The 54,214-nt window shown below is 27.5% G+C and carries 49 protein-coding genes, 1 riboswitch and 1 other annotated feature; of the genes, 40 read left to right on the top strand and 9 right to left on the bottom strand.

What is annotated here, in order from left to right:
• The first annotated feature begins 190 nt into the window (after positions 1 to 190).
• From pulA to deoD, 10 genes are all read left to right on the top strand, one after another.
• Positions 191 to 2,149 carry a type I pullulanase gene (gene pulA / locus NG904_RS02860; RefSeq protein ID WP_252229651.1) on the top strand — a complete coding sequence of 653 codons (1,959 nt, stop codon included), beginning with the start codon at positions 191 to 193 and terminating at the stop codon, positions 2,147 to 2,149.
• Positions 2,150 to 2,253: 104 nt separating this feature from the next.
• Positions 2,254 to 2,507, top strand: a binding site (T-box leader).
• A 76-nt stretch (positions 2,508 to 2,583) separates the two neighbouring features.
• Positions 2,584 to 3,063: an Lrp/AsnC family transcriptional regulator gene (locus tag NG904_RS02855; RefSeq protein ID WP_252214014.1), complete on the top strand. Its 480-nt coding sequence runs from the start codon at positions 2,584 to 2,586 to the stop codon at positions 3,061 to 3,063.
• On the top strand, positions 3,060 to 4,229 hold the full coding sequence (locus NG904_RS02850) for an aminotransferase class I/II-fold pyridoxal phosphate-dependent enzyme (RefSeq protein ID WP_252214012.1): 1,170 nt from the start codon (positions 3,060 to 3,062) through the stop codon (positions 4,227 to 4,229). Before NG904_RS02855 ends, NG904_RS02850 begins: the two co-directional genes overlap by 4 nt.
• A gap of 569 nt (positions 4,230 to 4,798) precedes the next feature.
• Complete coding sequence (locus NG904_RS02845) at positions 4,799 to 5,818, top strand: LacI family DNA-binding transcriptional regulator (protein ID WP_252229649.1); 1,020 nt, start codon at positions 4,799 to 4,801, stop codon at positions 5,816 to 5,818.
• A gap of 161 nt (positions 5,819 to 5,979) precedes the next feature.
• Positions 5,980 to 7,086 (top strand): BMP family lipoprotein, encoded by a 1,107-nt coding sequence (locus NG904_RS02840; RefSeq protein WP_252229647.1) that lies wholly within the window; start codon positions 5,980 to 5,982, stop codon positions 7,084 to 7,086.
• 250 nt (positions 7,087 to 7,336) lie between these two features.
• Positions 7,337 to 8,860, top strand: a complete 1,524-nt coding sequence (locus NG904_RS02835) for an ABC transporter ATP-binding protein (protein WP_252229645.1) — start codon at positions 7,337 to 7,339, stop codon at positions 8,858 to 8,860.
• Positions 8,857 to 10,011, top strand: a complete 1,155-nt coding sequence (locus NG904_RS02830) for an ABC transporter permease (protein WP_252214004.1) — start codon at positions 8,857 to 8,859, stop codon at positions 10,009 to 10,011. The genes NG904_RS02835 and NG904_RS02830 overlap by 4 nt, the downstream gene beginning before the upstream one ends.
• Before the next feature lies 1 nt (position 10,012).
• Positions 10,013 to 10,966, top strand: coding sequence for an ABC transporter permease (locus NG904_RS02825; RefSeq protein ID WP_252229642.1), 954 nt, complete (start codon positions 10,013 to 10,015; stop codon positions 10,964 to 10,966).
• A 198-nt stretch (positions 10,967 to 11,164) separates the two neighbouring features.
• On the top strand, positions 11,165 to 11,572 hold the full coding sequence (locus NG904_RS02820) for a cytidine deaminase (RefSeq protein WP_252214000.1): 408 nt from the start codon (positions 11,165 to 11,167) through the stop codon (positions 11,570 to 11,572).
• A gap of 83 nt (positions 11,573 to 11,655) precedes the next feature.
• Positions 11,656 to 12,366: a purine-nucleoside phosphorylase gene (gene deoD, locus NG904_RS02815; RefSeq protein ID WP_252213999.1), complete on the top strand. Its 711-nt coding sequence runs from the start codon at positions 11,656 to 11,658 to the stop codon at positions 12,364 to 12,366.
• A 165-nt stretch (positions 12,367 to 12,531) separates the two neighbouring features.
• Here the strand turns inward: deoD and NG904_RS02810 are convergent, their stop codons facing one another.
• Positions 12,532 to 13,377 (bottom strand): DegV family protein, encoded by an 846-nt coding sequence (locus NG904_RS02810; protein WP_252229640.1) that lies wholly within the window; start codon positions 13,375 to 13,377, stop codon positions 12,532 to 12,534.
• Between the two features lie 296 nt (positions 13,378 to 13,673).
• Between NG904_RS02810 and NG904_RS02805 the strand changes: the two genes are divergently transcribed.
• The 5 genes from NG904_RS02805 (at position 13,674) to NG904_RS02785 (ending at position 17,833) form a co-directional block, all read left to right on the top strand.
• The gene (locus tag NG904_RS02805) at positions 13,674 to 13,832 is read left to right on the top strand and encodes a hypothetical protein (RefSeq protein ID WP_192875381.1); all 159 of its coding nucleotides are present in this window, start codon (positions 13,674 to 13,676) and stop codon (positions 13,830 to 13,832) included.
• Between the two features lie 158 nt (positions 13,833 to 13,990).
• Positions 13,991 to 14,881, top strand: coding sequence for a DUF368 domain-containing protein (locus NG904_RS02800; RefSeq protein ID WP_252229637.1), 891 nt, complete (start codon positions 13,991 to 13,993; stop codon positions 14,879 to 14,881).
• A 159-nt stretch (positions 14,882 to 15,040) separates the two neighbouring features.
• Positions 15,041 to 16,108, top strand: coding sequence for an HD-GYP domain-containing protein (locus NG904_RS02795; protein ID WP_252229635.1), 1,068 nt, complete (start codon positions 15,041 to 15,043; stop codon positions 16,106 to 16,108).
• A 69-nt stretch (positions 16,109 to 16,177) separates the two neighbouring features.
• Positions 16,178 to 16,276, top strand: a riboswitch (THF riboswitch).
• 59 nt (positions 16,277 to 16,335) lie between these two features.
• A complete protein-coding gene (locus tag NG904_RS02790) occupies positions 16,336 to 16,881 on the top strand; it encodes a folate family ECF transporter S component (RefSeq protein ID WP_252213995.1) in 546 nt (181 codons plus the stop codon).
• Positions 16,882 to 17,158: 277 nt separating this feature from the next.
• Positions 17,159 to 17,833, top strand: a complete 675-nt coding sequence (locus NG904_RS02785) for a ferredoxin-like domain-containing protein (RefSeq protein ID WP_252229632.1) — start codon at positions 17,159 to 17,161, stop codon at positions 17,831 to 17,833.
• 72 nt (positions 17,834 to 17,905) lie between these two features.
• Here NG904_RS02785 and NG904_RS02780 read toward each other — a convergent pair whose 3' ends face one another.
• Positions 17,906 to 18,376, bottom strand: a complete 471-nt coding sequence (locus tag NG904_RS02780; RefSeq protein WP_252213992.1) for a coiled-coil domain-containing protein — start codon at positions 18,374 to 18,376, stop codon at positions 17,906 to 17,908.
• Positions 18,377 to 18,490: 114 nt separating this feature from the next.
• Positions 18,491 to 19,498, bottom strand: coding sequence for a DUF1002 domain-containing protein (locus NG904_RS02775; RefSeq protein ID WP_252229630.1), 1,008 nt, complete (start codon positions 19,496 to 19,498; stop codon positions 18,491 to 18,493).
• Between the two features lie 315 nt (positions 19,499 to 19,813).
• Between NG904_RS02775 and NG904_RS02770 the strand changes: the two genes are divergently transcribed.
• Complete coding sequence (locus NG904_RS02770) at positions 19,814 to 20,590, top strand: DUF4931 domain-containing protein (RefSeq protein ID WP_252229628.1); 777 nt, start codon at positions 19,814 to 19,816, stop codon at positions 20,588 to 20,590.
• Between the two features lie 53 nt (positions 20,591 to 20,643).
• Here NG904_RS02770 and zupT read toward each other — a convergent pair whose 3' ends face one another.
• Positions 20,644 to 21,426: a zinc transporter ZupT gene (zupT, locus tag NG904_RS02765; RefSeq protein WP_252213988.1), complete on the bottom strand. Its 783-nt coding sequence runs from the start codon at positions 21,424 to 21,426 to the stop codon at positions 20,644 to 20,646.
• Between the two features lie 399 nt (positions 21,427 to 21,825).
• On the bottom strand, positions 21,826 to 22,923 hold the full coding sequence (locus NG904_RS02760; protein ID WP_353846042.1) for a LacI family DNA-binding transcriptional regulator: 1,098 nt from the start codon (positions 22,921 to 22,923) through the stop codon (positions 21,826 to 21,828).
• Between the two features lie 487 nt (positions 22,924 to 23,410).
• On the opposite strand from NG904_RS02760, the gene NG904_RS02755 reads away from it, so the two are divergent.
• Entirely contained in the window at positions 23,411 to 25,630 is a 2,220-nt protein-coding gene (locus tag NG904_RS02755; RefSeq protein ID WP_252229624.1) for an iron-containing alcohol dehydrogenase, read from the top strand.
• 44 nt (positions 25,631 to 25,674) lie between these two features.
• Positions 25,675 to 27,345, top strand: a complete 1,671-nt coding sequence (locus tag NG904_RS02750) for a ribulokinase (protein ID WP_252229622.1) — start codon at positions 25,675 to 25,677, stop codon at positions 27,343 to 27,345.
• A 59-nt stretch (positions 27,346 to 27,404) separates the two neighbouring features.
• Here the strand turns inward: NG904_RS02750 and NG904_RS02745 are convergent, their stop codons facing one another.
• Both NG904_RS02745 and NG904_RS02740 read right to left on the bottom strand, forming a co-directional pair.
• On the bottom strand, positions 27,405 to 27,974 hold the full coding sequence (locus tag NG904_RS02745) for a class I SAM-dependent methyltransferase (RefSeq protein ID WP_252229620.1): 570 nt from the start codon (positions 27,972 to 27,974) through the stop codon (positions 27,405 to 27,407).
• Positions 27,967 to 28,497 (bottom strand): ECF transporter S component, encoded by a 531-nt coding sequence (locus NG904_RS02740; RefSeq protein WP_252213975.1) that lies wholly within the window; start codon positions 28,495 to 28,497, stop codon positions 27,967 to 27,969. The genes NG904_RS02745 and NG904_RS02740 overlap by 8 nt, the downstream gene beginning before the upstream one ends.
• A gap of 398 nt (positions 28,498 to 28,895) precedes the next feature.
• Here NG904_RS02740 and NG904_RS02735 point away from each other — a divergent pair, with 398 nt between their 5' ends.
• From NG904_RS02735 to hypE, 8 genes are all read left to right on the top strand, one after another.
• Complete coding sequence (locus NG904_RS02735) at positions 28,896 to 29,771, top strand: hydrogenase small subunit (protein ID WP_434062238.1); 876 nt, start codon at positions 28,896 to 28,898, stop codon at positions 29,769 to 29,771.
• Positions 29,772 to 29,775: 4 nt separating this feature from the next.
• Positions 29,776 to 31,191 (top strand): nickel-dependent hydrogenase large subunit, encoded by a 1,416-nt coding sequence (locus NG904_RS02730; protein WP_252229615.1) that lies wholly within the window; start codon positions 29,776 to 29,778, stop codon positions 31,189 to 31,191.
• Positions 31,188 to 31,661 (top strand): hydrogenase maturation protease, encoded by a 474-nt coding sequence (locus NG904_RS02725; protein WP_252229613.1) that lies wholly within the window; start codon positions 31,188 to 31,190, stop codon positions 31,659 to 31,661. The genes NG904_RS02730 and NG904_RS02725 overlap by 4 nt, the downstream gene beginning before the upstream one ends.
• On the top strand, positions 31,654 to 31,995 hold the full coding sequence (gene hypA / locus NG904_RS02720; RefSeq protein ID WP_252213967.1) for a hydrogenase maturation nickel metallochaperone HypA: 342 nt from the start codon (positions 31,654 to 31,656) through the stop codon (positions 31,993 to 31,995). The genes NG904_RS02725 and hypA overlap by 8 nt, the downstream gene beginning before the upstream one ends.
• A gap of 24 nt (positions 31,996 to 32,019) precedes the next feature.
• On the top strand, positions 32,020 to 34,431 hold the full coding sequence (gene hypF, locus NG904_RS02715) for a carbamoyltransferase HypF (RefSeq protein WP_252229611.1): 2,412 nt from the start codon (positions 32,020 to 32,022) through the stop codon (positions 34,429 to 34,431).
• Complete coding sequence (locus tag NG904_RS02710) at positions 34,412 to 34,648, top strand: HypC/HybG/HupF family hydrogenase formation chaperone (RefSeq protein ID WP_252229609.1); 237 nt, start codon at positions 34,412 to 34,414, stop codon at positions 34,646 to 34,648. The genes hypF and NG904_RS02710 overlap by 20 nt, the downstream gene beginning before the upstream one ends.
• 292 nt (positions 34,649 to 34,940) lie before the next feature.
• Positions 34,941 to 36,032: a hydrogenase formation protein HypD gene (gene hypD, locus NG904_RS02705; RefSeq protein WP_252229606.1), complete on the top strand. Its 1,092-nt coding sequence runs from the start codon at positions 34,941 to 34,943 to the stop codon at positions 36,030 to 36,032.
• Positions 36,033 to 36,067: 35 nt separating this feature from the next.
• Positions 36,068 to 37,075 carry a hydrogenase expression/formation protein HypE gene (hypE, locus tag NG904_RS02700; RefSeq protein ID WP_252229605.1) on the top strand — a complete coding sequence of 336 codons (1,008 nt, stop codon included), beginning with the start codon at positions 36,068 to 36,070 and terminating at the stop codon, positions 37,073 to 37,075.
• A gap of 162 nt (positions 37,076 to 37,237) precedes the next feature.
• On the opposite strand, the gene NG904_RS02695 is transcribed toward hypE, so the two are convergent.
• On the bottom strand, positions 37,238 to 37,702 hold the full coding sequence (locus NG904_RS02695) for a MarR family winged helix-turn-helix transcriptional regulator (protein ID WP_252229603.1): 465 nt from the start codon (positions 37,700 to 37,702) through the stop codon (positions 37,238 to 37,240).
• 279 nt (positions 37,703 to 37,981) lie between these two features.
• On the opposite strand from NG904_RS02695, the gene NG904_RS02690 reads away from it, so the two are divergent.
• The 8 genes from NG904_RS02690 (at position 37,982) to NG904_RS02655 (ending at position 48,723) form a co-directional block, all read left to right on the top strand.
• Positions 37,982 to 40,213, top strand: a complete 2,232-nt coding sequence (locus NG904_RS02690) for an ABC transporter ATP-binding protein (protein WP_252229601.1) — start codon at positions 37,982 to 37,984, stop codon at positions 40,211 to 40,213.
• Positions 40,206 to 42,041, top strand: a complete 1,836-nt coding sequence (locus tag NG904_RS02685; RefSeq protein WP_252229599.1) for an ABC transporter ATP-binding protein — start codon at positions 40,206 to 40,208, stop codon at positions 42,039 to 42,041. Before NG904_RS02690 ends, NG904_RS02685 begins: the two co-directional genes overlap by 8 nt.
• 397 nt (positions 42,042 to 42,438) lie before the next feature.
• Positions 42,439 to 43,272 (top strand): methyl-accepting chemotaxis protein, encoded by an 834-nt coding sequence (locus NG904_RS17235; RefSeq protein WP_286674274.1) that lies wholly within the window; start codon positions 42,439 to 42,441, stop codon positions 43,270 to 43,272.
• 16 nt (positions 43,273 to 43,288) lie between these two features.
• Positions 43,289 to 44,152 carry an MBL fold metallo-hydrolase gene (locus NG904_RS02675; protein ID WP_252229597.1) on the top strand — a complete coding sequence of 288 codons (864 nt, stop codon included), beginning with the start codon at positions 43,289 to 43,291 and terminating at the stop codon, positions 44,150 to 44,152.
• Between the two features lie 512 nt (positions 44,153 to 44,664).
• Complete coding sequence (locus NG904_RS02670; RefSeq protein WP_252213947.1) at positions 44,665 to 45,447, top strand: lysozyme; 783 nt, start codon at positions 44,665 to 44,667, stop codon at positions 45,445 to 45,447.
• Between the two features lie 314 nt (positions 45,448 to 45,761).
• A complete protein-coding gene (locus tag NG904_RS02665) occupies positions 45,762 to 47,024 on the top strand; it encodes a uracil-xanthine permease family protein (RefSeq protein ID WP_252229595.1) in 1,263 nt (420 codons plus the stop codon).
• Positions 47,025 to 47,398: 374 nt separating this feature from the next.
• Positions 47,399 to 48,274 carry a response regulator gene (locus NG904_RS02660; protein ID WP_252213943.1) on the top strand — a complete coding sequence of 292 codons (876 nt, stop codon included), beginning with the start codon at positions 47,399 to 47,401 and terminating at the stop codon, positions 48,272 to 48,274.
• On the top strand, positions 48,256 to 48,723 hold the full coding sequence (locus NG904_RS02655) for a chemotaxis protein CheX (RefSeq protein WP_252229593.1): 468 nt from the start codon (positions 48,256 to 48,258) through the stop codon (positions 48,721 to 48,723). Before NG904_RS02660 ends, NG904_RS02655 begins: the two co-directional genes overlap by 19 nt.
• A gap of 122 nt (positions 48,724 to 48,845) precedes the next feature.
• Here NG904_RS02655 and NG904_RS02650 read toward each other — a convergent pair whose 3' ends face one another.
• Positions 48,846 to 49,340 carry a flavodoxin family protein gene (locus NG904_RS02650; protein WP_252225511.1) on the bottom strand — a complete coding sequence of 165 codons (495 nt, stop codon included), beginning with the start codon at positions 49,338 to 49,340 and terminating at the stop codon, positions 48,846 to 48,848.
• A 133-nt stretch (positions 49,341 to 49,473) separates the two neighbouring features.
• Here NG904_RS02650 and NG904_RS02645 point away from each other — a divergent pair, with 133 nt between their 5' ends.
• The 6 genes from NG904_RS02645 to NG904_RS02620 form a co-directional block, all read left to right on the top strand.
• The gene (locus NG904_RS02645) at positions 49,474 to 49,632 is read left to right on the top strand and encodes a hypothetical protein (RefSeq protein WP_252229591.1); all 159 of its coding nucleotides are present in this window, start codon (positions 49,474 to 49,476) and stop codon (positions 49,630 to 49,632) included.
• Between the two features lie 155 nt (positions 49,633 to 49,787).
• Positions 49,788 to 50,909, top strand: a complete 1,122-nt coding sequence (locus NG904_RS02640; RefSeq protein ID WP_252229589.1) for a PTS transporter subunit EIIC — start codon at positions 49,788 to 49,790, stop codon at positions 50,907 to 50,909.
• Positions 50,910 to 51,386: 477 nt separating this feature from the next.
• Positions 51,387 to 51,704 (top strand): ArsR/SmtB family transcription factor, encoded by a 318-nt coding sequence (locus NG904_RS02635; RefSeq protein ID WP_252229587.1) that lies wholly within the window; start codon positions 51,387 to 51,389, stop codon positions 51,702 to 51,704.
• A 14-nt stretch (positions 51,705 to 51,718) separates the two neighbouring features.
• A complete protein-coding gene (arsD, locus tag NG904_RS02630) occupies positions 51,719 to 52,087 on the top strand; it encodes an arsenite efflux transporter metallochaperone ArsD (RefSeq protein WP_252225509.1) in 369 nt (122 codons plus the stop codon).
• Positions 52,088 to 52,151: 64 nt separating this feature from the next.
• Positions 52,152 to 53,900 (top strand): arsenical pump-driving ATPase, encoded by a 1,749-nt coding sequence (gene arsA, locus NG904_RS02625; RefSeq protein ID WP_252229585.1) that lies wholly within the window; start codon positions 52,152 to 52,154, stop codon positions 53,898 to 53,900.
• A gap of 103 nt (positions 53,901 to 54,003) precedes the next feature.
• The coding region (locus NG904_RS02620) for an FAD-dependent oxidoreductase (RefSeq protein ID WP_353846041.1) at positions 54,004 to 54,214 on the top strand (211 nt) is incomplete at its 3' end.

The raw sequence follows: 54,214 nt of genomic DNA, 5'->3' as shown, positions 1-54,214 counted from the left end.
GACAAGCAGTAAATATGAATATAAAAAGGAAACTCGACTGCGCTGAGTAAGTTCGAGAAACAAAATATAAAATTTTGACTCTCACTTAACTATTCTCAAAGTCCAATTACAATGCCACTTTACCTATTGCATATATCAACACGCATTTAAAACAGAGCGTATATAAAAAGTATTAGAGGTGCTAAAAATTATGATGCAATCTATATTATATGAACATGAAAACTATTGTGGCAAATTAGGGGCAATTTATTCAAAAGAAAAAACAACGTTTATATTATGGGCTCCAGTTTCAAAAAGTGTAAGAGTAATATTATATTATAAAGAAAAAAATGAAGTTTTTGATATGAAAAAAAGAGAAGAAGGAATATGGAGTTTAGAACTTTTAGGAGATTTTAATGGAGTTTACTATAATTATTTGGTTAATAATGAACAAAATGAAATAGAAGTTGTAGATCCATATGCTAAAGCAGTAAATGTAAATGGAAATAGGGGAATGGTAATTGATTTAGAGTCTACTAATCCTAAAGATTGGGATGAAGATATCAAGCCAAAATTTACAAATGCAACAGATGCTATTATATATGAAATACATGTAAGAGATTTTTCAATAAGTAAAACATCAGGTGTTAATGATAAATTTAGAGGAAAGTATAATGGGGTTTATGAGAAGGAAACTAAGATTCCAGGAACCAATTACCCTACATGTTTAGAGTATATAAAAGAGCTCGGAATAACACATGTTCATTTAATGCCAGTATTTGATTATGCAACAGTAGATGAATCCAATGTTAGTTCTGAAAATTATAATTGGGGATATGATCCTAAAAATTTCAATGTACCAGAAGGATCATATTCTTTAGACCCTTTTAATGGGGAAAAACGAATAATAGAATTTAAGAATATGATTAAAACTTTACATGAACATGGTATAAGAGTGATTATGGATGTTGTATATAACCACACACATTCAACATATAGTTCTAATTTAAATTGCATAGCCCCTAGTTATTACTATAGACAAAATAATGATGGGTGGTTTTCTAATGGGTCTGGATGCGGAAATGAATTAGCAACAGAAAAAAAGATGGTTAAAAAATTTATAATTGATTCTTTGATTTATTGGGCAAGTGAGTATCATATAGATGGTTTTAGATTTGACTTAATGGGATTATATGATATAGAAATTATGAAAGATATAAGAAGAAGTTTGGATAAAATAGATAAATCCATACTTATGTATGGTGAAGGTTGGACAGGTGGTGCATCTCCTTTACCAGAATGGGATAAATGTATTAAGTTTAATATTAGTAAATTTGGAGACATGAATATAGCAGCATTTAGTGATGATATTAGAGATGGAATAAAAGGAAATGTCTTTGATTCTCATTCAAAAGGTTTTATAAGTGGTGCAGGAATTTTAGAAGAGACTATTAAATTTGGAGTAGTAGCCTCTACAAAGCATAATCAAATAAATTATGAAAGTTTAAAATATAGTAAATTTCCATGGGCAAATGAACCGTATCAAACAGTAACATATGCGTCTGCGCATGATAATTATACATTATGGGATAAGATATGTATGTCTAATAATAATTTTTCAAAAGAAGATTTAAAAGCCATGAATAAATTGTCTGCGGCTATAATTTTAACTTCTCAAGGTATTCCATTTTTTCAAGCAGGAGAAGAATTTTTAAGAACTAAGAAAAATAAGGATGGAAGTTTAAATGGCAATAGTTATAATTCACCTGATAGTGTAAATGAATTACAATGGAATAGAACTGTAGAATATAAAGATGTTGTAGATTATTATAAAGGATTAATTAGGCTTAGAAAATTTTGCAAAGGATTTAGAATGGATACTAGCAATGAGATAAGAGAAAACTTAAGATTTTTAGAGAAAAAGATAAATTTTGATAATGATAGAATAGTTGCATTTTATATAAATTTAAGTTATTTGCAAACTAATTGGACGGAAGTTTGTGTAATATATAATGCAAATCCAAATTCAGTCGAAATTAAATTGAATAAAAATGGATGGTATGTTATTGTAAATGAAGATAAAGCTGGAATAGATGAACTGACATATATAGAAAATAATGTAGTAAAAGTGTCTAAATTAAGTTGTTATGTATTAGTAAAAAAAGATTAAAAAAACAACTATAAAAATGAATTGTGTTAACAAATTAATAAAAATAACAAGATATACTATTGAATTTAAATCAATATATGTTTATAATATATTAAAATGATATGTTAAAAATTGTGATAAGGAAGAGTATATTTAGTAAGCTTTTCAGAGAACTAGAGATTTGGTGGAAATCTAGTAAGTGAACTTTATAGAAGCAGCCTTTGAATTTCATATTGAAAAATAAGAATTACTATTCTTAATTAGATAATGACGTGTTCCTTACGTTATAAAGGTTGAAGTATTTATGAAAATATTTCTATAGAGTGAGCATTTTATGCTTATTAGGGTGGTACCGCGTAATCAATCTTTCGTCCCTTGTTTTTGGGGATGAAGGATTTTTTTATTACAATTAAATACCTTATCTGATAGTTATTAATTTTAAGGAGGCATTTTATATGGAAGAAATACTAGAAATATTAGAAAAAAATAGTCGTTATACTGATGAACAAATAGCAACTATGTCTGGAAAAAGCGTTGATGAGGTTAAAGCAGCAATTAAAGATTATGAAGACAAAAGTATTATAGCAAGATATACTACTTTGATTAATTGGGAAAATACAGGAAAAGAAACTGTAACAGCATTAATTGAAGTTAAAATAACGCCTCAAAGAGGAGCAGGTTTTGATAAAGTAGCAGAAAGAATATATAAATTTCCAGAAGTTACAGCATGTTATTTAATGTCTGGAGGATTTGATTTAACAGTTATAGTAGAAGGAAAGAGCATGAAAGAAGTAGCTCTTTTTGTATCGGAAAAACTTGCTGTGCAACAATACGTATTAAGCACTAGCACACACTTTGTTTTAAGAAAATATAAAGACCATGGAACAATATTTAAAGAAAAGAAAATTGATGATAGGGAGGCAATTTTTATATGATTATAGAGAATATGATTAAGAAAAACGTAAGAGAAATGCCACCATCAGGAATAAGAAAATATTTTGACATGATTAATGAAATGGAAGGTGTTATATCTTTAGGAGTTGGTGAACCTGATTTTGTTACTCCTTGGAATGTTAGAGAAGCTGGAATTTATTCATTGGAAAAAGGGCATACTCATTATTCATCAAATGCTGGATTTATAGAACTTAGACATGAAATATCTAAGTATTTATATAGAAGATTTAATCTTAGCTATAATCCAACTGATGAGATAATAGTAACAGTAGGGGGAAGTGAAGGAATAGACATAGCTCTTAGGGCATTAGTTGGACCTGGAGATGAGGTTATAATACCAGAACCAAGTTTTGTTGCATATAAGGGATGTACAACTTTTACAGGAGCAACACCTAAAGTCATAAATCTTAGGGCAGAAGATGAATTTAAGCTTACTCCAGAACTTTTAGAAGAAGCAATAACTCCAAAAACTAAAGTTGTAATAATACCGTTTCCTAATAATCCAACTGGTGCAATTATGACTAGAGATGAATTAGCTAAAATAGTAGAAGTTTTAAAAGATAAAGATGTAATTGTTATATCAGATGAAATATATGCAGAACTTTGCTACGATAAAGAGCATGTTTCTATAGCATCTTTTCCTGAAATGAGAGAAAAGACATTGGTAATAAATGGTTTTTCAAAAGCTTATGCTATGACTGGTTGGAGATTAGGATACTTATGTGGACATCCAATACTAATAGAAGAAATGAAAAAAATACACCAATATGCTATAATGTGTTCTCCAACAACAGCACAATATGCAGCAATAGAAGCCATGAAAAAAGGTGATAAAAGCGTGCAAACCATGGTAAGAGAGTATAATAGACGAAGAAGAGTGCTGGTTGACGGATTCAGAAAAATGGGATTAGATTGTTTCGAACCACTAGGAGCATTTTATGTATTTCCATCTATAAAATCCACGGGAATGACATCTGATGAATTTTGTGAACAGCTTCTTATAAATGAAAAAGTACTTACTGTTCCAGGAAATGCATTTGGAGATTGTGGTGAAGGATTTATTAGAGCTTGTTATGCATCATCTATGGACAATATAATGGAAGCACTTAAAAGAATAGAAAGATTTATTAATAAAATAAATAAATAAATATTATTTAAAAACAAAGTCAAATTAAATTATAAGTTTTTAAAGTGTATCATGATGAATAAAAATTCAATTTGATACACTTTATTTTAAAAAACTATAATAATACCATTAACTTAATAATATTATTAAGTAGAGAGAATATATAAGTGAAAAATAATTTTAAAATTTGTTGAAATTCATTATTTATTTTTATTTTTGTTAAAGTATAAAATTAAAAAGACATAAATTCTGAATAAAATTTAAAAAGGATTTCATATGAAAAAGTATTTGTAAAAAATAAATATTATAGAATTATATGGAAATTATATGAAAAAATATAAAATTGATAGAATTAACTACATAAAATATTAATCGATTTAAAAAATATTCGTTTTTATAATGTTTTAACAATAAAAAGGTTATCCTAATATTGACATTGCTAATGTAATATAATATGATAGTTATGTAACCGGTAACATGGTGAGAAAATTAATAAAACCTTTTTAATTTTCTAATGTTTTAAATTAATCGTTTACAAATAAGGCAAAATAGTTTAAGTAGTTGTGTGAGAACATTAAGGGAGGATTCATATGGGGGCCACGATAAATGATATTGCTAAAATAGCAGATGTATCATCTACAACAGTTTCAAGAGTATTGAACAATTCAGGTTATGTAAAAGAAGAGACTAGACAAAAAGTTTTAAATGTTATAAAAGAAATGAATTATACTCCAAGTGCTATTGCTAGAAGTCTTTCCAAAAGTGAAACAAATACAATTGGAATTATTGTTCCAGACATAACTAATAATTATTTTGGAGAAATAATAAAGGGAATAAGTGAAGTTGCAGAAGAGAAAAATTTAAATATAGTTTTATTTAATACAGATAATTCTTTGGAAAAGGAATTAAAGGCTTTAAAATCTGCAAAGGCCCAAAGAATAAAAGGAATAATAATGACACCTGCTTTTGGAGATGGTAATTTTAAAACTAAATATACTACTTTAATAGAACAGTTAAATATACCAGTTGTTTTGGTATCAGCAGATATAAAACATAGTAATTTAAGTGGTGTTTTTGTGGACAACGTAAAATGTGGATTAGATGCAACTAATTTATTAATAAAAGAAGGACATGAAAAAATAGGAATAATAACAGGGAATATAGATTCTGATGCAACTATGGACATGCTTTCTGGATATAAAAAAGCACTTAATGAAAATAATATTGATATCATGGATAAATATATTTTCAATGCAGACTTCAAAGCGGAAATAGCTTATAAATTAACTAATAATATATTAAAAATAGAAGATAAACCAACAGCATTAGTTATTTGTAGCAATATGATGACTATGGGAGCAATAAAAGCACTTATAGATTCAAAAAAGAAAACACCAGAGGACATATCTATTGTAGGAATTAATAGAGTTGATTTTTTAGATATAGTAGGATTGCAAGTTACATATATAGAGGATTCACCAATAAAACTTGGAAAGAGTTCTATGGATATGCTTTGGGAAATAATAAATGATAAAAATAATAAATCTGTAAGGAGAACAATAATGGCTCCTAAAATAATATGTAATGGTTCAGAAAAAAAGATATATTGAAATGAATAGTATATATGTTAATTGTGAAAATTAGTATAGAGAATAAATATTATATAAAGTTAATTCTACATAATATACTAAATTAATTTGAATTTAAGTTATAAATTTCATTATAGTTTGTAACTTGAAATATATTATTAAAAATAGTAGGAGGAAAAGCAATGAAAAAGAAATTATTATCATTATTAGCTATTTCTGCAATAACAGTATCAATGTTTGCTGGTTGTGGAGGATCTAGCACAGGAACTAGTGATTCAAAAAAGGGTGGAGAGCAAATTAAAGTAGGTATGGTTACAGACTCAGGAACAATAGATGATAAGTCATTTAACCAAGGTACTTGGGAAGGAATACTAAAGGCTGAAAAAGACCTTGGAATTGCACAACCTAAATACTTAAAACCAAATGGAGAAACTGAAGCAGATTATATGAAGGAAATTGGAAACCTTTATGATGCTGGATTTAGATTAATAGCTACACCAGGATTTAAATTTGAAACTGCTATATATAAATCACAAGAAAAATATAAAGATGCAAAATTTGTTTTAATTGACGGTACTCCAAATAGTGGTGGAAAAACTCCAGAATATAAAGTAGATGAAAACAGTGTTTCTATTTTATTTGCTGAACACCAAGCCGGATTTTTAGCAGGTGTTGCTACATCTGTTGAATTAAAAGAAGGAGACCTAGGATTTATAGGTGGTATGGAAATACCAGCAGTACAAAAATTCAATTGGGGATTCCAACAAGGTGTTGCTTATGCTAATGAAAATTTAGGAACTAAAATGTCATTAAAAGCAGACAATATAATATATCAAGGTACATTCAATGATACAGCAGCAGGACAACAATTAGCAGCTCAAATGTATGACAGAGGAGTAAAAGCTATATTCTGCGCAGCTGGTGGAGTTGGTAATGGAGTTATAACAGAAGCTAAGACTAGAATCGGATCAGGTAGTCAAGTATGGGTAGTTGGTGTTGACAGAGATCAATTTGATGATGGTGTATATGCAGATGGTAAATCAGTAATTCTTACTTCAGCAGTTAAAAAAGTAGAAGCTGCAAGTTTTGATATGGTAAAAGCAGTTAAAGAAGGTACTTTCCCAGGTGGTCAAACTTTAACATTTGATGTTACAAAAGATGCAGTAGGTATTCCAGCAAAGAATCCTAATTTATCAGAAGCAACAATGAAAACAGTTGCTGAAGTAAATGAAAAAGTTAAAGATGGAACAATAACAGTTGCAGGTGAACAAGGAAACTTAGTAAAATAATATCTGTTTTATTAAATAAATATTATTTCAAGTAATAACAATTGAAGAAAACTTTTATTAAATAATATAATAAGTTTTCTTCATTGTTAAATACTATATAAGAAATAATAATAAACTAATTTTCTAGAACAATAATAAATTTTGATTTCTATATATTGATAATTGACAATGTACAATAGATAGACCTGAAGTATTGTATATTATCAATTGGCAATTAGAAATTGCTAATCTAAAAAAGGAGGACTCTACTATGGAATATGTAGTTGAAATGCTAAATATTCGTAAGGAATTCCCAGGTATAGTTGCAAATGATAATATTACCGTAAGACTAAAAAAAGGTGAAATTCATGCATTACTTGGTGAAAACGGTGCGGGTAAATCTACATTAATGTCAGTTCTTTTTGGTATGTATCAACCAGAAAGAGGAGTTATAAAGGTAAGAGGAAAAGAAGTTAAAATATCTAATCCAAATGTTGCAAATGATTTAGGAATAGGAATGGTGCATCAACATTTTAAATTAGTACACAATTTTACAGTAACTGAGAATATAATTTTAGGATGCGAACCTAAAAAGGGTTTAACAGTTGATGTTAAAAGTGCTGCTAAAAAGATTAAAGAACTATCTGAAAAGTACTCATTAAATGTTGATCCATATGCCAAAATAGAGGATATAACAGTAGGTATGCAACAAAGAGTTGAAATCTTAAAAATGCTTTACAGAAATGCTGAAGTATTAATTCTAGATGAACCAACAGCTGTACTTACACCACAAGAAATAGATGAACTTATGAAGATTATGAAAAACCTTATAAAAGAAGGAAAATCTATCATTATCATAACTCATAAGCTTAAAGAAATTAAAGCAGTTGCAGATAATTGTACTGTTATTAGACGTGGAAAATATATAGGAACAGTTAATGTAAAAGAAACATCTCAATCAAAGATGGCAGAAATGATGGTTGGAAGACCAGTAAGCTTTAAGGTTGAAAAAGAAGATAAAGAACCAGGAGAGGTAATTTTAAAAGTTGATAACCTTTCTGTAATGAATAATAAAAAGGTACTTGGTCTTAAAAACTTTTCAATTGAAGTTAAAGCGGGAGAAATTCTTGGAGTTGCTGGTGTAGAGGGTAATGGACAATCTGAATTAATTGAAGCCATTACTGGAATGAGACATGTACAATCTGGAAAAATATATTTTGAAGGTAAGGATATTACTGATATGTCAATACGTAAACGTATTGATAGCGGAATAGCACATATTCCAGAAGATAGACAAAAAAGAGGACTAGTTTTAGATTACACTATTGAAGATAATATTGTACTTGAGATATATGGTAGAGAACCATTTTCTAAACATGGATTATTAAACAGAGAAGCTATACACAATTATGCTGAAAAAATTATTGAAGAATTTGATGTTAGATCAGGAGAAGGTGGAGCATCTTTTGCTAGGACAATGTCAGGTGGTAATCAACAAAAAGCTATAATTGGTCGTGAAATTGAATTGGATCCAGATTTATTAATAGCAGTTCAACCTACTAGAGGTCTAGATGTAGGTTCTATAGAATATATTCACAAAAGACTTGTAGAACAAAGAGATGAAGGAAAAGCTGTTTTACTTATATCTTTAGAATTAAGTGAAGTCTTGAATCTATCAGACAGAATTGCAATCATTAATAGCGGTGAATTAATAGGTACTGTTAATGCTTCAGAAACAAATGAAAATGAAGTTGGCTTAATGATGGCTGGTATTCAAAGGGGGAGTGAAGCGTGAGTAAAAAAGAGAGTTTAAATTCTATACTTGCAGTTGTTTTAGGATTGATTGCAGGTGCAATATTAATGGCTCTTATTGGAGATAATCCTGTAGATGGATATTCATATCTATTTAGAGGCGGATTAATGAACATAGAGAGAATTGGTAATACTCTAGCGACAGCTACACCATTAGTACTTACAGGACTTTCAGTTGCATTTGCATTTAAAACAGGTCTTTTCAATATTGGAACTCCTGGCCAAATGTTATTTGGTGGATTTGCTGCTACAGCAATAGGATTAACATGCTATAACAGCATGCCAAGATCGATATTACTATTAGTTATGATAATTGTGGGAGCGGTTGCAGGTGCACTTTGGGCATTCATACCAGGATTATTAAAAGCTAAATTTAATGTAAATGAAGTTGTATCTACTATTATGATGAACTGGGCTTGTTATTGGATAGTTTACTATACAATTCCAGCTTACTTTAAAGGTGAAACTTTAGAAACAGAATCAAGGTTACTTCCAGAAGTAGCATCATTAAAGACACCAGTACTTACTAAATTATTTGAAGGCTCTTACATTAATCTAGGTATATTTATTGCAATTTTAGCAGTTATTATAGTTGGATTTATATTAACAAAGACAGTTTTAGGTTATGAATTAAAGGCTGTAGGTTTTAATAGAGATGCTGCAGAATATGCAGGTATGTCAGTAAATAAAAATGTAATTTATTCTATGATGATAGCAGGTGCACTTTCAGGTCTTGCAGGTGTAGCTCAATATGTAGGAAATGCATCTAATATACAAATTGGTGTAATGCCAACTCAAGGTTTTGATGGTATCGCAGTATCATTACTAGGTGCCAACAATCCTATAGGTGTATTTATATCAGCAATATTCTTTGGATTATTATATTCAGGTAAAGGATTTATGAATGCCAATACAAGTATTCCACCTGAAATTGCAGATACTATAATAGCAACTATTATATATTTTGCAGCTACAAGTGCAGTTGTACCTATGGTATACAATAAATTTAAACGTAAAAAGGAATTAAAAAATGAACAAAAGGCAGGCAATACAGGAACAGGAATATTGCCTAATGATGAAAATAATAAATCTTCAGATGATACTGAAGAAATAAATAACAAGGAGGAGAAGTAATATGTGGGGAATAATACAACAAGTTTTTCCTTATGCTATTGCGTATACAATTCCTCTATTAATCACTTCACTAGGTGCATTATATTGTGAAAGAAGTGGAGTTGTAAATATTGGACTTGATGGATTTATGATTATAGGTTCATTTTCAGGAGCATTAACAATATTTAAGTTACAAGAATCAATGCCAAATAGTACTCTTCCTCTTTGGATCGGTTTACTTGTAGCAGTGGTAGTTGGGATGTTATTTTCACTATTACATGCATTTGCTAGTATAAATTTAAATGCAGACCAAGTAATTAGTGGTACTGCAATTAATATGATAGCAGGAGCATTAACTATATTCTTAGCAAGAACTATTGCAGGTAGTGGACGTATAAGAATTCAAACAGGATTTTATCCAATGGATGTTCCAGTTCTTTCATCAATACCAATAATCGGAGATTTGTTTTTTAAGAAAACATATATTACTACATGGTTAGTTTTATTAATACTTGTAGTAAGCATATTCTTAATATATAAAACTAGCTTTGGTTTAAGATTAAGAGCATGTGGAGAACATCCTCAAGCAGCAGATGCAGCGGGAATTAACGTTTATCGTATGCGTTATATTGGAGTATTAGTTTCAGGCGCATTATCATCTCTTGGAGGAGCAATAATACTTGTAACATACTCAGGTGAATTTAATGGAAGTGTTGCAGGACTTGGATTCTTAGCATTGGCAGCATTGATATTTGGTCAATGGAAGCCATTAGGTATTCTTGGAGCTACATTATTCTTTGGATTTGCAACTACAGTTGCTAATGTATCACAAGTAATTCCAGCATTAGCATCTATACCATCAGTAATACTAAAAGTATTCCCATATGTAGTTACATTAATTGCATTAGTATTATTCTCAAAATCTTCACAAGCACCAAAAGCATCTGGGGAACCATTTGATTCTGGTAAAAGATAATAAAAAATAATTTTTAAAGGATAAGCTAATATATTATTAAAAATAATATATTAGCTTATCTAATCAAAGAATATATTCTTAGATGCTAGGGAATCGGTACCGTATTTACTTTGATATATGGTATTATAAAAAACATAATAAAGTCAAATGTTTGGAATCCTATAGTTATATAAATTTAGAATAAAGGGGACATGAAGAATGGAAAATAAAGAACTTATAAAAATAGCATTAAAATATAGAGAAAAGGCATATTCACCATATTCTAATTTTAAAGTTGGTGCCGCTGTATTATTTGATAGTGGAAAAGTATATGGTGGTTGTAATATTGAAAACGCTTCCTTTGGTGCAACTAACTGTGCAGAAAGAACAGCAATTTTCACTGGTGTAGCAGAAGGTGAAACTAAGGTTACTGCAATTGCAATAGTAGGAAGTTTACAAGAAAATACTTATCCATGTGGAATTTGCCGTCAAGTTATAAGTGAATTTGGAGGCCCTGAAGTAAAAGTAATACTTGCTAAAAGTGAAGAAGATTATATTGTAACAGATATGGCTGAAATTTTACCAGGTGCATTTACAAAAGCAGATTTAGATAAAAATAACAAATAATAACTTAAAAGATATTTTAGGATATAAAAAATTGCATATATTTAGAATGAATTTCAAAAATTAGATTATGTGGAGGTAACAAAATGAGTATTCATATAAATGCACCAGAAGGTGCAATAGCAGAAAGCATATTATTACCAGGAGATCCTTTAAGAGCTAAGTTTATAGCTGAAAATTTTTTAGAAGATGTAGTTTGCTATAATGAAGTTAGAGGAATGTACGGATTTACAGGGACTTATAAAGGAAAAAGAGTTTCAGTTCAAGGAACAGGTATGGGAATACCATCAATATCAATCTATGTTAATGAATTAATTCAAAGTTATGGAGTTAAAAATCTTATAAGAGTTGGAACTTGTGGTGGATATCATGAAAAGGTTAAGGTTAGAGATCTTGTAATTGCAATGTCAGCATGTACAGACTCAAATCTTAATTTAGTAAGATTCCAAGGCAGAACATATGCACCAACTGCAAGTTTTGACTTATTAAAACCAGCTTATGATTTAGCTGTGCAAAAAGGATTTGAACCTAAGGTGGGCCCTATATATAGTTCTGATATATTCTATGGTGATGATAATGAAGATTGGAAGAAATGGGCTGACTTTGGTTGTTTAGGAGTTGAAATGGAAGCAGCAGCATTATATACTATTGCAGCTAAATATAATGTTAATGCATTAGCATTACTTACAGTAAGTGATCACTTTATAACAGGTGAAGTAACTACTGCAGAAGAGAGACAAACAACATTTACAAATATGATTGAAGTTGCATTAGATACTATAGTTGGATTAGAATAATACTTAAATTATAAATAAGAAGCAATTGAATTATAATTTTATTTGATAAAAATAAAAATAGTTAAATAAAATAAATAAATTTATAAAAGAGAGCTTTTGGAATTCCAAAAGCTCTCTTTTACTTTATAAATAAATATAGAATTTTATAAACCTCAAAATTTTATGTTAATATTCCTCGTAAACACAAACGCCTATAGAACCAGGTCCAGTATGTACACCTGTACAAGCTCCGATAGTCTCTAAAGATATTTCTGTTATATTTTCATGATCTTGTACATTGCTTAAAAATTCATTAGCTTCTTCATCAGCATCTCCATTCAAAATCCAAACTCTACATTTACCGTTGTCAAGATATGACATAAGTATTTGCTTTAATTTAGTTAAAGATTGTTTTCTTCCTCTAGCTTTTGCATAAGGGTATAAAAAACCATCTTCATCAGAAGAAATTATTGGTTTTAAATTTAAAGTTTCAGCAATAGCACCAGATACTCGTCCTATTCTTCCACCTGCTCTTAAATATTTCAAAGAAGGAAATGTTACAAAACCATGAGTTTTATTCCTAATATCTTCAAGATTAGAAAGAATATCTTCAAAGGTACAATTATCATTAATTAATTTTCCAACTTGTGTTGCAATAGCTCCAACTGGATAACCTATTGTTTTTGAGTCAAATATGTAAGATTTAATTTTAGGATAATGCTCACTTAATAATCTTATACTATTAAAACATCCTGAAGAATTAGCTGAAACTGTAATAATAATTACATGAGTATAGTTTTCAGCAATTAAGTTTTCAAATATTTGACTACTATATTCTATGTCTGGTAGAGATGTAGTAGGAATTTCTGTTTTTAAAAGGGTAAATAATTCTTTTGAGGATATTGTTATTCTATCTAAGTATTCGTTATCATTGAAAATTATTCTAAATGGAAGTAACTTAATATTGAAGTTATCTAAAGTACTTTGATTTAAGTCACAACTACTATCTGTTATTAAGGCAATTTTTTGCAAAAATTTTTCCTCCTTAGTATATAAATATACAAAATTTTTCCTTAATTTATATGAATTAAATTTTTTATGTAATTAAACTATATCATAGCTTTTAGCGTACTACAATGATTTTTAATGTTAATATTTTGGCAAATATATTCCAATGAAAAATATTACTTATATTTATTTAATTTACATTTTAAATGACAGATAAATTTTATATATTAAGACTTAATTTAAGATTAAATGTATAGTCTATATTTTTTAAACAATACTAAAATAGAGAAACATTATATATATTTAGGAGGGTTAAATTTATGGCAAAAGCAGGAATGAGAAGACCTGATCCAAATGATGCTCATGGAACTGAAAGTAATCATAAACAACATTATAAAAAAAATGATGTTGAGCCAGTACCAGAAATTCAAGGTAAAGCAAAAACAGGCAATAAAAAAACTAATCCTATAAAATACTAAAAATTTAACTGTCTAAAATAGAAAGAATTCTATTTTAGACAGTTGTTTTTATTTTAAGACATAATTATTAAAAATAAGTTAAAAACATTAAAAATAAGCTGAGATTATAGTATAGTATAATTGTAAAACAATGAAATAAAAAGCAAGGAGATTGGAAAATGTATATAATAAACTTTATAAGAGGATTCTGCATGGCACTTGCAGATAGTGTTCCTGGAGTATCTGGAGGGACTATAGCATTTATTTTAGGATTTTATGATAAATTCATTAACTCATTAAGTAATGTTATTTCAGGAAAAAAAGAAGAGAAAATAGAAGCAGCTAAATTTTTATTCAAATTAGGGATAGGATGGATTGTGGGATTTGTATCTTCTGTATTATTTTTAACATCAATTTTTGATAAAGAAATCTATAAAATAAGTTCGTTATTTATTGGTTTTATAATATTTGCAATACCTATAATTATAAAGGAAGAAAAAAGTTCTATTATAAATAGATATAAAAATATATTCTTTTCTATAGTAGGCGTATTTATAGTTGTATTGATATCTTATTTTAATCCTGTTGCAGGTTCAGAAAGTGCAGCTGGTATGTCATTAGATAGATTAACATTAGGTCTTGGAATATATATTTTCATAGTAGCTATGGTGGCTATTTCAGCTATGGTTCTTCCAGGAATATCTGGTTCAACTTTACTTTTGATTTTCGGATTGTATGCACCAATAATGAATGCGGTAAAAGAGGTATTAAAACTTAACTTTGATTATTTACTTGTATGCTTTGTATTTGGTTTTGGAGTTCTTTTTGGAATTCTTATAACTATAAAGGGTGTAAAGTATTTATTAAGTAATTATAGATCACAAACAATATACTTAATTTTAGGACTTATGATTGGATCAATATATGCAGTATTTATGGGACCAACATCATTAGAAGTTCCTAAACCACCTATGGATTTACATACGTTTAATATAATGTTCTTTGTAATAGGTGGCGGAATAATATTATTACTTCAAAAATTAAAAGACTATCTTGAAAATAAAAATTAGTATTTAGATAAAAAATCATTTTGATTGTTCGAAATGATTTTTTTTACTTTTAAAGTATAAAAAGGGTAATTATTAATAATTGTAGAATATCATTATATAAGATAAATTTTATAATAAACTATTAATATTAGATGAATAATTTAAGTATGGGTGATTAGGGTGGAAAAAAAATTAATGCTTTTAAAAATAAGTGATTTAAAAACTGGAATGGTAATAGGGGAAGACGTACAGGAAAATAACAATGTATTATTATCAAAAAATGTTGTTATAAGTGATAAAATTCTTAATAAATTACAAACTTTATATAATATAGATGAAGTATGGGTTTATGGAGAGGACTCATTAGAAAAAGCAGAAAATAGTAAGAAAAATTCAGAACGAGAATTTAAAAAAGTAGAGCATAAATTAAATGAAATATGTGAAGATTTACATGATGTTCTAGATAATACTGTTGAGTTACAAAAAGATTCTCTTAAAGAAATTAGAAAATTAATATCTGAACTACAGAATGTTATTAAAATACCAGAGATATTGATAGATAATCTACTTTTTTATGGCAGTGAAAACGATTCTATATATAGACATAGTTTAAATGTAGCATCTATAAGTAGTTTACTTGGAAAATGGATTGGTTTTGAAGAAAATAAGATAAAATTATTAATATATTCAGCACTTTTACATGACATTGGAAAATGTAAAATAGACGATAAAATAATCAATAAGAGTGGCAGATTAAATTCAAAGGATTTAAAAAAGATTAAAGAACATCCTGTTTTAGGATATAAGATAATTAAAAAAATTAACTTTTTAGATAAATCAGTCTCTCAATCGATATTATTACATCATGAAAGAGAAGATGGAAGTGGTTATCCATTAGGAATTACAGGTGATAAAATACCTGATTTTGCAAAAGTTATTGCAATAGCAGATGTTTTTGAGGCAATAAACTCTAATAGATGCTATAGAAATAAAAAGTCTCCTTTTGAAGCAATACAAATAATTAAGGAAGAAAGCTTTGGTAAGTTAGATTATAATTATTGTAATATATTTTTAGAACATATAGTAAATTATTATATTGGAAGAGAAGTTAAGTTAAATAACAATAAAATAGCTAAGATAGTACAAATGAATATTAATGAATTAGATCGACCTTTTATATTTTTGGAAAATGAATTTTTAGATTTAAAAGAAAATAAAGATTTAATAATAGAACAATTTATTTTATAACACTTTATCACGATAAAGTATTGACAAAAATTAATAGCTTTGATAAAATTAGCACATAATTTCTTAATTGACAGAGTAGATATTTGCGCGTTAAGTGTTAAGAGGACGGGAAGTTGCCTCTTAAACGAAAAACTTTTGTTTGCGGTGTAAATATTGCATTCCGCTGTTAATATTAAAGAGGAACCCTCTTTTTTATTCAGCAAATATAATTAAAGGGGGGATTCTGTATGAGAAATTTTTATACTTTAATTTTAAATTCATCAAAAGAACTAAAAAATGTAAGAAATCTAGTTACGGCTTCGTTATTAATAACAATAAAGCTTATTTTAGATTTGTTTACAATTCAAATCACACCGTTTCTACATCTTAGTTTTGAATTTTTAGCATCTGTAACTATAAGTATGCTATTTGGTCCTGTTGTAGGTGCAATGTGTGGAGGATTATCTGATGTTCTTAATTATTTAATAAATCCTAAAGGTGCATTTTTTGTAGGATTTACTTTATCGGCAATGATGTCTGGATTAATATATGGAAGCATTTTGTACAAGAAAAAAATTACTTTAACAAGATGTGCATTTGCTAATATTATTTCAGTGATTCTTGTAGATATAGTTATGAATACTTTTTGGTTATCTATCTTGGGAGGTAAGGCATTTTATGTACTTTTACCAATAAGAGCCTTTAAGAATTTAATAATGATTCCTATAAATGTAATGATGATATGTTTTGTATTGAATTTAGTAAATAAGATTAAAAAAGAAAATTTTAATTAGGCAAATGAAAATAAATACTTTTATTATAGATGTACTCTGAAATATACAGAGTACATTTTTTATTTATGTTATGTTTTAGTAGAGTGTTGATATAGCCAAAAATTAAAGAGAATATAAAGTCTTTTAAATGTGAAAAATATAAATAAAGAAATTGCAAAACAAGAGGAAATAATTATTAATGAAGAAATTATAGTAAAAAATAATGGTTTACCGGAAAAAATTAGTATGATAAAATACTATTGTAATTACTTGTAGTATTATTAGGGAGGCATTAAACATGAAAAAAGATTTATTAGACAAGGGAGCAGTTTTACAAAGAGATAAGGAAACATATGCTATAGCACCTCATTTAACAGCAGGTCTTATAACACCAGAACAATTAAGAACATTAGCTGATGTCGCAGAAAAATATGAGGTTAAAGCTGTAAAAGTAACAGGAGCTCAACGTATTGCACTTGTTGGAATAAAAGAAGAAGAAATAGATAATGCATGGAAAGACTTAGGTATGAAACCAGGAGCAGCTGTTGGATTATGTGTAAGAAGCGTTAAAGTATGTCCAGGAACAACTTTTTGTAAAAAAGGACTACAAGATTCAGTAGCAATTGGAAGTAAGCTTGATGGATTATACCATGGTAAAGATTTACCTAATAAGCTTAAAATAGGAGTTAGTGGATGTCCACAAAGTTGTGCAGATAATCATATAAAAGATATTGGTATATATGGAATGCCTAAAGGCTGGGTAGTTCAAATTGGTGGAAAAGGTGGATTAAAACCAAGGCTTGCAGATAAAATTGCAATGAATGTATCAGAAGAAAAACTATTTCCATTAGTTGAAAAAATAATTCAAATTTATGCAGAAAATGCTACATCTAGAGAAAGATTAGGCGATTATATAGATAGAGTTGGATTAGAAGAAGTTAAAAAACAAATAGATATTGAAACTTATTTATAATTTAAAATAGAGCTAAAATAAAAAAATTAAGCAGAGAATTAGCCTAAAATAACTATTTCTCTGCTTTAATGATTATCTTAAAAAGTCTTTAAATGTTGCACGATTAGATTCTTTTTTTGATGATCTTATAATATTTTTGTATTCTTTTAATTTAGCTTGTTCTTCCTCAGTAAGTTCTTTCTTACAGTGTTTCTTTTCTATTAGTGCTTTAAAATCTTTATATTTTTCGTCACCTAATTTTTTCTTTAAAACAGTTTCTTTTATATCAGCTAATTGCTTTTGTTGTTCCTCTGAAATTTCCTCACCTTTATCTTTAAGCTTTTTAATTTCTTCTAATTGTTTCTTTTCCTTTTTTGAAAGATAGTTTAAATTATCTTTATCAAAGATCCAACTACCATTGTGTTTATCAGTTGAAGAATCATTGTTATTAAAATAGCTTATGCTTGAAGTTAAAGTTGTAGCATTAACTTTTTGAGGAATAACTGTTGTCACACTAATAATACAAAGAGAACAAGCTATAGATTTTATTAATGCTTTTTTCATATAATAAATCTCCTTTTTAATGTAATTTGTTAATATTTCATTAAACTAAACGTCATCACTAGTATGTGAAATATTAAAGAAATTTATTATATTTTTTTAAACTAAAGTTTTTTATTATTGAGTTACTTTGTTTGATGTATTTTCTGAACTGTTATTTTTAGTAGAATTTTCATTATTTACCGAAGTTACTGAATCAGCATTGTTTTTGGTAGATTCAGTATCATTGTTTGAATCACTTGATAACCAATCTGATATTGCTTGAAAGAAATTAGAAAAGAATTCCTTAACCTTAGCAAAAAATCCTTGAGCCTCTTCACTATTTAATTTTTCTTTTAATTTACTTGCAGCATCATTTAATTGATTTTTAATTTTATTATAATTAAGATCTAATCCATTTATTTTAGTCATTAAAGAATTAATAGTTTGTCTATCTTCATCATTAAGTTCAACTTTATATTCTTTAACTGCTTTTTCAACTATTTTTTCAATTTCTTTATCAGTTTTAGGTTTTTCTTTAACGACATCTTTTTTTACATCATTTATCAATTTGGCTGCTTCATCTTGTCCTATTTTATCTCCAAGACCACCTGTAACGACAATTTCTTCGTTAGCAACTTCTTTTTTTTCTTCATCAATTTTAGAACCACCAGAACTATTCTCAAATCCTTTTAGAATACCAGTAAGTGCAGCAGTACCAGAAACTTTAAATGGTGCAGCAGCTACTACATTGGCATTTTCTACTCCAGCTGTAATTAAAGCATTTCTTATCATTCCTTCTGTAACCCATGTAAGGTTATATGTAGAAATAGTTAGTCCACCTTTACTTGTTGGTTCAACATAAGAGCAAGAAATAGATTTATTACCTAATTGAGCTGGAGATGCAACATTTCCAAGGTATTTTTGTTCTTCAGCTGTTGTTATTTCTAAAATATTTGCATCATTTTTAGTGACTTTAAAGTAATCAAGCATTTGATTCTTTTGATCTTGTGTTAAATTTCCACCTAATGTAACAACCTTAAATGAATCTGCAAACGCTGTTATATTTGGAGAAAAAGAAATAATTAAACATAATGTCATAAACATAATTAATAATTTACTTGAAATTTTTTTGATAATTTTCATAATTTTAAACTCCTTTTATTATTACATATTAAATACAATTAAACTAAAAAGAATAATTACAGTTATATTATAACATACAATATAATAGGGTTAATTTCAATTGTATTAATTTAATATTAAGATTTTAATTTAATATTTTTAAGAATTTTGGAAAGAATATTTTAAATAAGTTTAATATATTAGAAATTAAAAATTAAAAAATAAAGTTTTATAAAATTGTAACTTTTAAAGAAATATAATATAATTAACAGTAATATTTAAAATATTTTAGTATAGATTAATAATTATAATTTTTGTTGAATTGTAGGTGAATTTATGATTAGTCATAATGATGAATATATAATATTCATAAATAATATTGGAAAAAATAAGCCTAATAGTTTTAATAATAAGAATACAGAATGTCCGTTTTGTAATAGGAATAAACTTACTGATATTATTCAAGAAAAGGGACCATTTGTATTGTTAAAAAATAAATTTCCAACATTAAGAGATACTCTTCAATTAGTTATTATAGAAACCTATGATTGTGAATTAAATATGGGAAATTATGATTCTGAATATATGGAGCAATTAATTAGTTTTGGGCTAAAGAATTGGCTTGATATAGAAAAAAGCAATAAGTACAAGTCAGTAATATTTTATAAGAATCATGGACCTCATTCAGGGGGAAGCATAAAGCATGCTCATATGCAAATTGTAGGATTAAATAATATAGATTATAGAGAAAATATAAATGAAAAGTATTTTGAAGGTATAGAAATTTTCAAAAGTGAATGTTGTGAAGTAAACCTATCTACAAAACCTATAAATGGATTTAATGAATTTAATGTTATTATAAATGATGATTTAAAAAATACATTTAGTTTATCGGAAGGCATAAGAAGAATAGTTTATTATATATTAAATAATTATTTTGCTAAATGTGACAGTTTTAATTTGTTTTTTTATCATTGGAATAATAAAATTATATGTAAAGTTACACCAAGATTTGTTACATCACCACTATTACTTGGATATTCATTGAAACAAGTTTCTAATAGTCTAGAAGAGATGGCAGGAAATTTAAAAGAACTATATTTTAAAGAATAGTATTTTAGGGAAAAAAGAACTACAGAAATTAAAGTAGTTCTTTTTTTATGCTATTAATTTAAGAAAATATGGGTTATCGGCATTATACATATTCCTAAAAAAATTGAGTATAAAGATAAATTGTTATATCCATATTGGCGAGAAGATGGAATTAACTCTTCAAAAGATATATATAGCATTATTCCCATTACAAATGCAAAAATTAAACCTAAAATAAAATCATTAATAAATGGTTTTAAAATAAAAAAAGAAACAAGAGCCCCTAAAGGTTCTGATAAACCAGAATACAATGTGTATTTAAATGCTTTTCCCTTACTACCAGTAGAGTAGTAAATTGGCATAGCAACAGCAATACCTTCAGGTATATTATGCATAGCTATGGCTAAAGAAATAGACATTCCTAATGTGATATTTTGATAACTTGACATAAAGGTAGCAATACCTTCAGGAAAATTATGTAGTGTAATTGCAATCATTGATACAAATCCTACTCGAAAAAGATTTAAATGCTTATTACTATCATGCTCATTTATATTTTTAGATTCATGTGGAACAAATTTATCAACAAGCATAGCAAATATTACACCACTTAGCATATAAAATATTGTTAGCAATACACCATAGACATTTCCATAATATTTTACTAATGTTTCTTCAGCATGAGGAAACAAGTCAGTAAAAGAAACGCAAATCATTACTCCTGAAGAAAATCCAAGAGCAAAAGTAATTATTTTATCACTTTTTTTCTTTATAAATAATACAACAACAGCACCTAATACTGTTGAAATTCCAGCAAAAAAAGAAAGTAATAAGGCAATATATGCATTATTAGTCATTTATTTTACACCTCTTTAATTATTACTATATTTTTATATATTCTTAAAGTTATAAGAAAATTACAAAAAAATAGATATGTTTAAGAATAAAAAAACAATGCTCACTACATTAAAGATATCTTTTAACATAGTGAGCATTGCTTTTTTTAAATAATATTAAAAAGGAGTCGTAATTTATTGTTTCCAAATAGTTTCAAATGAAATTTTTATATATTCCAATGAGAATATATTTGCATTTAAGTTCATTACTAACTCTACTTATATTGTAGCAGATTTAAATTAAAAAACAAGTATGTTTTCACAATTCGGAAAATATTTTGAAAATTTAAATAATTAAGTTATATATATTTGTTTACTGTTGAATTATTTAACATAAAGCATTAAGCTAAAAATAATTTTTTAATATAGTTTTGTAGTTCGTGCAATTCCTGTACTGTTTCTTTTAACGATAAAAGGTTCATATTCTAGTCTCATAATGCAAGATCTGTTTTGTGAATTTGAAGATTTACTATTTATTTTTTTCAATATAATATTAACACCTTCAGTACCTTTATTTTCTATAGCATGATCAACTGTTGTTAAAGATATTTTTTGCAAAGATGATAATAGGGTATTATCAAAACCACAGACTGAAAAATCATTTGGTATTTTATATTTCATTTCTGTTAATGCATCCATAATCCCAATAGCTACCATATCATTAGTTCCAATAAAGGCTGTTACATCAGTTTTTTCTGCTAACAATTTTTTTGTTAAGTTATATCCTGTTAAATATTCAGTTTTATCTAAAGGATACTTAGTAGTATTTTGAATGTCTTCATTTTTTATTATAATGTTATCGATATCAACATTGTGATCATAAAAGCTTTTTTTCAATCCATTAAGTCTTTGAATTCTTGGAATTTCATGTGCAAGTAGTGGAGTAGAAATATAAGCTACTTTTTTATGTCCAAGAGATAATAGATGTTCACCTATAATATAGCCTGTTTTATGACTATTTAATTCTACAGAATCTAAATCTAAATCTTCATTTTTATCACTAATTAAGACAACAGGAGCAGAAGAAACTAAGTCTTTTATTTGTGAAACTAAAGTAGATTGATATAAATATATAATCCCAGCTACTTTAAGATTTGAATACATATTTAAATAATGTTTTTCAAGCTTAGGATTTCTCATTGTAGGTGCTATAAATATAGAATATCCATGTTTATTTGCTTGCTCAGTAATAGAATGTATCAGCATAGTATAATACAAATTAGAAAGAGATGGACACATTATTATAATAAGCTTTGATAAAGCTGTATCACTACATGTCTTTTTATTTTTTTCATATCCTAGAACTTTTGTAGCGTTAAGAACTTTTTCTCTTGTTTCATAAGAAAAAGAAACATCGGGTCTATTATTCAACACCATGGAAACAGTTGATTGAGAAACTCCAGCATAGTCAGCAATATCTTTTGTTGTTATCTTACGATAAGACGTCAAGTAAACCACTCCTTTTCTTTTAAACTTAGTATACAAAATAGGAATAAAAAAGACAAATAGTTAATTAATAAATAAATTTATTATTAATGGATTTAAGGGGTTTTATTAATAATTAGTATTAATATTTATTAATAAAATGTTAAATTTATTAATAGTAAAAAAGATATATGAAAATTAGTTTCATATATTTAATCAAAAAACTATTTTTAAAACATAGATCTTTTTATACAAAAGGCTATGTTTTAGCAGCGTGTTGATATATGCATAAGCAAAGTGGACTGAGTAATTGAACTTAAGAATATTAATAAATAACAAAGAGAGCTTTTCACTAAAACAATTAAGTTTATTAAAAAGAAAAAAATATTAATTTTATAATGTTAGAGTTATTAATAACTGAGTATTTGACTTGATTGACAGCTTGTTTAAGTCATATTTATAATGGCAATATACAATATATTTGCTAGCAAAAATAAATATATTAAAAGGGTGGTTAAGCATGATTAATATAAAGATAAATTCAATATCAGATTATTTACATCACGATTTTTTTTGTTCTTGTGGGAAAAATCATAAAACTGATTTAGATTATGTAGAGATATCAGAAGGTGCAATAAAAAAAATACCTGAATTTATTAAAAGAAAGTCTTATAAAAAAATATTTATGGTTGCAGATAAAAATACATATGTAGCAGCTGGAAAACAAGTAGAAGATGAATTTAAAACAGCAAATATTGAAATAAGTAAGATTGTATTGGATGAAGATGAAGTTGTTCCAAATGAAGAGACTATAATGAAAATACAACTTGCAATGGAAAGTAATTATGATCTTATATTAGGGGTAGGCACTGGAACTATCAATGATATGTGTAAATATATAAGCTATAAGCTAAAAATAGATTATATTATTGTAGCTACAGCACCATCAATGGATGGGTTTGCTTCAGTAGGAGCAGCACTTATAACTAACAATTTAAAAGCAACATATGATGCTCATGTTCCAACAGCTATTATAGCTGATGTAGACGTTTTAGCAAATGCTCCTATGAATATGATAACAGCGGGACTTGGAGATATACTAGGAAAGTATACTTGCTTATGTGATTGGAAAATTGCTAATATTGTAAATAAAGAGTATTATTGTAAAGAAATAGTTGAAATGGTTGAAAAATCTATAAAAAAAGTAGTGGAAAGTGCAGATCAAGTAATGCTACGTTCAAAAGAAGCAATAAGCAATATTACAGAAGCTTTAATAGGAACAGGAATTGCAATGAGCTTTGTTGGTAATTCAAGACCAGCATCCGGAAGCGAACATCATATTTCTCATTATTGGGAAATGAAATTCTTATTTGAGGGAAGAAAACCTGTGTTACATGGAACTAAAGTAGGGATTGGAACAGTAGCTGTTATAAAGACATATGAAATGTTATTAAAAGAAAAAATAGATTTTAAAAATGCCAGAAAATATGTAGAAAATTACGATCAAAAAGCATGGGAAGAAAAGATGATACAAAGCTATGGCTGTGCAGCAAACGGAGTAATAGCTTTAGAAGCGAAAACAAATAAAAATTCAAAGAATCTTCATGGAAAGAGAATAAAACGAATAGAAGAACATTGGGATGAGATAACAAAAGTAATAAATGACTCATTACCTAATGTGAAAGTAATAGAAGATATTCTATTATCTTTAAATGCACCAATTAATCCTAAACAAGTTGGGGTTGATTATGAAATGATTAAAGATAGTATATTAGTGGCAAAAGAAGTTAGAGATCGTTATACCCTTTTACAATTGCTATGGGATTTAGGTATTGCAGATAAGATGTCAGAAAAAATTGCTGACTATTTTGAAAGTGGACAAACTCAGTATATGAAATTAAATAATAAATATATGAAAGATAAAATAGAAAAAATAAAGTGTTTTATTTTAGACATGGATGGAACTATTTATTTAGGTAAAAATTTATTTGATTTTACAAATGAATTTTTAGAGACAGTGAAAAAAACAAATCGAGAATATTATTTTTTCACAAATAATTCATCTAAAAGTCAAGAAAGTTATATTGAAAAATTAAAAGGTATGAATATAATAATTGAACCCAAACAAATGATGATTTCAACACATGTAATGATAAAGTATTTAAAGAAAAACTACCCTGGAAAAAGTGTTTATGTTGTAGGAACACAATCTTTATTAGATGAATTTAGAACTTTTAATATAGAGTTAAATGATTGTAATCCTGACATTGTAATCATAGGATTTGATACAAGCCTTACTTATGAAAAGCTTGAAAAGGCATGTAGTTTTATAAGAGAAGGAAAAACTTATTTTGGAATTAATCCAGATTTAAATTGTCCTATGGAAGGAAATACATTTATTCCTGACTGTGGATCAATGGCAAGATTAATTGAAAGTTCTACAAATAGATTTCCTGAGTTTTTTGGTAAACCTTCTCATCATACATTGGAATATATAATTGAAGAAACTGGATATAAACAAGATGAAATTGCAGTTGTTGGAGATAGATTATATACAGATATAGCAGTAACTAAAAATAGTGATGTTTTATCTATATTAGTATTAAGTGGAGAAACTAAAAATGAGGATATTGGTAAGAGTAGTGTTCAACCAGATATAATTGTAGATTCAGTAGCCGACATTACAAGCTTAATTAAAAACAAGGATGTGTCTTATGATACTAAAATAGTAACAATTTAAAAGGTAGAGAAAAATAAAAGTAGAATTTGTGAGGTATAAAGGTTATGGGTAAGTATGCTATTGGTATTGATTTTGGGACTTTATCAGTTCGTACATTATTAATTGATATAAAAACAGGAGAAGAGTTATTAACTAAAATTTATGAATATCCACATGGAGTAATGGTTGATAATATTCCAACAGGAGAAGAACTAGGAATTGACTGGGCTTTACAACATCCTAAAGATTATGAAACAGGGTTAATTGAAACCTTAAAAGGGATTATGGATGAAAATTTAGTAAATAAAGATGATATAGTAGGAATAGGTGTAGATTTCACCTCTTCCACTATATTACCAACAACAAAAGAGGGTATTCCTCTTTGTTATTTATCAGAATATAAACATAATCCTCATGCTTATGCAAAGCTATGGAATCATCATTCAGCGCAATATTGTGCTGATGAAATTTACAAAATTGCAAGTGAGACAAATCAAAAATGGTTGTCTTTATATGGAGGGAAAATTTCAAGTGAGTGGATGATACCTAAAATTATGCAAATTGTAAAAGAATCTCCTAAGGTATATGAAGCAAGTGGTAGAATTTTAGAAGCGTGTGACTGGATTACATGGTTATTAACAGGTGAAGAGGTAAGAAGTGCTTGTGCAGCAGGATATAAAGCTTTTTATCATCATGAAATGGGATATCCAAGTAAAGAGTTCTTTAAATCATTAAATTCTAAAATGGAAAATGTGGTAGATGAAAAATTATCTACTAATATTAAATCTATAGGTGAATGCTTAGGGTATTTAACTAAAGATATGGCTGAAAAAACAGGATTAAAAGAAGGTACTCCAGTAGGGGTTAGTATTATAGATGCTCATGCTTCTGTAGCTGCAAGTAAGATTGATGGACCAGGAAAAATGCTTATAATTATGGGGACATCTTCTTGTCATATGTTATTGTCTGAAACAGAAGAAGGAATTCCAGGAGTTTGTGGAATTGTAAAGGATGGTATTCTTCCAGGATATTTTGGATATGAAGCTGGACAATGTTGTGTGGGAAATCATTTTGCTTGGTTTAAAGAAAATGCCTTACCAGCTAAATATAAAGAAGAAGCAAAAAAATTAGGTATTAGTGATTTTGATTTATTAAACAAAAAATTAGAAAACTATAAAGTTGGACAGAGTGGACTTATAGCATTAGATTGGTTTAATGGAGTAAGATCAACTTTAATGGATTTTGATTTAACAGGTATGATATTAGGAATGACATTAAAGACTAAACCAGAAGAAATTTATAGAGCATTAATAGAAGCAACTGCTTATGGGACAAGAGTTGTTATTGAACAATTTGAAAAGCATGGTGTTCCAGTTAATGAAATATGTGTAGCTGGAGGAATACCATTAAAGAATCCTATGTTAGTTCAGATATATGCAGATGTATGTAATAAAGAAATAAAAATAATAGACACTAAGCAATCAGGAGCTTTAGGAAGTGCGATTTTAGGAATTGCAGCAGCTAAAGAAGAAGTGACAGGATATAAAAATGCTAATGATGTAGCTAGACATTTAGGTAAAGTAAAAGAAGGTACATTTAAACCTATTCATGAAAATGCAGTTACATATGATAGCTTATACAAAGAGTATTTATTACTTAATGATTATTTTGGCAAAGGTGCAAACGATGTCATGAAAAGATTAAAAAATATTAAAGCGACAGCAAAGCATAAATAATAGGCTATGTTTTAAAATAAACACCAATGTTTTTATATAGGACGTTGGTGTTTATTTTATTATTTTATTCCAGACACGTAATACATTTCTTCATTATCGATGCTTTTATCAATATAAAAATAATTGTTCATTATGATTATGGTATTTTCTACTGGAGGAAGTACATTGTATTTTATTTGAGGTTTTTTTAAATGTACATTATTTATTTTTTCTTTACTATCTGAATGAGCAATAACTATTTTACCATCTTTATTTAAAAGGTTATAAAGTTTGTTAAACAGTGCATACTTATCTTTAAAATGTGGATAAGCTGAGTAAATAAAAATATAGTCAAATGTATAATTCTCAAGATTCATAATATCATTTACAATAAATTCAACTCGTTTATCATTATACTTACTTTTACATACCTTAATCATATTCTCAGAATTATCAACGGCAACGATTTTAGTAGGAGATTTTTCTAATAAATAACTAATTAATATACCCGTTCCTGTTCCAACATCAAGTATTTTAGAACCACTTTTTATATCTGATAATTCTATAATTCTTCTGATTTTTTTATCGTCATGTTTACACATTTCATCCCACTTAAATGCAACACTATTAAAAAATTCTAAATCATCCATTTATAATTACATCCTTATCTATTTTATTTTCAATAATTTTAATTATTATTGGTATTAATATAAGTTGAATAATTATTCCCCATATTCCCTTTATAAAACTACCTGTTAAGAATGAAGCAAGTACAAAGCCATTTCCTGAAACAGTTAACAAAATATAATTTGTTATACCTGAAATTAATCTACCTATAATCATAGCAGTTATTAAAGATATAAAAATATTATACTTTTTATTTTTGTACATTAATCCTGCTATTAGCCCATAGCTTGAAAGTTCAAATGCCATACATATTCCTATTGGATATATAGGAGGCATTCCTGAAATAATTGAATTAATTATTGGAGTTATAAATCCTATAAGTAAGCCATATTTTTCTCCAAGGATAAATCCACAAAGTAATACAGGTATGTGCATAGGTAAGAATATATTACCTGGTAATCCTGTCATATGAAAGGTATATGGAATTATTATTCCTAGTGCTAGGAGTAATCCAGCTCGTACTAGATTTTTTGTCTTTTCATTCATTTTTAATTTCTCCTTATAACCAAATATTTATTAGTACTCTAAAAGTTTTCTTTACAATATTTTTATTATGAATTATTTCTTTTAGAACAGTTATCATAGAAGAATTTTTTTAAAAGTAAAATAATATTATATATAATGATTATTTTTTAGGAGATAAATACATGTATATTTTAAAAATGGAAAATGGATTTATAGTGCCAGTAAAATATGTAAAAGCAGAAGATTTGTATGGAATTGAAAATATAGATTACTTAGATAATAAAAATTTTTATATGAATCAAATAAAAGATAATGATGTAGAAGAATATGCAGATTTAAAATATACTAACAGTTCTTGCAAAAAGATAAATATGGAAGAAAATAAAGTTTTAAGTTATGGAAATTGTAATAACTGTAAAATGAATTGTAGTTTACAAAAAAATAAAGAAGAATTAGCAGTGAAATTTACTGAAAGAGCAATTGAAGATGTTAAATCAGGAAAAAAACAGAAAATAAATGCTATATGGCTTGAAATTTCGGGTTGTTTTGGGCAAATAATATCCTTACTTGATGCAAAGGATCCAGATGTTTTATATTTACTTAAAGAATTTGTTAATTTAAATTATTTTGGTAGTATATGTGGAGATTCAGGTGAAACAGCTTATGAAAGAATATTACAAACTTTAAATACTGATTATGTGTTTGTTGTATGTGGAGCAGTCCCATTAAAGGATAATGGATTGTATACAACAATTGCTACGTATAAAGGCAGAAAAATAACAGCTATGGAGGGAGTTAAAACTATAGCCCAAAATGCAAAATATATTGTTACAGTTGGAACTTGCTCTTCTTATGGTGGACCCACTGCTGCTAGACCTAATTTATCTGATGCTGTTAGTGTTAAAGAATTTTTAAAAAGAGATGATATTATTGCAATTCCAGGATGTCCAGCAAATCCAGTTTGGATTATGGGGATTTTGGGATATCTTACTTCTTATGGAGCACCAGAACTAGATAGCGATGGAAGACCTACAGCATATTATGGACAGACAATTCATGATAATTGTTTAAGAAGAAGATTCTTTGATGCGGGAATATTTGCAAAGAAGCTTGGGGATGAAGAATGTATGTTTAAGTTAGGATGTCAAGGACCAGTGACTTATGCATATTGTCCAATAAGCAAGTGGAATGGAACTGAAAATTGGCCAGTTAGAGATAATACAAACTGCATAGGATGTGCTGGACCTAAATTTCCAGACGGCAATGAGCCATTTGTTAGATATGGAGGGGTTTAGATATATGACTAAAATAATAATTGATCCTATAACAAGAGTAAGTGGACTGTTAAGTATTGAGGTAGAGATTGAAAATAATAAAATTGTTGATGCTAAAAGTAGTGGCAGTCAATTTAGAGGTTTTGAGCAAATATTTCAAGGAAGATCACCTTTAGATATTATATATTTAGCACCAAGAATATGTGGAATTTGCTCCACTCATCATACAATGGCTGCAACTTTAGCTTTAGAAGATGCAATGAAGGTTACGCCAGATTTTAATGGAAAGATTGTGCGTGATATTGCTAATGGATTTGAATTGCTCCAAAATTATTTAAGACACGTTTATTTCTTTGTATTTCCTGACTATGTAGATATAGTACATTTGAATCCATTGTATAAGACTGAATCGGCTAAACAGGCTGATTATAGATTATCTAAAGCTGATACAGATAGGATAAATTCTGATTATTTGGAAGCAGTAAAATACAGCAGAGAAGCACATAGAGGAGTAGCTGAATTAGCAGGAAAAGTACCACATTGTCATGGAATATTTGTAGGAGGAACAACTACAAATATTAATATTCAGCAGATAGAGAACATTAAATATAGTATTAATGTAATAAGTAGTTTTGTTGAAGAAAAACTAATACCAGATGTTTATAGAATATCAGAAGTATATAATGATTATTTTAAAATTGGTAAAGGTCATGGAAATCTAATGTGCTATGAATTATACAATGATTATTCACCACCAATAAAGTATTGTGCACCAGGAGTAATTATAAATGGGGTAAAAGAAACATTTGATATTAATAATATTACTGAGAGTGTTGCTAAAACATGGGCAAATGGAACTTCAGAAACAATTATTCCAGGATTAGATGAACCGGCAAAACCTAATGCCTATAAAGAGAATGCATATAGTTGGATAAATGCTCCAAGATATAATGGATATTCTATGGAAGTAGGGGCATTAGCAAGAATGACGTTAAATGGAGGATATAGTGGGGGAATATCTACAATGGATAGAATTGCAGCTAAGTCTTTAGAAGCAAAAAGAATTTGTGAAACAATAAAAGTTTTGATAGAAATGCTTAAGATGGGAAAAGCATATCAAAAAGAGTGGGAGATGCCTGAAAAGGCAAAAGGAATTGGTTTAATAGAAGCAGAAAGAGGTGCTTTAGGGCATTGGTTATCAATAGATAAAAAGCTTGTTTCAAATTATACTTTAATACCTCCATCAGCTTGGAATTTATCACCTGAAGATAGTAAAGGAATAAAAGGCACCGCTGAACAAGCTTTAATAGGAACACAAATAAATGATATTAAACATCCAGTTGAAATAGGAAGAATAGTTAGAAGTTTTGATCCATGCTTAAATTGTGCTGCTCATATTGTTAGTGATAGATATGAACCTTTTAACATAAATATAGTATGATAAAAATTTTTGGTGTGGGAAACATACTCCTTTGTGATGATGGGATAGGAGTAAAGATAGTAGAAAAAATAAAAGATGAAATAGAGAAACTCAGTAAAGATATAGAGGTTATAATTGGAGAAACTGATTATATGTATTGTTTGGACTGCATAAACAAAGAAGATATTGTTATTATAGTTGATAGTACGTATTTAGGATTAAAGCCGGGGGTTATTTCTATTTTTGATTTTAAAGAATGTGATAGGTTTATTACAAATAGTAGAGATGAGCATAATGAAAGTTTATTAAAGATTTTAAGAAAAGAATATAGAGAAGTAAATGGGTATTTAATAGGTATAGAGATAGAAATTATAGATTTCTCTTTAGAGTTATCTAAAACTTTAAAAAATGAATTCTTAAATATATCAATTAAAGTATTTAATGAAATAAAAAATATACTTAAAAGGATTTATGGTGAGGATTATGCATGAAGTATCTTTAATGAGTTCGGTAATAGATATGGTTGAAGATAATTGCAAGAAAAATAATATCAATAAGGTGACTAAAATTATTTTAAAAATAGGAGAATTTTATTATATTGAAAAATCGTATCTTATTTTTGCATTTGAAGCATTAAGTAAAAATGGAATTTGTGAGGGTGCAAAATTAGAAATAAATGAAATTAAGGCAAAAGCATATTGTAAAAAATGTCAACAAGAATTTTCAATAAGTTTTACAAATAAAAAATGTCCTAAGTGTAATTGTTTAAGTAGTGAAATAATTTCAGGTTATGAGATGTTACTTTATAGAATAGAAGGGGAATAATCATATAAAAAAGAAGTGGGGAATATGATAAGAAAAAAGATTGTAATTAAAGGAAGAGTACAAGGTGTTGGCTTTAGACCATTCATTTATAGGATAGCATTAAATAATAATTTAAAAGGATATGTTAAGAATTCTAATAAGGGTGTAGTTATAGAAGTTCAAGGTAATTCTAAAAATGTAGAAAATTTTTTAGAAGAAATCAAGGAAAAACCACCAGATTTAAGCTATATAGATGAAATAAAAATAGAAGATGGAAAATTAGGAAGTTTTAAAGAATTTAAAATTATAGAAAGTAGTGTAGATAATAAAGAGATTACTTTAATATCTCCAGATATAGCAACATGTAAAGAATGTGAAAAAGAATTATTAAATATAAACAATTCTAGAAGATATAATTATGCTTTTATAAATTGTACTAATTGTGGACCAAGATTTTCTATTATAGATAATCTTCCTTATGATAGAAAGAATACTTCAATGAGTAGGTTTGAAATGTGTTTTGAATGTACTAAAGAATATAGAAATCCTATAAATAGAAGATTTCATGCAGAACCAACATGCTGCACAAGTTGTGGTCCACAATTAACTCTTTTAAATAATGAAGGACAAGTAATTAAAAATGTTAATGAAATAGAGGAAGTTAAAAAGTATTTAAAAGAGGGGAAAATTATATGTGTAAAGGGGATAGGAGGATTTAATCTTATATGTAATGGTAAGGATGGAGATTCAATAGAAAAGCTTAGAATTAGAAAGAATAGAAAACGTAAGCCGTTAGCTTTGATGATGCGGGATATAGATGTTGTTTATAAATATTGCAATATAAATTCAATAGAAGAAAAGATTTTAATTGGGAATAAAAAACCAATACTACTTTTAGAAAAAAAGAATAATTTACTTCCTTATAATATTTCATTTAATAATAAACGATTAGGAGTAGTATTGCCATATAGTCCACTTCATTATTTATTATTTGATAATGAGATAGAAACTATAATTTTTACTAGTGGAAATTTAAGTGGAGCACCTATTATATATAATAATTTTCAAGCAGTAAAGAATCTTAAAAATATTTGTGATTACTTTTTGATTCATGACAGGGATATTAATAATCCAATAGATGATGCTGTAACAACTGTGATTTTAAAGGAGGAAAGGGTTATAAGGTTAGGGAGAGGCTATGCACCATTATCTTATAAATATAACTTAGAAAATAATATTTTATCTTTAGGTTCTCAATTCAAAAATACATTTTCTTTAAGCAGCAGAGAGTATTTTTTTACTAGTCCATATATTGGAGATATGGATAGTATTGAATCTATTAAGTATTTTGAAAAACATTTAAATTTTATACAGAATATTTATAATATTAAACCTAATATAATTGCTTTTGATAATCATCCTAATTATTGGTCAAATGATTTTATTGATGAAAAGCAATATAAAACAAGAAAATTATATAATAATTGCAATATGATAGGGGTATATCATCATCATGCTCATATAGTTAGTTGTATGTTTGAGAATAATATAAGAAATAAAGTTATTGGTGTTGCTTTTGATGGCGTTGGATATGGAGAAGATGACCAACTGTGGGGTGGAGAATTTTTAATATGTGATTATAAAAAATTTAGAAGAGTTGGTCACATTGAAAATATTGTATTACCTAGCGGTGATGGGGCAGTAAAAGAACCATGGAAGATTGGGATTTCATTAATATATAAAGCTTTTAGAGAAGAAGTGTGGTATAAAGAAAATAATTTCAATTATGAATATTATAAGAAATTTACAGATAATATTTTTTATGTTATACGTAATTGTTTAAATAGCGATTCAAAAAATAAAATACAGGAAGTTAAAAAAAATTTTAAGGATAAGCCAATTAATTTCATTATTAATATGATTGAAAAAAATATTAATTGTCCTTTAACATCGAGCATTGGAAGGCTATTTGATGGAGTAGCTAGTATTTTAGGATTTATGGGTATTGTAAATTATGAAGGTGAAGCTGCTTTGTATTTACAAAATTTAGCAGAAAACTTTAAAAATTCATTAAATAATAAGATTTTATATAAAGATAAATATAGATATAAAATAATTAAAAAAAATTCAATTTATATAATAAATACTAATAAAATTATATTAGAAATTTTAATGGACATACAAAATAACTTACGCAAAGGTGAAATAGCACTAAAATTTCACAATACTATAATAGATTTTTCACATAAACTTTTACTTAAAATTAGAGAAGAGGAAAAATTAAATACAGTAGCTTTGAGCGGAGGAGTGTTTCAAAATTCAATACTATTAGAAGGCTTATATATTAAATTAAAAGATGATAATTTTAATATTTTAACTCATAAAATTATACCTTGTAATGATAGTGGATTATCTATAGGGCAGATTATTATAGCAAATGAATTGGAGAAGGTGTAAATATATGTGTGTAGCAATTCCTGGTAAGGTTTTAGAAATATATAATAAGGATGCATTAATTCAGTTTGGAAAAATAAATAAAGTGATAAACATAGAATTGATAGAGGATTTAAAAAAGGGAGAATATGTATTAGTACATGCAGGATGTGCAATAGAAAAAAAGAATGAAGAAGAGGCTTTAGAGATATTAGAAATATTTAAAACATTAATAATGTGATATTTTGCTTAGGTAAGATTTTGTAGTAAGCTAATATAATTTAATGGCTATGTTTTAAGTGAATGTTGATATTGTAGTATAAAGCTCATGGACAGGGGAATTTGCTTTAAGAACTCTAAAATAAAGCTTAGTCCAATTAATGCATGCTCCCAATCAAAGATTGCTGACAAGCAATTAATTGTACAAATCTTCATTAAGAGTTCTAAAAAGTAAATTCCAATGCCAGTTCGCCCTTATACTAGAATATCAACGCTATTTTAAAACATAGCCAATTTAATAAAGGGAAAATGATATGTATATTAATAATTTAAAGAAATCAGAAGAAATAGAAACAGCTCTTAAGTTGATAAAGAAAATAAAAGAAAAAGCAACGAAAATAGAAGAAATAAGAATAATGGAAGTATGTGGTACCCATACAAAAAGTATTTATGATAATGGAATAGATAAATTATTACCTAAAAATATAAAATTGATATCAGGGCCTGGATGTCCTGTATGTGTAACTCCACAAAATTATATAGACGATGCTATAGAGTTAAGTAGGAAGAAAAATATAATAATAACTTCATTTGGAGATATGATCAAAATTCCAGGGACAAAAAGTTCCCTAAGAGAAGAAAAGGCAAGAGGGAGGGATATAAGAATTATTTATTCACCTTTAGATGCTTTAAAAATAGCACAAGAAAATAAAACTAAAGAAGTAGTATTTTTAGCAGTAGGATTTGAAACAACAGCACCTTTAATAGCATTGGCTTTAAAGGAAGCAAAAAGTAATAATATTAATAATTTTTCTATTTTACATTCCTTAAAAACTATGCCAAATGCAATGGAAACATTAATTTTAGATGAAAAGATAAAGATTGATGGATTTATATGTCCAGGTCATGTAGCAACAATAATAGGAAGTAGAGTTTTTGAGAAATTATCTAAGAAATATAAAGTACCAATGTTAGTGTGTGGTTTTAAAGCTATAGATATATTATGTGGAATACTTTCTATAATAATAATGAAGGAAAAAGGTGAATATAATTTTATAAATTTTTATAAAACCTTTGTTAAAGAATTTGGAAATAAAAAAAGTAAATCATTATTAGAAGACGTTTTTATAAATGAGGATAGTATTTGGAGGGGCCTAGGAAAGATTAAAGATACAGGTTATAAATTAAAAGAAGAATATATTTTTTTTGATGCGAATATAAGATTCTCATTAAAAGAAAAGAAGATTTTATCAGATAAAAATTGTATATGTGGAGAAATTTTAAAAGGGATTAAAATACCAAAAGATTGCACATTGTTTGGAAAAGTGTGTACTCCAAGTAATCCCATAGGACCTTGCATGGTATCTAGTGAGGGTACTTGTGGGATAGTATATGAAAATTTATAATGTGGCGTAGCCACTTTGTTTTTTAGGAGGTAAAGATGGGTATTATAACTTTAGCACATGGTAGTGGAGGAGAAGAAACAAATAAACTAATAGAAAATATATTTATAAAATACTTTAATACTGAGGAATTAAAAAAGCAAAATGATTCAGCGATATTAAATGAACTTAATGGTAAAATTGCAGTAACAACAGATAGCTTTGTAGTGAATCCAATATTTTTTAAAGGTGGAGATATAGGAAAGTTAAGTATTTGTGGTACTGTAAATGATTTGGCAGTAAGTGGATCAACTCCATTATATATTACAGCAGGATTTATTATTGAAGAAGGTTTTGAAATAGAGAATTTAGAAAAGGTAGTAAAATCAATGACTATTACTGCAAAAGAAGCAAAAGTTAAAATAGTGGCTGGGGATACAAAGGTTGTAGAAAAAGGACGAGGACATAAAATATATATAAATACTACTGGAATTGGAGTAATAGAAAGTTATGGATATATATTAAAAGGTAGTAATGTAGAAGTGGGAGATAAAATAATTTTAAGTGGAACCATAGGAGAACATGGTATGTGTATAATTAACGAAAGGGAAAAATTGTCGGTAGAATCTAACATTATAAGTGATTGCGCTGCTTTGAATATTTTAACTAAAGAAATTATTAAATGTACCAAGGAAATTAAAATTATGAGAGATCCAACAAGGGGTGGGTTAGCTAATACCCTAAATGAATTAGTAAACATAAGTGGAAAAAGTATGAAAATTTATAAAAGAGATATACCTATAACTGAAGAAGTTAGGAGTTTTTGTGATCTTCTAGGTTTTGATCCTTTATATGTTGCTAATGAAGGAAAGTTGATTTGTATAGTTAGTAAAAATGAAGCAGAAAAAGTATTAAGAGTGATGAAGTCAAATGTACTTGGGAAAGATTCAGCTATAATTGGTGAGGTTATAGAAGATGATAGAAAATATCTTTACATTGAAACAGATTTAGGTTCAACCAAAATATTAAAAATGGCACAAGGAGAGTTATTACCAAGAATATGTTAAGTTCAATTACTCTATCCACTTTGATTATGCATATATCAACACTTTGCTAAAACATAGCTTAAAATAAAGTTAAAAAGACTACAGCCCCTTAGTTAGATGCTGAAGTCTTTTTTTGTAATTTTCTACTTTTTTTTTGTTAAAGGTAATTTAAAATTATTTTAATTACATATCATGTTTGTCAATTGTTCCTATAATGTGTTTTATTGTTTTTGAAGATTCAATAATTTTTTTCTTATCTTCAGACGTTAGTATATCGAAATATGTATATAACTTGTCTGTCATATGATCTTTAATAATTTTAATGGTTCTTGTACCAGATTCCGTATTATTAAGCAAAATTTCTTTACGATTTTCAGGATTAACAACTCTGTTTACGTGTCCTTTATTAACCAAGTTGTTTACGATACCAGTGGCCTGTTGCTTGGTAATCATAAGTTCCTTAGCTAAATTAGTCATATTAATAGAATTAAATTTATCTAAGATACATAATGTTTGCATTTGTAATCTACTGATATTAATCACTGGGTTTGTTTCTATGGGTCTAATTATCATTTTTTTCATAAAAACAGATAGATCCATTAATTCATTTAAAATTTCTAAAGTATCTTCATTTTTCAAGAAAATCACCTAACATTTCATTCAGATTTTACATATTTGTATTTATATTAAGTTTATATTCTAATTACAAAAAGGTCAACAAATATTTACAGTAAATACTTATTGACATAGATGGAATTTCATTGTAAGATAATTTTCATAGTAAATAAATGTTGACAATTTTAAAATAATAATCAGTTAGTAATGTCTGTTAATTATCAAGTGATTTTAGAAATTGGATAAGTATTATAAAGTTTTTTAACTTAAAAATTATCTAATATCAACATAAGAAGAGAGGAATAAAAGGATATGCTTAAATTATTAAAACATTTAAAGAAATCAGTTTGGCTTATTTTAGCTATATTAGTTTTATTGGTAGGGCAAGCAGTTTGTGATTTGACTTTACCTAAATATACTTCTGATATTGTTAATGTAGGTATTCAACATGGAGGAGTAGATAAGATAACTCCAGATGTAATTAGAGAAAGTGAAATGGAGAGACTTTCTTTGTTTATGGAAGACAAAGATTATAAAGAAGTACTAGAAAATTATGACTTGGTTAACAAGGGATCTACTTCCGATGAAGAATATCCTTTATTAGAAGAAGAAAATCTTTATGTATTAAAAAATATTGATAAAGATAAAATTGAAGAATTAAATTCAATATTTGGAAAATCGATGGTGATGGTTTCTAATTTTGAAAGTGATTCAGATAAAGTTAAGGCTATGGAAAATCAAATGATTAGTTCATTCCCTCCAGGAGTATTAAAGGAAAATGCAAATATCTTTGATATATTTAAAGTTATGCCAGAAGAACAATTTAAAGAAATAACATCAAGCATGAATGAAATGTTTAGTAAGTTAGATGATAGTAGCATTGATCAAATGGCAGTTTCTTTTGTGAAAAATGAATATACTAAAATTGGTGTTAATATGGATAAATACCAAACTAATTATATATTCTCATCTGGAGCAAAAATGCTTGGATTTGCATTAGTTAGCATGATGGCAACAATACTTGTAACATTGATAGCTTCAAGAGTTGCAGCTGCATTTAGCAGAGATTTAAGAAGCAGTGTATTTAAGAAAGTTGTTGGATTTACAAATAAAGAATTTGATGATTTTTCAACAGCATCATTAATTACACGTTGTACTAATGATATTCAACAAATTCAAATACTTACAGTAATGGTACTTAGATTTGTATTATATGCCCCAATTCTTGGGATAGGTGGATTTATAAAAGTTTTAAACACCAATAGTACAATGTCTTGGGTCATTGGTGTAGCAATACTGTCTATATTAAGTCTTGTAAGTGTGTTATTTGCAATAGCTATGCCTAAATTTAAAAAATTACAAAAATTGGTTGATAAAATAAACTTAGTTGCTAGAGAAATCTTAACAGGAATTCCTGTAATACGTGCATTCAGTACGGAAAAACATGAAGAAGAACGTTTTGATAAAGTAAATAAGGAGTTAACAGACGTTAATTTATTTGTTAATAAGATAATGGCTTGTATGATGCCTGCAATGATGTTTATCATGAATGGAATCACAGTTTTAATTGTATGGGTTGGTGCTAGTAAAATAGAAAATTTAACAATGCAAGTTGGAGACTTAATGGCATTTATTCAATATACAATGCAAATTATAATGGCATTTTTAATGCTTTCAATGATATCAATTATGATTTCACGTGCTGCAGTATCAGCAAAGCGTATTGCAGAAGTTTTAGATACAGAAGGACTTATAAAAGATCCTGTATCGGCTAAATCATTTGAGTATAATAAAAAAGGTTATGTAGAATTTAAGAATGTTAACTTTAGATATCCAAATGCAGAAGAAGATGTTTTAAGTAATATTAATTTTACTGCAAAACCAGGACAAACTACAGCAATTATAGGAAGCACAGGTAGCGGTAAAACAACATTGGTTAATTTAATACCTCGTTTTTTTGATACAACTGAAGGAGAGATCATAGTTGATGGCGTAGATGTACGAAATGTTACACAACATGATTTAAGAGATAAAATTGGATATGTTCCTCAAAAAGGAATGCTATTCTCAGGAACAATAGAATCAAATATTAAATATGGTGCTGAAAATGCTCCAAAAGAAGTAATGATAAATGCAGCTAGAGTTGCACAAGCCACTGAATTTATTGAAGCAAAGGATGACACATATAATAGTCCAATTTCTCAAGGTGGAAACAATGTATCAGGAGGACAAAAGCAAAGATTATCAATAGCAAGAGCAATTGCAAAACAACCAGAAATATATATATTTGATGATAGTTTTTCTGCCCTTGATTATAAGACAGATATAGTTCTTAGAAAGGCATTAAATGAACAAATAAAAGATGGTACTATTTTAATTGTAGCTCAAAGAATTAGTACAGTATTAAATGCTGATCAAATTATTGTTTTAGATGAAGGAAAAATAGTAGGAAAAGGAACTCATAAAGAATTATTAAAATCCTGTGAGGTTTATAAGCAAATTGCTTTATCACAACTTTCAAAGGAGGAACTTGAAAATGAGTAAGGGTATGCAAAGAAAAGGTGCAATGGGCGGCAAAATGGTTGCAGGAGAAAAAGCCAAGAATTTTAAAGGTACTATGAGTAAGTTAATGAAATACTTAAGTGAATATAAAATTCCTATAATTTTTGTATTTGTTTTTGCAATTGGTAGTACAATATTTTCTATAGTAGGACCTAAAATTTTAGGTAATGCAACTACAGAATTGTTTGAAGGATTAATGAGAAAAGTATCTGGAGGATCAGGTATTGATTTTGATAAAATTGCAAAAATACTTGGAGGATTAATTTGTTTATATATTATTAGTGCGATATTCTCATTTATACAAGGAATATTAATGACAAATGTTTCTCAAAAATTAACATATAAATTAAGAAAAGAATTATCAGAAAAAATACATCGTATGCCAATGAAATTTTTTGATGGTAGAACACATGGTGAAGTATTATCAATTTTCACCAATGATATAGATACACTATCTCAAAGTTTAAATCAAAGTGCTACTCAACTTATAACATCAATTACAACTATTATAGGTATTATGATAATGATGTTTAGCATTGACTGGATAATGACTTTAGTAGTTTTGTGTATCTTACCAATTTCTATGGCCATCATAGGATTTGTCGTTAAGAAATCTCAAAAACATTTTAAGGCACAACAGAAGTATTTAGGTCATGTAAATGGTCAAGTTGAAGAAGTCTTTAGCGGCCAAAATATAGTTAGGGTGTTTAATAAAGAACAAAAGGTAATTGATGAATTTGAAAAATCTAATGATGTATTATATAAGTCAGCATGGAAATCTCAATTTTTATCAGGACTTATGATGCCAATAATGACTTTTGTAGGTAATCTTGGATATGTAGCAGTTTCAATTTTAGGTGGATATTTTGTAATCAATGGTAGAATTACAGTTGGTAATATTCAATCATTTATTCAATATAGTAGGAACTTTACTCAACCAATTGGTCAAATCGCTCAGGTTTCAAATTTACTACAATCAACAGCAGCTGCGGCTGAAAGAGTTTTTGAATTTTTAGATGAGGAAGAAGAAGATCAATTTGCTAAAAATCCTGTATCTAGTAATGATGTTCATGGTAATGTAGAGTTTAAAAATGTACAATTTGGATACAATAAAGACAAAATTATAGTAAATGATTTTAGTGCTAAAATTAAAAAGGGACAAAAGATTGCAATTGTAGGACCAACAGGAGCTGGTAAATCAACAATAATTAAACTTTTAATGCGTTTCTATGATGTAAATAAAGGGAAAATTTTAATTGATGGTAATGATTTAAGAGACTTTAATCGTAGTGAACTTCGTGAGGCATTTGGTATGGTATTACAAGATACATGGTTATATAACGGAAGCATAATGGAAAATATTAGATATGGTAAATTAGATGCAACTGATGAAGAAGTGATTGAAGCAGCCAAAGCGGCTCATGTTCACAACTTTGTAAAAACTTTACCAGATGGATATGATATGGAATTAAATGAAGAAGCAAGTAATGTTTCAGCGGGACAGAAACAATTATTAACAATAGCAAGAGCTATATTAGCTGATCCAAAGATTCTTATTCTTGATGAAGCAACAAGTTCAGTTGATACAAGAACAGAATTACTTATTCAAAAGGCAATGGATAATTTAATGAAGGGAAGAACTAGTTTTGTTATAGCTCATAGATTATCAACTATAAAAGATGCTGATCTAATTCTTGTAATGAAGGATGGGGATATTATAGAGCAAGGAAATCATGAAAATCTGTTAACTAATAATGGATTTTATGCGAACCTTTATAATTCACAGTTTGAAAAGGCAAAAGCAATGTAAAAATCTTATAAATGGATTAAAATTTAAAAAAATATAATTTAAAACAAATGATAACGTAGAGAAATACTTAAATATATAGTATAAAAAGTGCCTAAATATTAATTATTTTAATATTTAGGCTTATTTTTATATTGAAAAATATCGAATATATAAATGTAGTACACATTTAATTAGTCAGTTTAGTAGATCATTATACTTTTAAATAAATATGTTAATAATGATAAATTATGAAAAATAACCAAAAAGTGATATAATATTGAAATTGATGTAAATGATATCATACAATAAAACTAACATTAGAAAAAAATACAATCTAATAATTAATAATTAATACTTAAATAGAAAATTTATGTATTAGTAATAATAATAATTACATAAAATAATAGGAGTGATTTTTATGATAAATAAAATAGCGGATAATGAATTAATGCAGGCATTTTACACATTAATGCCTTGTTTTAAATATTATTTTGAAGATGAATTAATTTTTACAATATCTAATACGGAAAGATTTTTATTAGTTAAAGACAGTGCAAACTTAAAAATGCAATCTAAAACAGGCGATATAATTCCAGAGGGATGTGCAGCTGATGTTTGTCTAAAAGCTAAAAAACAAATATCTATTATGGTGCCAGAAAGTGTATTTGGAGTAACACTAAAGACAATAGCAATTCCAGTTTTTGAAGATAATAAAATAGCAGGAACAATAGTAATTGGTATGAGTGTTGAGAGAAAAGAAAAAATGGCAGACATGTCAAATACTTTATCAGAGTCATTAGGACAAATAGGTAATAATTTATTTGATATGTCTTCAGGACTTCAAAAAATATCTGAAACTAATTTAGACATAGAAAGATTTATAGAGCTTACAAATGAAAATTATAAGAAAACAGATGGTGTTCTGAAATTTATAGAAAGTATAGCAAAACAAACTAATATGCTTGGTTTAAATGCAGCTATAGAATCAGCAAGAGCAGGAGAATATGGAAAAGGATTTAGTGTAGTATCTAATGAAATTAGAAAATTATCTCATTCAAGTAGTGAATCAATAAATGAAATTAATAAAATATTGAGTAGTATTCAAAATTCAATAAATGAGATATATAATAGATTTAATGCATCAAATTTATTATTAGATGGACAGGCATCTGGATTAGAAGAAATTACTGCAACGGTTCAAGAACTTAATTCTACTGCAGCGCTTCTAAAAGAATTTGCTGCTACAATATAAAATGGGAGATGTTAATATGAAAATAACCACATTAATAGAAAATACACAGGATAAGGATGAGAAGCTAAAAAATGAACATGGTCTTTCTATGTTTATTGAAGGAAGTAATTGCAATGTCTTATTCGATACTGGAAAAACAGGAGATTTTATTGAAAATGCTAAAAAACTAAATGTTGATCTTAAGAAGACTGATATTTTAGTTTTAAGTCATGCTCATTATGATCATTGTGGTGGGGTTAAAAGATTACTAGAAACTTATGATATAAAACCTAAACTTGTAGTAAGTAATCATTTTTTTAATAGAACAGATAAATATCATTATTCTGATGGAAGTTTAAAATCAGATTTTTCAAAAGAACCTGGATATGCTTATATAGGAACAGACTTTGATAAAAATTATATAGAGAGTAAAGGTGTTTCTGTAGAAAGTTTAGAAAAGGATATTTTAGAAATATGCGATAATATTTTTGTATTCTCTAATTTTAATAAGTACTATGAATTCGAAAAAGTAAACCCTAATATGCAACGTAAAGTTAATGATGAATATATAGTTGATACATTTGATGAAGAAATCGCTTTAGGAATAAAAACTAAAAAAGGTTTAGTTATATTACTTGGATGTGCACATCCAGGATTTTTAAATATGGTAAAAACCATAGAAGAAAGAACTAATGAAAAGATAGTAGGAATAATAGGTGGTACACATCTTATAGAAGCGGATGATGATAGAATAAAAAAATCAGTAGATTATTTAAAGAAATCAGGTGTTGAACTATTAGGATTATCTCATTGTACTGGTGAAAAAGCAGTAGAAATATTTAATGAGGAATGTAAAACTTCATTTACCAATAGAACAGGTACAATAGTAGAATTAGATTAATTTTTAGGATATAAATTACTTAATAAATTTAAGGAGCTGTCTCAGAATGATTTTTTAAATCATTAGCTGATGACGGTTCCTTTTCATTTATAAATTAGGCTATGTTTTAGCAGAATGTTGATATATGCATAAGCAAAGTGGACTGAGTAATTGAACTTAGGAATGCTAAAATGAGTATAGTCCCATTTTAGCTTGCTCCCAATATAAAATTGTACTGTGTGAAAGTTCATGTAACCAAATATAAAATTTGGACATTCACTTTTGACAAGCAGTAAATATGANNTGCATATATCAACACGCATTAAAAACAGAGCCATAAATTAATTAAAAGATAGCTACAATAATTAAAAAATATATATTAAATAGTAACCGCTTATATATGAATTTCATATTATGTAGTATGTGTTAATTCTTAAGTTAAAATATATAATTTTTAAATTTTAATAGATTAAAATCCTTAAATAAAAATATAGATATTAGATAATTCTATTTTTAACCAAGGAGGATTAAATATGACACAATGGAAATGGTGTGTAGAAGGTCAAGATGGAAAGGTTATAAAAGGCTGGTATGAAGAAAATGGGAAATGGTATTATTTAAATGATGAGGGAATAATGCAGACTGGGTGGGTAAAAGACAAAGATGGATTATGGTATTATATGGATTCCAATGGAATAATGCAAACTGGATGGATTAAGCTAAAGGAAATTTGGTATTATCTTGAGGAATCTAGTAATGGCTATAAAGGAAAATGTTATATTGATTGTACTGCAAGTATTAATGGGAAACAGTATACTTTTGATAAAGATGGTAGTATGTTAGAAAATACTTTAGTATCTGATGCTTGTATTGATTTTATAAAATCTTGGGAGGGTTTTTTTTCAAAACCATATTATGATATGGTTGGAGTCTTAACATTAGGTTATGGAATGACTGGAGATGAAATAAAGGGGTTATCTAGTATAACTGAAAGTAAAGCAAGTGAAATGTTAAAAAATTTAATTAACAATAAATATGCTAAAATAATAAAAAAAGATTTAGATGATAAAAATATAAGTTTAAAACAAAATGAACTAGATGCATTAGTAAGCTTTGCATATAATTGTGGGGTAGTAGGATTGCTAGGTTCTACACTATATAAAAATATAATTGCAGGAATAAGAGATAAAGATATAATTACTTCTAATTTTCAAGCTTGGAGTAATGGTGGAGGAAAAAGAATAGAAGGGCTTTATAGAAGAAGAACTAAAGAGGCTGCCATGTTCTTAAGTGCAGATTATAGAGGTAATATATAATAAATATGTACACTAAAGACTAGAGATTAAATTTAAGGGTAATTATAATTTTATGGGTTATATTAAACCTTAAATACTATAATTACTCTTTTGAGTAAATTATTAATTTTAAGAGAATTTATAAAAAATTATTTACTTTTAAAAAATTTAAGCTATAATAAGATAAAGAATAAAATATAAGAATAGATAATTATTTTTATATACAATTTCATATTGTTAAAAATTTTGACAAGAACTTTTAATTTAGTCCAGAGAGGCTAAAAAGGGGAGATAATAGTATTTTCCTCTTATTTATTTAAGGAGGTATTTTTTTTATGTCAGAAATTATAAGTATTACAAAAGAGCAATTCGGAGAAATTTCGTGGAAAAAAACAGGGGGCAAGTTAGTATTAGCATTACAACACTTAATTGCAATGTTTGGAGCAACTGTTTTAGTTCCTATTTTAACCGGTCTTGATATTTCGGTAGCATTATTTTGTGCAGGTATTGGAACATTAGTATTTCATATTTGTACAAAAATGAAAGTTCCAGTCTTTTTAGGCTCATCATTTGCATTCATTCCAGTAATATGCGCTGTTGGACAAACATATGGCGATTTAAGATATGCACAAGGTGGAATAATGATAGCAGGTCTAATCTATGTCTTAATGTCTTTTATTATCAAAAAAATTGGTACTGATAAAATAAAATATGTATTACCAGCACAAGTTGTTGGACCTATGATTATGGTAATAGGATTAAATTTAATTCCAACAGCTATAAATATGGCTAAAGACAATTTAATCATTGGAGTTATAACATTAGGAGTAACTTTATCAGTAAAATATTTAGGAAAAGGATTTATATCTCAAATATCAATATTATGTGGGGTTATTGTAGGGTATATAGTATCTTATTTTATAGGGTATGTTAATGTTCAAGCAATTTCAGAAGCGAGCATTATAGTTATTCCACATTTTACATTACCTAAATTTGATTTAGGAGCGATAATGATTATTGTACCAGTAGTACTAGCTACTTTTATGGAACATATTGGTGACATAACAACAAATGGTCAAGTTGTTGGAAAAAATTTCATAGAAGAGCCAGGATTAAATAGGACTTTACTAGGAGATGGACTAGCTACTATAATAGCAGCATCATTTGGGGGACCAGCTAATACTACATATGGAGAGAATACTGGAGTTTTAGCAATTACTAAAAATTATGATCCATCAATATTAAGATTAGCAGCTATATTTGCAATAATGCTAAGCTTTATAGGTAAGTTTGGATCTGCAATAAGCACAATTCCACAAGCTGTTATGGGTGGAATAAGTATAATGTTATTTTCTATGATTTCATTAGTTGGATTTAATACTATAAAATATCAAAAAGTGAAAATAGATTGGAGAAATTTACTTGTAATTAGTACAATACTAGTAATAGGACTTTCAGGAACTTTCATAGAGAAAAAATTTGGAATTTTAGTAGGAATAAGAATAAATGATACAGTATCTATATCAGGATTAAGCTTTGCAGCAATTGTTGGAGTAGCATTAAACTTAATATTAAACAGAGTGAATTTCAAAAAATAAAATAATAAATAAAGGCTCTGTTTTAGCGGAGTGTTGATATATGCATAAGCAAAGTGGGCGGAGTATAAGTATAAGACTATATCATTTCTGTAAGTATTTAGTTATAGAAATGATATAGTCTTTTTTATTTTTATATTAGTTTTTTCATATGCTTTAAAAAAGACAAATATATATAAATCAAATAAAACATTAAAATGATTATAAAATTAATTAAAAAATTAAGAGAGATAGCTTTTAACTATTAAGAAATGTTGAATACACTCGAAATATTAAATATAAATTATAAGGTTAGCTTGATTACAATTTAAAGTATAAAAAGTTCTATTAAATATTAATAAATCCTATATTATATGATAAAAGGGGTGGAATAACATATGAAAGATATAAAAATTTTAATAGTTGATGATTCACCATTTCAAATAGCATTGCTTAGAGATGCATTAACAGAAAATGGGTTTAATGTTGTTGGAGAAGCTCAATCGCTAGAGGAAGCTATTGAAGAGACTAAGAAATTAAAACCTGATTTAATAACAATGGATATGACTATTCCAGGTACTGATGGTTTTGAATGCACAAGAGAAATACACAAAATTGATGATAGTATTAAAGTTATTATTGTTAGTGCAATGATGGATGATGAACTTATAAAAAAAGCTAAGAAAACAAAAATATCAGGTTATATTCAAAAACCAGTTGATTCAGAAGAATTAACGTTGTTAATAAATAGAGTTATGGGGGATGAAGAACTTCATTCAGAATTAGAACTTTTATATCCAAATGTATTTAAAGAATCTATAATAAATTTATTTAGCAAATTAACAAAAACAGATGCTGAAGTTATTGATGATTATAATACTGATAAAGAGATACACAGCGAAGGCATTGTGGCAGTTATGGGGATTATAGGAAAATACTCAGGAAGAATGATTATAGATATGTCATTTGAAACAGCTCAAAATATTGTAACAACATTATTGAAGAGAGAAGCTAAAGATACGAAAGAATTACTTAATGTAGTAGCGGAAATTGCCAATATGTTTGCAGGGAATGCATGCTCAATGATAAATAAAAAGAATAAAGTATTTGGATTAAGAGTAGCACCACCAACTACATTTCACGGTGAATCAATAAATATATCAAAAGCAGAAATAGATAACAATTATTCTGCAAAGATTAAAACTAAATTTGGAGATTTATCAATAAACATAGGATTCAAAAGAGGTGAAAGTGAATGGATGTCAATAATATAAATCCTATAGTAGATGCATTTACAAATGTAATGCCTCAATTAGGTTTAAGTGATATTAAAAAAAATGGAGTAAGTGAAAAAGGCAGATTTATAGAAAGCCCAGGAGTTATAATTATAATAGGACTTATTGGAGACATTAAAGGAAATATTATATATACTATGAATGAAGAAGATGCAAAAAAAATTGCATCAGCCATGATGATGGGAATGCCAGTAGATAAATTTAATGAATTAGCACAAAGTGCTATTTCTGAACTTGTTAATATGCTTACAGCAAATGCTTCAACTAATTTTTCAAATAATAATGTAAATGTAGATATATCTACACCAACTCTTATACATGGAAAATTTACTGCAAATTCTAGTTCGGATAAAGTAGTATGCATATCTATGGAGATTAATGGAGCTGTTATAGATGTTAATATTTCTTTAATAAAGAATACAATTTAATTTTTAGGCTCTGTTTTAGCAGAGNNNNAATTGAACTTAGGAATGCTAAAATGAGTATAGTCCAATTACAATGCTACTTTGTATATACCAACACATATTTAAAATATAGATTAAAATGAAAATTAATTATTATTTGCAAATAGTTCATTTGCTTTTTGAGCTATACGAGTTCCAAATATCTTAAACATTTCTTTGCTTTCTTCAAAATTTTCTTTTAATGCAACAGCACCTAAATGTATATAAGGTTGTCCTAAAGAAGAACCCCCAGAATAAACTAGCATACCTTTAACCATGATATGATTAATTATAGTTAAGATAGCTGTATCAGCACCACCTTGTGCAAAGTTGGCAGTTGCAAAGACTGCTCCGATTTTACCACTAAGATTACAATTTGAAGATTCATCAAACCATTTTTTTAGTTGCCAACACATATTGGCGTGATAGGTTGGTGTTCCAAAGATTACAGCATTGCTTTTATCAACAAAATTATAGTCAATATTATCAAGATCAAAAATTCCTACTTCAATGTTTTTTTCTAGCTTCATGCTAGAAGCAATAACATCTGCCATCTCTTTTGTTTTTCCAGTTTTACTAAAATAAATTATAGATATTTTCATAAATTGCAACTAGAAAGTGTAATTATATAAACTTTCTAGTAAGTCACATCCTTTCTAAATAACATATATATAATTATACAGTAATTTTATAAAATATGAGAGGTTAATTAATGTGAATAATGTTTTAAATTAATTGAATAAAATTTATATTAAAAGTAAAAAAGATATTGTATCTAAGCGTAATACATTTGGAATGGATACTAAATATTTAAGAATCTATCATTATAAATTAGAATCTAGCGCAGTAGGGGCGGCATTACTACATATAGAAAAATTTATGAATCAAATTTAAAATTCTCAGAAAATCAAGGAAATAACAATAGCTATTTTCTTGATTTTTTATTATTTTTTGAAAACGTATTGACAAAATTATAAAAAGTTTCTAATATAATATTAAAAGACTTTTATAAAAGTACTTTAATAAGTTTTTGGGAAGGAGCAAGTAAAATGAGAAATGAAAAAATAAAGACTAGAATAATTGTACCGGATAGATATATAGCTAAAGTAAACGGTTCACTTAATAAAATAATAGATGTTATATCAGGAATGTTTATACCAATTATTAATGTTATGAGTGCTGCAGGAATTTTAAAAGGAATTGTTGCCATATTAGAGGCGATAAATATATTATCATCTAATAATGATACATATGTAATTTTCAATGGAATAGCAGATGCATTTTTTTATTATATTCCTGTATTTTTAGCATTTACTTCTGCTAAAAAGTTAAAGGCTAATAAATATACAGCTGTATTTATAGCAGTTATTATGTTGCATCCTAATATAACGAGTTTACTTAAGGAAAAAGATATGATTAATTTTATGGGTATACATATTAGTTCAGTAACATATTCATCTAGCGTGATTCCAATAATATTAGCAGTTGGACTTTTACATTATGTTGAAGGACTTTTTTCTAAGATTATACCAAGTGTAGTAAAAGAATTTTTTACACCGTTATGTTCTATCCTTGTAGTTGTTCCTATAACGTTTATAGTATTTGGACCGATTGGAACTATAATTGGTAATGGATTAGCAAGTATATATGAAAATGTTTATGCATTTAATCCAATTATGGCAGGGGCCTGTTTAGGTTTTTTAATTCAGCCTATGGTTATATTGGGATTTCATTGGAGTCTTGTTCCTTTAGCAATTAATAATATTGCTTTAAATGGATCAGATACAATTTTAGCTTTAATGGGACCTGCTGTTTTTGGACAAGCTGGGGCAGCTTTAGCAGTATTTTTTATTACTAAAAATAAAAAGTTAAAGACAGTAGCAGCATCGGCATCAATCTCAGCAATATTTGGAGTAACAGAGCCAGCATTATTTGGTGTAAACCTTTTATTGAAAAGACCATTACTTTTTGTTTGTATAGCTGGTGGAATAGGTGGTGCCATAGTTGGAGCAAGTGGTTCAAGTGCCATGTCTTTTGCATTTCCAGGATTAGGAACAATACCAGTTTTTCTAGGAATGGGATTTAAAGGTTTTTTACTTGGATGCATAATTGCTTTTATAATAAGTTTTTTATTAACAATAGTATTTAAATTTAAAGATATAGAAAATTAAATAGAAAAACACTTTATCTAAAAATAGATGAAGTATTAATATATAAATTCATGGCTATGTTTTAGGAATATATTGATAGGTTCCTAAGAAAAGTGTGATGAGCAATGCAGCAGGAGCCATTACAACAACAAGAAGTGGTGCAATATCAGCATTACCTGAATTAAAAGAAGTTGAAAATATGATAGTGTAATAAACTATTTTTATAGCTTTTATTAAAAAAGATAAGTAGCTGTCATAAAATGATTTTTTAAAATTATTTTATGATGGCTCTTTTTATATTTTAAAATATGAATGGTTACTTGATAATAGAATAATTTTATGAACATTTATTAAAGTTACTGCATAAAAAGATAATACATAGATAGATGTTTATTAATATGCAAATGGTAGATACTAAATATAATATTATCATTGACTTCATATAGATGGTGGTCTATATTATATATAGATGAATATCTATATAAGGGAGTGAGTTTATTGAACTATGAGAATAATTCCAAAATTATTAAAGCACTTTCTGATCCAAATAGATTAAGAATTATTGATATATTATCTTGTGGAGAAAGATGTGCATGTGATATATTGAAAAATTTTGAATTTACTCAACCAACATTATCTCATCATATGAAGGTATTAATTGATTGCGAAATAGTAAATGTTAGAAAAGAAAGATCTTGGAATTACTACTGTTTGAATATCAATAAATGTAATAATCTAATTTTATTCTTGATGAACATCATTGCAAATACAGAGGATTGTATTTGCAATGATAAAACAAAATATGAATGCAAATAAAGGAGTGAATTAATATGAAAAAAATGATTATTTTTGATCCAGCTATGTGTTGCTCAACAGGAGTTTGTGGTCCATCTGTTAATCCAGAATTATTAAGAGTTGCAACAGTATTAAACACTTTAAAAAATAAAGGGATAATAGTTGAAAGATATAATCTTACAAGTAATCCTCAAATATTTGTAACTAATACAATTATAAACCAGATACTAATGACAAAGGGCTTAGAGGCTCTTCCTATTATTATGGTAAATGGTAAGATTGTTAAAATGGGCAGTTATCCTAGTAATAAAGAATTTTGTCAATTATTAAATATACCAGAGGATTATTTAAAAGCAAATATAAAGAGACCTACTAAATGTAACTGTAAAGGTGGATGTTGTTAATTATAAATAAAAATAATAAGTTTATGTATCATATTTTACAATATATAAAGAAAGGAAGATAAAAATGTTTAAATTATTTGATTTAGAAAAATTAAACTTAACAAAATATTTGTTTTTTACAGGTAAAGGTGGAGTAGGAAAGACTTCAACTGCTTGTGCAGTAGCAGTTACTTTAGCAGATTTAGGAAAGAAGATAATGCTCGTTAGTACAGATCCAGCTTCAAATCTTCAGGATGTATTTGATACAGAACTAAATAATAAGGGAGTTAAAATAAAAGATGTTCCTAATTTAAAAGTTGCAAATTTTAGTCCGGAAGATGCTGCTGCTGAATATAGAGAAAGTGTTATAGCTCCTTATAGAGGAAAGTTACCAGAAGCTGTTTTAAATAATATGGAAGAACAACTTTCAGGTTCATGTACAGTTGAAATTGCAGCTTTTAATGAATTTTCATTAATGATAACAGATAAAAGTGTAAGTAATGAATATGATCACATTATTTTTGATACAGCTCCAACAGGGCATACATTAAGAATGCTTCAATTACCTTCAGCGTGGAGTAATTTTATTAGCGAAAGTACTCATGGGGCATCATGTCTTGGTCAACTTGCAGGATTAGAAGATAAAAAAGAGATGTATAAAAAAGCAGTTGAGACTTTAGCTGATAAAGAAGAAACTACACTTATACTTGTTTCAAGAGCAGAGATAACTCCTTTAAAAGAAGCAGAAAGAGCATCTAAGGAACTTCAAGATATTGGAGTTGAAAATCAACTTTTAATTGTAAATGGAGTACTTCAACAGTGTGATGATTATTTGTCTAAATCCATTTATGATAAACAACAAAATGCACTAAAAGATATTCCAGAAGGATTAAAGAATATTGAAACTTTTGAAATTCCACTAAGGCCTTATAATATAACAGGATTAGAAAACGTAAGATCATTGTTAAAAGACAATTCTATTGTAATAGACAATGAAATTTTAAATGTAACTGAAATACCAAAACTAAATAGTATAATTGAAGATTTATATAAAAATGATAAAAAGGTAATATTTACAATGGGCAAGGGTGGAGTAGGAAAAACTACTATAGCTGCTGCAATTGCACTTGGATTATCAAAAAAGGGTAAGAAAGTACATTTGACAACAACTGATCCTGCTGGACATTTAAAATTTGTATTAGATGAAAGTTATGGAATTTCATTAAGTAATATTGATGAAAAGGAAGAACTTGAAAAATATAAAGAAGAAGTGTTAGCTAAAGCAAGAGAAAACAATATGAGTGAAGAGGATATAGCTTATGTTGAAGAGGATTTAAGATCACCATGTACTCAAGAAATAGCTGTGTTTAGGGCTTTTGCTGAAATAGTTGAAAGATCAGAAAATGAGGTTGTTGTTATTGATACAGCTCCAACAGGGCATACTTTATTACTATTAGAATCAACAGAAAGTTATAATAGGGAAATTGTTAGATCAGAAGGAGATATTCCAGAATCAGTTATAAAACTTTTACCAAAATTAAAAAATCATAAAGAAACTGAAGTTATAATTGTAACCTTAGCAGAAACAACACCAGTTTATGAAGCTATGAGACTTCAAGAAGATTTAAATAGAGCAGAAATTTATAGTAAATGGTGGGTTATAAATTCAAGTCTTTATGCTACAAATACTAGTAATGACATATTAAAAGCTAAGGCTAGCAATGAGATAAAGTGGATAAATAAAGTGGATAAAATATCAAATGGAAATTTTGCAGTAATTCAGTGGAAAGCAGAAGAAGTAAAGGGAGATAAACTTAAAGAATTATTAAATTAAAGTATTATCCCACTACATTAATGAATGAAATTTTGTGGTGGGATAAATAATATTAATAGAGATGATAAAGCAATAAGTTTGTTTTAAAAGTAAGGAGGAAAAAATGAGAATAATAGTTATAGGAGCAGTAGCAGCAGGAACATCTGCAGCTGCTAAAGCACGTAGAAATGATGATTTTGCTGAAATAGTAATATACGAAAGAGATAAAGATATTTCTTATTCAGGTTGTGGCTTGCCATATTATATTGGTGGAGAAATTAAAGAACTTGATGAACTTACTCCAAGGAATCCTTCATTTTTTAAAAAGAAATACA

The organism is Clostridium sp. ZBS15 (genome assembly GCF_023845705.1).
Classification (GTDB): Bacteria; Bacillota; Clostridia; order Clostridiales; family Clostridiaceae; genus Clostridium; species Clostridium aquiflavi.
The sequence above is the reverse complement of the archived record's forward strand: the minus strand, read 5'-3'. Positions and strand labels throughout refer to the sequence as shown.

Excerpts from the sequence above, each read along its gene's own strand:
- pulA (WP_252229651.1), top strand. The coding sequence starts at position 191 with ATGATGCAATCTATATTATATGAACATGAAAACTATTGTGGCAAATTA.
- NG904_RS02855 (WP_252214014.1), top strand. The coding sequence starts at position 2,584 with ATGGAAGAAATACTAGAAATATTAGAAAAAAATAGTCGTTATACTGAT.
- NG904_RS02850 (WP_252214012.1), top strand. The coding sequence starts at position 3,060 with ATGATTATAGAGAATATGATTAAGAAAAACGTAAGAGAAATGCCACCA.
- NG904_RS02845 (WP_252229649.1), top strand. The coding sequence starts at position 4,799 with ATGGGGGCCACGATAAATGATATTGCTAAAATAGCAGATGTATCATCT.
- NG904_RS02840 (WP_252229647.1), top strand. The coding sequence starts at position 5,980 with ATGAAAAAGAAATTATTATCATTATTAGCTATTTCTGCAATAACAGTA.
- NG904_RS02835 (WP_252229645.1), top strand. The coding sequence starts at position 7,337 with ATGGAATATGTAGTTGAAATGCTAAATATTCGTAAGGAATTCCCAGGT.
- NG904_RS02825 (WP_252229642.1), top strand. The coding sequence starts at position 10,013 with ATGTGGGGAATAATACAACAAGTTTTTCCTTATGCTATTGCGTATACA.
- NG904_RS02820 (WP_252214000.1), top strand. The coding sequence starts at position 11,165 with ATGGAAAATAAAGAACTTATAAAAATAGCATTAAAATATAGAGAAAAG.
- deoD (WP_252213999.1), top strand. The coding sequence starts at position 11,656 with ATGAGTATTCATATAAATGCACCAGAAGGTGCAATAGCAGAAAGCATA.
- NG904_RS02805 (WP_192875381.1), top strand. The coding sequence starts at position 13,674 with ATGGCAAAAGCAGGAATGAGAAGACCTGATCCAAATGATGCTCATGGA.
- NG904_RS02800 (WP_252229637.1), top strand. The coding sequence starts at position 13,991 with ATGTATATAATAAACTTTATAAGAGGATTCTGCATGGCACTTGCAGAT.
- NG904_RS02790 (WP_252213995.1), top strand. The coding sequence starts at position 16,336 with ATGAGAAATTTTTATACTTTAATTTTAAATTCATCAAAAGAACTAAAA.
- NG904_RS02785 (WP_252229632.1), top strand. The coding sequence starts at position 17,159 with ATGAAAAAAGATTTATTAGACAAGGGAGCAGTTTTACAAAGAGATAAG.
- NG904_RS02780 (WP_252213992.1), bottom strand. The coding sequence starts at position 18,376 with ATGAAAAAAGCATTAATAAAATCTATAGCTTGTTCTCTTTGTATTATT.
- NG904_RS02775 (WP_252229630.1), bottom strand. The coding sequence starts at position 19,498 with ATGAAAATTATCAAAAAAATTTCAAGTAAATTATTAATTATGTTTATG.
- NG904_RS02770 (WP_252229628.1), top strand. The coding sequence starts at position 19,814 with ATGATTAGTCATAATGATGAATATATAATATTCATAAATAATATTGGA.
- zupT (WP_252213988.1), bottom strand. The coding sequence starts at position 21,426 with ATGACTAATAATGCATATATTGCCTTATTACTTTCTTTTTTTGCTGGA.
- NG904_RS02755 (WP_252229624.1), top strand. The coding sequence starts at position 23,411 with ATGATTAATATAAAGATAAATTCAATATCAGATTATTTACATCACGAT.
- NG904_RS02750 (WP_252229622.1), top strand. The coding sequence starts at position 25,675 with ATGGGTAAGTATGCTATTGGTATTGATTTTGGGACTTTATCAGTTCGT.
- NG904_RS02745 (WP_252229620.1), bottom strand. The coding sequence starts at position 27,974 with ATGGATGATTTAGAATTTTTTAATAGTGTTGCATTTAAGTGGGATGAA.
- NG904_RS02740 (WP_252213975.1), bottom strand. The coding sequence starts at position 28,497 with ATGAATGAAAAGACAAAAAATCTAGTACGAGCTGGATTACTCCTAGCA.
- NG904_RS02735 (WP_434062238.1), top strand. The coding sequence starts at position 28,896 with ATGAATTGTAGTTTACAAAAAAATAAAGAAGAATTAGCAGTGAAATTT.
- NG904_RS02730 (WP_252229615.1), top strand. The coding sequence starts at position 29,776 with ATGACTAAAATAATAATTGATCCTATAACAAGAGTAAGTGGACTGTTA.
- NG904_RS02725 (WP_252229613.1), top strand. The coding sequence starts at position 31,188 with ATGATAAAAATTTTTGGTGTGGGAAACATACTCCTTTGTGATGATGGG.
- hypA (WP_252213967.1), top strand. The coding sequence starts at position 31,654 with ATGCATGAAGTATCTTTAATGAGTTCGGTAATAGATATGGTTGAAGAT.
- hypF (WP_252229611.1), top strand. The coding sequence starts at position 32,020 with ATGATAAGAAAAAAGATTGTAATTAAAGGAAGAGTACAAGGTGTTGGC.
- NG904_RS02710 (WP_252229609.1), top strand. The coding sequence starts at position 34,412 with ATGAATTGGAGAAGGTGTAAATATATGTGTGTAGCAATTCCTGGTAAG.
- hypD (WP_252229606.1), top strand. The coding sequence starts at position 34,941 with ATGTATATTAATAATTTAAAGAAATCAGAAGAAATAGAAACAGCTCTT.
- hypE (WP_252229605.1), top strand. The coding sequence starts at position 36,068 with ATGGGTATTATAACTTTAGCACATGGTAGTGGAGGAGAAGAAACAAAT.
- NG904_RS02690 (WP_252229601.1), top strand. The coding sequence starts at position 37,982 with ATGCTTAAATTATTAAAACATTTAAAGAAATCAGTTTGGCTTATTTTA.
- NG904_RS02685 (WP_252229599.1), top strand. The coding sequence starts at position 40,206 with ATGAGTAAGGGTATGCAAAGAAAAGGTGCAATGGGCGGCAAAATGGTT.
- NG904_RS17235 (WP_286674274.1), top strand. The coding sequence starts at position 42,439 with ATGATAAATAAAATAGCGGATAATGAATTAATGCAGGCATTTTACACA.
- NG904_RS02675 (WP_252229597.1), top strand. The coding sequence starts at position 43,289 with ATGAAAATAACCACATTAATAGAAAATACACAGGATAAGGATGAGAAG.
- NG904_RS02670 (WP_252213947.1), top strand. The coding sequence starts at position 44,665 with ATGACACAATGGAAATGGTGTGTAGAAGGTCAAGATGGAAAGGTTATA.
- NG904_RS02665 (WP_252229595.1), top strand. The coding sequence starts at position 45,762 with ATGTCAGAAATTATAAGTATTACAAAAGAGCAATTCGGAGAAATTTCG.
- NG904_RS02660 (WP_252213943.1), top strand. The coding sequence starts at position 47,399 with ATGAAAGATATAAAAATTTTAATAGTTGATGATTCACCATTTCAAATA.
- NG904_RS02655 (WP_252229593.1), top strand. The coding sequence starts at position 48,256 with ATGGATGTCAATAATATAAATCCTATAGTAGATGCATTTACAAATGTA.
- NG904_RS02650 (WP_252225511.1), bottom strand. The coding sequence starts at position 49,340 with ATGAAAATATCTATAATTTATTTTAGTAAAACTGGAAAAACAAAAGAG.
- NG904_RS02640 (WP_252229589.1), top strand. The coding sequence starts at position 49,788 with ATGAGAAATGAAAAAATAAAGACTAGAATAATTGTACCGGATAGATAT.
- arsD (WP_252225509.1), top strand. The coding sequence starts at position 51,719 with ATGAAAAAAATGATTATTTTTGATCCAGCTATGTGTTGCTCAACAGGA.
- arsA (WP_252229585.1), top strand. The coding sequence starts at position 52,152 with ATGTTTAAATTATTTGATTTAGAAAAATTAAACTTAACAAAATATTTG.